Origin of the sequence: Congregibacter sp., from assembly GCF_045107095.1 — a bacterium.
Classification (GTDB): Bacteria; Pseudomonadota; Gammaproteobacteria; order Pseudomonadales; family Halieaceae; genus Congregibacter.
Genome location: NZ_JBGCFU010000008.1, coordinates 1 through 57,671, shown reverse-complemented (window position 1 = coordinate 57,671; position 57,671 = coordinate 1). Strand labels below are relative to the sequence as shown.

44 protein-coding genes and 1 pseudogene (1 of these 45 running past the window's edge) are annotated in these 57,671 nt (G+C 54.4%); 20 read left to right on the top strand and 25 right to left on the bottom strand.

All coding sequences use genetic code 11. The annotated features are described in order from the left end of the window. Positions 1-114: the start of a YqaA family protein gene (locus AB8B76_RS01965; protein WP_405269504.1), read on the bottom strand. 312 nt of this gene lie to the left of the window's left edge; only the first 114 of its 426 coding nucleotides appear in the window; the start codon lies at positions 112-114; its stop codon lies off the left edge, out of view. Between the two features lie 104 nt (positions 115-218). Here AB8B76_RS01965 and AB8B76_RS01960 point away from each other — a divergent pair, with 104 nt between their 5' ends. Both AB8B76_RS01960 and AB8B76_RS01955 read left to right on the top strand, forming a co-directional pair. Further along, the gene (locus AB8B76_RS01960) at positions 219-680 is read left to right on the top strand and encodes a (2Fe-2S)-binding protein (RefSeq protein WP_405269501.1); all 462 of its coding nucleotides are present in this window, start codon (positions 219-221) and stop codon (positions 678-680) included. Further along, positions 677-2,929, top strand: coding sequence for a molybdopterin cofactor-binding domain-containing protein (locus AB8B76_RS01955; protein ID WP_405269498.1), 2,253 nt, complete (start codon positions 677-679; stop codon positions 2,927-2,929). The genes AB8B76_RS01960 and AB8B76_RS01955 overlap by 4 nt, the downstream gene beginning before the upstream one ends. Positions 2,930-2,982: 53 nt before the next feature. On the opposite strand, the gene AB8B76_RS01950 is transcribed toward AB8B76_RS01955, so the two are convergent. Then, positions 2,983-4,035, bottom strand: coding sequence for an AraC family transcriptional regulator ligand-binding domain-containing protein (locus AB8B76_RS01950; RefSeq protein WP_405269496.1), 1,053 nt, complete (start codon positions 4,033-4,035; stop codon positions 2,983-2,985). 100 nt (positions 4,036-4,135) lie between these two features. Between AB8B76_RS01950 and AB8B76_RS01945 the strand changes: the two genes are divergently transcribed. The 3 genes from AB8B76_RS01945 to AB8B76_RS01935 are packed head-to-tail and all read left to right on the top strand — an operon-like array spanning position 4,136 to position 6,133. After that, the gene (locus tag AB8B76_RS01945; RefSeq protein WP_405269493.1) at positions 4,136-4,456 is read left to right on the top strand and encodes a 2Fe-2S iron-sulfur cluster-binding protein; all 321 of its coding nucleotides are present in this window, start codon (positions 4,136-4,138) and stop codon (positions 4,454-4,456) included. Positions 4,457-4,471: 15 nt separating this feature from the next. Beyond that, positions 4,472-5,716: a cytochrome P450 gene (locus AB8B76_RS01940; protein WP_405269490.1), complete on the top strand. Its 1,245-nt coding sequence runs from the start codon at positions 4,472-4,474 to the stop codon at positions 5,714-5,716. Between the two features lie 27 nt (positions 5,717-5,743). Beyond that, positions 5,744-6,133, top strand: coding sequence for a YchJ family protein (locus AB8B76_RS01935; RefSeq protein WP_405269487.1), 390 nt, complete (start codon positions 5,744-5,746; stop codon positions 6,131-6,133). A 12-nt stretch (positions 6,134-6,145) separates the two neighbouring features. On the opposite strand, the gene AB8B76_RS01930 is transcribed toward AB8B76_RS01935, so the two are convergent. The 3 genes from AB8B76_RS01930 to AB8B76_RS01920 form a co-directional block, all read right to left on the bottom strand. After that, positions 6,146-7,285 (bottom strand): serine hydrolase domain-containing protein, encoded by a 1,140-nt coding sequence (locus AB8B76_RS01930; protein WP_405269484.1) that lies wholly within the window; start codon positions 7,283-7,285, stop codon positions 6,146-6,148. A 672-nt stretch (positions 7,286-7,957) separates the two neighbouring features. Continuing rightward, positions 7,958-8,275, bottom strand: a complete 318-nt coding sequence (locus tag AB8B76_RS01925) for a hypothetical protein (protein WP_405269481.1) — start codon at positions 8,273-8,275, stop codon at positions 7,958-7,960. Continuing rightward, entirely contained in the window at positions 8,272-11,472 is a 3,201-nt protein-coding gene (locus tag AB8B76_RS01920) for a WD40/YVTN/BNR-like repeat-containing protein (RefSeq protein ID WP_405269479.1), read from the bottom strand. Before AB8B76_RS01920 ends, AB8B76_RS01925 begins: the two co-directional genes overlap by 4 nt. A 159-nt stretch (positions 11,473-11,631) precedes the next feature. On the opposite strand from AB8B76_RS01920, the gene AB8B76_RS01915 reads away from it, so the two are divergent. From AB8B76_RS01915 to AB8B76_RS01905, 3 genes are all read left to right on the top strand, one after another. Continuing rightward, complete coding sequence (locus AB8B76_RS01915) at positions 11,632-12,447, top strand: enoyl-CoA hydratase (RefSeq protein ID WP_405269477.1); 816 nt, start codon at positions 11,632-11,634, stop codon at positions 12,445-12,447. 4 nt (positions 12,448-12,451) lie between these two features. After that, positions 12,452-12,880 (top strand): CoA-binding protein, encoded by a 429-nt coding sequence (locus AB8B76_RS01910; protein WP_405269474.1) that lies wholly within the window; start codon positions 12,452-12,454, stop codon positions 12,878-12,880. Positions 12,881-13,097: 217 nt separating this feature from the next. Continuing rightward, entirely contained in the window at positions 13,098-14,834 is a 1,737-nt protein-coding gene (locus tag AB8B76_RS01905) for a serine hydrolase domain-containing protein (protein ID WP_405269471.1), read from the top strand. 104 nt (positions 14,835-14,938) lie between these two features. On the opposite strand, the gene AB8B76_RS01900 is transcribed toward AB8B76_RS01905, so the two are convergent. Beyond that, entirely contained in the window at positions 14,939-15,211 is a 273-nt protein-coding gene (locus AB8B76_RS01900; protein WP_405269468.1) for a metal-sensitive transcriptional regulator, read from the bottom strand. A 46-nt stretch (positions 15,212-15,257) separates the two neighbouring features. Between AB8B76_RS01900 and AB8B76_RS01895 the strand changes: the two genes are divergently transcribed. Then, the gene (locus tag AB8B76_RS01895; RefSeq protein ID WP_405269465.1) at positions 15,258-17,111 is read left to right on the top strand and encodes a copper resistance system multicopper oxidase; all 1,854 of its coding nucleotides are present in this window, start codon (positions 15,258-15,260) and stop codon (positions 17,109-17,111) included. Next, entirely contained in the window at positions 17,108-17,878 is a 771-nt protein-coding gene (locus tag AB8B76_RS01890) for a copper resistance protein B (RefSeq protein ID WP_405269462.1), read from the top strand. Before AB8B76_RS01895 ends, AB8B76_RS01890 begins: the two co-directional genes overlap by 4 nt. Before the next feature lie 54 nt (positions 17,879-17,932). Here the strand turns inward: AB8B76_RS01890 and AB8B76_RS01885 are convergent, their stop codons facing one another. The 4 genes from AB8B76_RS01885 to AB8B76_RS01870 are packed head-to-tail and all read right to left on the bottom strand — an operon-like array spanning position 17,933 to position 24,010. After that, complete coding sequence (locus tag AB8B76_RS01885) at positions 17,933-18,430, bottom strand: shikimate kinase (protein WP_405269460.1); 498 nt, start codon at positions 18,428-18,430, stop codon at positions 17,933-17,935. Then, positions 18,427-19,899 carry an aldo/keto reductase gene (locus AB8B76_RS01880; RefSeq protein ID WP_405269457.1) on the bottom strand — a complete coding sequence of 491 codons (1,473 nt, stop codon included), beginning with the start codon at positions 19,897-19,899 and terminating at the stop codon, positions 18,427-18,429. The genes AB8B76_RS01885 and AB8B76_RS01880 overlap by 4 nt, the downstream gene beginning before the upstream one ends. A gap of 8 nt (positions 19,900-19,907) precedes the next feature. Further along, complete coding sequence (locus AB8B76_RS01875) at positions 19,908-21,416, bottom strand: APC family permease (RefSeq protein ID WP_405269455.1); 1,509 nt, start codon at positions 21,414-21,416, stop codon at positions 19,908-19,910. 2 nt (positions 21,417-21,418) lie between these two features. Further along, positions 21,419-24,010, bottom strand: coding sequence for a M1 family metallopeptidase (locus tag AB8B76_RS01870; protein WP_405269452.1), 2,592 nt, complete (start codon positions 24,008-24,010; stop codon positions 21,419-21,421). 66 nt (positions 24,011-24,076) lie between these two features. Here AB8B76_RS01870 and AB8B76_RS01865 point away from each other — a divergent pair, with 66 nt between their 5' ends. Further along, entirely contained in the window at positions 24,077-26,644 is a 2,568-nt protein-coding gene (locus AB8B76_RS01865) for a M1 family metallopeptidase (protein ID WP_405269449.1), read from the top strand. After that, positions 26,634-27,128 (top strand): DUF6702 family protein, encoded by a 495-nt coding sequence (locus AB8B76_RS01860; protein WP_405269446.1) that lies wholly within the window; start codon positions 26,634-26,636, stop codon positions 27,126-27,128. The genes AB8B76_RS01865 and AB8B76_RS01860 overlap by 11 nt, the downstream gene beginning before the upstream one ends. 27 nt (positions 27,129-27,155) lie before the next feature. Here AB8B76_RS01860 and AB8B76_RS01855 read toward each other — a convergent pair whose 3' ends face one another. The 3 genes from AB8B76_RS01855 to AB8B76_RS01845 all read right to left on the bottom strand — a co-directional run bounded on the left by AB8B76_RS01855 (position 27,156) and on the right by AB8B76_RS01845 (position 32,729). After that, the gene (locus AB8B76_RS01855) at positions 27,156-28,541 is read right to left on the bottom strand and encodes a M24 family metallopeptidase (protein WP_405269444.1); all 1,386 of its coding nucleotides are present in this window, start codon (positions 28,539-28,541) and stop codon (positions 27,156-27,158) included. 3 nt (positions 28,542-28,544) lie between these two features. After that, on the bottom strand, positions 28,545-30,386 hold the full coding sequence (locus tag AB8B76_RS01850; protein WP_405269441.1) for a M1 family metallopeptidase: 1,842 nt from the start codon (positions 30,384-30,386) through the stop codon (positions 28,545-28,547). A 120-nt stretch (positions 30,387-30,506) separates the two neighbouring features. After that, positions 30,507-32,729 carry a prolyl oligopeptidase family serine peptidase gene (locus AB8B76_RS01845; protein WP_405269438.1) on the bottom strand — a complete coding sequence of 741 codons (2,223 nt, stop codon included), beginning with the start codon at positions 32,727-32,729 and terminating at the stop codon, positions 30,507-30,509. 117 nt (positions 32,730-32,846) lie between these two features. Between AB8B76_RS01845 and AB8B76_RS01840 the strand changes: the two genes are divergently transcribed. Both AB8B76_RS01840 and AB8B76_RS01835 read left to right on the top strand, forming a co-directional pair. Beyond that, positions 32,847-35,966 carry a WD40/YVTN/BNR-like repeat-containing protein gene (locus tag AB8B76_RS01840; protein ID WP_405269435.1) on the top strand — a complete coding sequence of 1,040 codons (3,120 nt, stop codon included), beginning with the start codon at positions 32,847-32,849 and terminating at the stop codon, positions 35,964-35,966. A 71-nt stretch (positions 35,967-36,037) separates the two neighbouring features. Beyond that, positions 36,038-36,439, top strand: coding sequence for a VOC family protein (locus tag AB8B76_RS01835; RefSeq protein WP_405269432.1), 402 nt, complete (start codon positions 36,038-36,040; stop codon positions 36,437-36,439). Between the two features lie 36 nt (positions 36,440-36,475). Here the strand turns inward: AB8B76_RS01835 and AB8B76_RS01830 are convergent, their stop codons facing one another. Continuing rightward, positions 36,476-37,234, bottom strand: coding sequence for a hypothetical protein (locus AB8B76_RS01830; protein ID WP_405269429.1), 759 nt, complete (start codon positions 37,232-37,234; stop codon positions 36,476-36,478). Between the two features lie 129 nt (positions 37,235-37,363). Further along, the gene (putA, locus tag AB8B76_RS01825) at positions 37,364-40,909 is read right to left on the bottom strand and encodes a bifunctional proline dehydrogenase/L-glutamate gamma-semialdehyde dehydrogenase PutA (protein WP_405269426.1); all 3,546 of its coding nucleotides are present in this window, start codon (positions 40,907-40,909) and stop codon (positions 37,364-37,366) included. Between putA and AB8B76_RS01820 the strand changes: the two genes are divergently transcribed. Then, complete coding sequence (locus tag AB8B76_RS01820) at positions 40,901-41,041, top strand: hypothetical protein (RefSeq protein ID WP_405269424.1); 141 nt, start codon at positions 40,901-40,903, stop codon at positions 41,039-41,041. The genes putA and AB8B76_RS01820 overlap by 9 nt on opposite strands. Before the next feature lie 10 nt (positions 41,042-41,051). Here the strand turns inward: AB8B76_RS01820 and AB8B76_RS01815 are convergent, their stop codons facing one another. The 3 genes from AB8B76_RS01815 to AB8B76_RS01805 are packed head-to-tail and all read right to left on the bottom strand — an operon-like array spanning position 41,052 to position 44,434. After that, the gene (locus AB8B76_RS01815; RefSeq protein WP_405269421.1) at positions 41,052-42,344 is read right to left on the bottom strand and encodes a nitrate/nitrite transporter; all 1,293 of its coding nucleotides are present in this window, start codon (positions 42,342-42,344) and stop codon (positions 41,052-41,054) included. A gap of 27 nt (positions 42,345-42,371) precedes the next feature. Next, positions 42,372-43,085 (bottom strand): DUF4386 domain-containing protein, encoded by a 714-nt coding sequence (locus tag AB8B76_RS01810; protein ID WP_405269418.1) that lies wholly within the window; start codon positions 43,083-43,085, stop codon positions 42,372-42,374. A 32-nt stretch (positions 43,086-43,117) separates the two neighbouring features. Beyond that, entirely contained in the window at positions 43,118-44,434 is a 1,317-nt protein-coding gene (locus tag AB8B76_RS01805; RefSeq protein ID WP_405269415.1) for a spinster family MFS transporter, read from the bottom strand. A 130-nt stretch (positions 44,435-44,564) separates the two neighbouring features. On the opposite strand from AB8B76_RS01805, the gene AB8B76_RS01800 reads away from it, so the two are divergent. Next, positions 44,565-46,292: an amidohydrolase gene (locus AB8B76_RS01800; RefSeq protein WP_405269412.1), complete on the top strand. Its 1,728-nt coding sequence runs from the start codon at positions 44,565-44,567 to the stop codon at positions 46,290-46,292. A 12-nt stretch (positions 46,293-46,304) separates the two neighbouring features. Here AB8B76_RS01800 and AB8B76_RS01795 read toward each other — a convergent pair whose 3' ends face one another. From AB8B76_RS01795 to AB8B76_RS01785, 3 genes are all read right to left on the bottom strand, one after another. Next, a complete protein-coding gene (locus AB8B76_RS01795) occupies positions 46,305-46,778 on the bottom strand; it encodes a DUF1348 family protein (protein WP_405269409.1) in 474 nt (157 codons plus the stop codon). Positions 46,779-46,780: 2 nt separating this feature from the next. Beyond that, positions 46,781-49,006, bottom strand: a complete 2,226-nt coding sequence (locus tag AB8B76_RS01790; protein ID WP_405269406.1) for a S9 family peptidase — start codon at positions 49,004-49,006, stop codon at positions 46,781-46,783. A 267-nt stretch (positions 49,007-49,273) separates the two neighbouring features. Then, a complete protein-coding gene (locus tag AB8B76_RS01785; RefSeq protein WP_405269403.1) occupies positions 49,274-49,918 on the bottom strand; it encodes an oxidoreductase in 645 nt (214 codons plus the stop codon). Positions 49,919-50,061: 143 nt separating this feature from the next. Here AB8B76_RS01785 and AB8B76_RS01780 point away from each other — a divergent pair, with 143 nt between their 5' ends. After that, positions 50,062-52,245 (top strand): PQQ-dependent dehydrogenase, methanol/ethanol family, encoded by a 2,184-nt coding sequence (locus tag AB8B76_RS01780; protein ID WP_405269401.1) that lies wholly within the window; start codon positions 50,062-50,064, stop codon positions 52,243-52,245. A 73-nt stretch (positions 52,246-52,318) separates the two neighbouring features. Here AB8B76_RS01780 and AB8B76_RS01775 read toward each other — a convergent pair whose 3' ends face one another. Beyond that, positions 52,319-53,872: a BCCT family transporter gene (locus AB8B76_RS01775; protein WP_405269398.1), complete on the bottom strand. Its 1,554-nt coding sequence runs from the start codon at positions 53,870-53,872 to the stop codon at positions 52,319-52,321. Positions 53,873-54,045: 173 nt separating this feature from the next. Here AB8B76_RS01775 and AB8B76_RS01770 point away from each other — a divergent pair, with 173 nt between their 5' ends. Both AB8B76_RS01770 and AB8B76_RS01765 read left to right on the top strand, forming a co-directional pair. After that, positions 54,046-54,408 (top strand): DUF3192 domain-containing protein, encoded by a 363-nt coding sequence (locus AB8B76_RS01770; RefSeq protein ID WP_405269395.1) that lies wholly within the window; start codon positions 54,046-54,048, stop codon positions 54,406-54,408. A 112-nt stretch (positions 54,409-54,520) separates the two neighbouring features. After that, a complete protein-coding gene (locus AB8B76_RS01765) occupies positions 54,521-54,970 on the top strand; it encodes a DUF3237 domain-containing protein (RefSeq protein ID WP_405269392.1) in 450 nt (149 codons plus the stop codon). A 49-nt stretch (positions 54,971-55,019) separates the two neighbouring features. On the opposite strand, the gene AB8B76_RS01760 is transcribed toward AB8B76_RS01765, so the two are convergent. Genes AB8B76_RS01760 through AB8B76_RS01750 form a run of 3 tightly spaced genes read right to left on the bottom strand, consistent with a single transcriptional unit; the run spans position 55,020 to position 56,727 of the window. Next, complete coding sequence (locus tag AB8B76_RS01760; RefSeq protein ID WP_405269389.1) at positions 55,020-56,072, bottom strand: BtrH N-terminal domain-containing protein; 1,053 nt, start codon at positions 56,070-56,072, stop codon at positions 55,020-55,022. Between the two features lie 34 nt (positions 56,073-56,106). Then, on the bottom strand, positions 56,107-56,508 hold the full coding sequence (locus AB8B76_RS01755) for a DoxX family protein (RefSeq protein ID WP_405269386.1): 402 nt from the start codon (positions 56,506-56,508) through the stop codon (positions 56,107-56,109). Positions 56,509-56,514: 6 nt separating this feature from the next. Then, the gene (locus AB8B76_RS01750; RefSeq protein ID WP_405269383.1) at positions 56,515-56,727 is read right to left on the bottom strand and encodes an RNA-binding S4 domain-containing protein; all 213 of its coding nucleotides are present in this window, start codon (positions 56,725-56,727) and stop codon (positions 56,515-56,517) included. 150 nt (positions 56,728-56,877) lie between these two features. Between AB8B76_RS01750 and AB8B76_RS01745 the strand changes: the two are divergent. Beyond that, a pseudogene (locus AB8B76_RS01745) lies at positions 56,878-57,671 on the top strand (adenylyl cyclase); the annotation flags it as partial.

The following is a 57,671-nucleotide window of genomic DNA, read 5'->3' as shown; positions in this document are numbered from 1 at the left end:
CAATGCGGGATCCGCTCCCTCCTGTAGTCCCAAGACCAGAATAATTTCCGAGTAGAACGGCAGAATCGTGGCCGCAAGAAACGCAGAGCCAAATAGCAGTAGGTAGTCTTCCACGGTGCTTCCTGGGGGCTCCAAATTTATTGCTGATGTGACGTTTAGAATTACGACGGGCCTGATGACAATACGCTATGCTTAAACAAAAGTACGGAGGAATACCCATGATCGAATTCAGGCTCAACGGTAAGCAAGTATCTACCGAATCTCCCGATGACACGCCTTTACTGTGGGTGATTCGCGATGAGCAGAAGCTTAAGGGGACCAAGTTTGGCTGTGGTATCGCTCAATGTGGTGCGTGCACTGTCCAGCGTGACGGCGTGCCTGTGCGCTCATGTGTGCTGCCCGTTAGTGCGGTGGCCGGGGCTGAGATCACGACGATTGAAGGTCTCGCGAGTCCCGAGGGTACGGCGCTTCAGGAGGCTTGGGTCGAAGCTCAGGTGCCGCAGTGCGGATACTGTCAGTCGGGACAGATCGTCACCGCAGAAGCGTTTTTGAAAGACAACCCTAATCCAACGGAAGCCGAGATTACTCAGGCAATGACCGGCAATCTTTGTCGCTGCATGTCTTATACACGGATACGCAAGGCCATTAAGTCTGCTGCGGACGGGGAGATGAACTCATGAAAAATCTCAAAACAGGCGTGAGCCGCCGCAGCTTTCTGGCGGGTAGCCTAGGCACGGGCTTGATGATGGGACTGGGTGTCGTGTTGCCCGGTTGTTCAAAAGAAGAGGCGGTTAGCGAAATTGCCGCGACTGGCGGTAGCCGGATGTTTTCGCCCGCTGTTTGGTTTGAGATCAGCGAAGCGGGTGAGGTTCTGGTGAACATCGCCAAGGCGGAAATGGGGCAGCACGTGGGCACGGCCCTTGCGCGCATTGTTGCCGACGAGCTGGGCGCAGACTGGGAAAGCGTGAGCCTGGCCCATGTGGATACTGATCCGAAATGGGGCTACATGGTGACCGGTGGTTCCTGGTCGGTAGTGACAAGTTTTGAAATGCTCTCACGGGCGGGAGCAGCTGGGCGCACGGTGCTTATAGATGCGGCAGCAAAGTTGTTGGGCGTCGATGCGTCGGGACTGAGCGCTGAGAATGGGCTTGTTTCTGGCGCTGGACAGTCTTTGAGTTTTGCAGAAATTGTTTCCCGCGGTGACATAAGCCGTACGTTCAGCGAAGACGAGCTGGCGGCTATGCCAATCAAACCAGCGTCATCGAGAACGCTTATTGGCAAAGCGACATCCGCACTAGATGTGCCAGCAAAGTCTAAAGGTGCCGCCGTATATGGACTCGATGCAGAGCTGCCGGGAATGGTCTATGCCCATCCCATCGTGGCGCCAACCCGGTATGGCAGCGTCATCAAGTCCATCGATGATAGTGCAGCCAAGGAGATTGCCGGGTATCAGCAGACCATGGCCATTGAAGATTCCTCGGGATTTGTTCAGGGAATGGCGCTGGTAATTGCTGATAGCTTTCCGGCTGCCATGAAGGCGACAGAGGCGATCGCGGTGGAGTGGGACGCGGGTGAAACCGCGAGTGTTACTGAGGACGATATTCTCTCCGAAGGTAAGAGCCTGGTTGACGACCCTGAAGCCGGCGTGCTGTTTGTAAACACTGGAGACACGGTCTCGGCAATGTCGTCTGCCAGTGACACTTTATCCGCAACATACAGAACCAGTACGGCACTCCACTTCACTTTGGAGCCGCAGAACGCCCTTGTGGAATTTCGCGACGGTCAGTGTCATGTGCATGCGGGAAACCAGTGGCAGTCATTGATCATTCCGGTGCTCGCTCAGTCATTGGATATGCAAGAAGAAGACATCGTGCTGCACACCTACTACCTGGGAGGAGGATTTGGTCGTCGCCTGTTTGGCGATCAAATGATTCCCGCGGCCCATGCTGCGCGTGCCTTGGGTAAGCCCGTGAAGCTGATTATGACTCGTCCGGTAGACAGCCTCTTTGATTGCGCACGTTCACCCTCGGTGGCGCGATTGGATGCCGCCTTCGCAGAGGACGGAAGCCTCAGTGCTATCGATCACGCAGCAGCGGCTGGCTGGCCAACGCTTTCCATGGCCCCCGGGTTTTTGGGCGAAGGAGTTGATGGTAACGGCAAGTTTGACGGATTCTCGATTAATGGGGCTGATCATTGGTATTCCGTCGATAATCATCGTGTTCGCGCTATCAACAACACCCTTGCGCAGAAGACCTTTTTGCCAGGCTGGTTGCGTTCTGTGGGGCCTGGTTGGATAGGCTGGGGCGTTGAATCTTTCATGGATGAAATTGCCGCGAAACTCGGCATGGATCCTCTGGATTATCGTCTTTCCCTACTTGATGCAGTAGGACGGCAGGCTGGAAGTGCACCCATGCAGGTGGGCGGTGCCTCCCGTCTGGCAGCCGTATTAAAAGATGTGCAGCAGCGCTCGGGGTGGGGCTCATCGCTTCCCGAGGGAGAAGCCCTGGGCGTCGCGGTTGCTCATGGTCAGGAGCGAGCAATGCCGACCTGGAGTGCTTGCGTCGCGCATGTTGCAGTCGACGGCAAGAATGTCACTGTGAAAAAGCTTTGGCAGACTTTGGATTGCGGCACCGTGGTGCATCCGGACGGTGCTCTCGCACAGGCGGAGGGTGCGACACTCTGGGGTCTTAGCCTTGCGCTCCACGAAGGCACCGCTTTTGAAAATGGGCAGGTGAGAGACCGGAACTTGGACAGCTATACGCCTCTTCGTATGGCGGATGTTCCGGAGATGGACATTAAATTCATAGAAAGCGACGAGTTTCCCACGGGCTTGGGAGAGCCACCATTTATTGCTGTGGCGCCGGCGATCGGAAATGCAATTTTCGCCGCAACAGGTCAACGAGTTAGAGACTTGCCTATCAAGCTGTAAGTGGTGGCGGTGTTAAGAGCGTTATCGGCTTGTAGTCCCTAACGCTCTTGCCATCACAAAGCGGACGGCGTTTGTCGGTAAAGTTTGGGAGTCATCCCGGTCCAGCGTTTGAAAGCTTTTCTGAAAGCAGCGGCATCGTGATAGCCAAGCGATGCTGCTACGGCTTCCACAGTTTGCCGAGGTTCCATTAGATAGCGCCGCGCCAGTTCTGCAAGGAACTGGTCTTTTAGCTGTCGGAAGCTCGTGCCCTCGGCTTCCAGGCGTCTCCCCAAGGTGCGCTTTGATACAAACAGTGCCTGCGCTATGTCTGGCTCGGCGATCGACTCTATGGGTCGAAGCAACATGAGTGTTCTCACTCGGTCGGCCATGGAGCTACTGGAGCGAGGTGTTTGCTCCAGTAGGGAATTACACAGCTGCTGGGTGAGTCGAAACGACGCGTTGTCACTGGTGGCGTTTGCGGCATTGGCAAGCTGTCCCGGAAGAATGTAACTGTTTTGCTCAGTCTCAAAGCGGTAGGGCGCGTGGAGAAACTGCTCATAGCAATGCGCATGAGTTGGTTCGTGATGGGCAAAGTTGATCATCGCCTCGGTCGCGGGGCGTCGTAAAACCGCCTCGACAAAAGATTGCATCACCATGGCAAAGCATTCAGTTACGGTGATTTGCGCAAAAGAATTGTCGTCGACGGACATCTGAAAACGCAGTTCGCAGTGAATGCTCTCCTGGGACACGTTGATGTCGATGGCGACCCAGGGAAGTCGGAGAGGTAGATAGTCCCGCAGCGCAAATAGAGCACTCCTGAGGTCTGGACTGCATAAGGCGAGGTACCCGAGAGGGCCGTGTGCTGAGGGGTGTAGTTGCTCCCCGAGGCGCAGTCCAAAGTCTGGAGAACCCAAGAGTTCACGACCATTTTGCATGATCTGAAGTTGTTGATACCCGGATATATAGGTTTCGTCGCCGGGCATGAGAATGCTTTCGGGAAGTCCTGTACCTAGTAAGAGCTTATTGAGGTCGCGCTCCGGGAGTTTGGCAACTCGCGCGATGATCCGAGAGTAGGTACTGGGTAGTCGGAAGTCCCGTGCGTCGGAGTTGATCGGTGTCTGGTTCATTTATGGCAAATTATAACTCGTTATTGGCAAATATTAACCCTTCAAGGGACGACTTATTCGATACAGTGCTGATCATAAATTCGTCATTGAGAATAAAACTATGCCAAAAATCACCCTCATCGAGCACAACGGCGAGAGCCACACCATTGAAGCCGAAGTCGGTAAGTCCCTAATGCTCAATGCCATGGACAACGATGTCCCTGGTATCGATGCCGACTGCGGTGGTGCCTGTGCTTGCGGTACCTGTCATTGCTTTATTGAAGAGCCGTGGTCGTCAACCACTGGCAAAGTGGAGATGTTGGAAGAGTCGATGCTCGGTATGCGCCCTGACCGCGAAGAGAACTCCCGGCTAAGCTGTCAGATAGATGTGTCCGAGGACATGGACGGCTTGGTAGTTCGACTTCCCGAATATCAAATGTAAGCGAGAGTAAAAATCATGAATGTTGCTCAGCAGTTACCCGACCCAAGTGCCCTTGCTCTGGAAGACGTCGACGTCAGTGATTCACGTATTTACCAGCAGGATGCCTGGCGTCCGTACTTTGAACGCCTCCGAAACGAGGACCCCGTTCACTACGTGGCAGATAGCCAGTTCGGGCCGTTTTGGTCCATCACCCGCTGGGACGATATCGTTGCGATAGATAGCAATTTCGAAGACTTCTCGTCGGAGCCGGCCATTGTGATCGGCGATAACAGTGAAGAGCTGCCTATCGCCAATTTCATCTCTATGGATCCTCCCAAGCACGACATGCAGCGCCGCGCGGTTCAAGGTGTGGTCGCGCCTAAAAATCTTGCGGAGATGGAATCCTTAATCCGCTCCCGGGTTGTGGAAATACTGGACGGACTGCCCGTTGGAGAGACTTTTAACTGGGTAGATCGTGTGTCCATCAATCTCACCACACAAATGCTTGCGACGCTTTTTGACTTTCCGTTTGAGGAGCGGTCCAAGCTCACGTACTGGTCAGACTTAGGTGCCGGCTCCCCGGAAATTGCCGGAGGGGATGTGGACCCCGAAGAACGTTTGAAGGGTCTGCACGAATGCTTGGAAACCTTCACGCGTATCTGGCACGAACGTAAAGGTGATGGCGTTGAGACCTTGGATCTGATTCGCATGCTCCAGCGCGATCCGAACACCGAGAATATGGTTGACGATCCTATGGAGTACTTGGGCAATCTTCTACTTTTGATCATAGGAGGCAATGACACTACGCGTAACTCAGCCAGTGCGGGCGTCCTGGCTCTCAATCAGAATCCTGCTGAATACGACAAGCTCCGAGCTAATCCCGACCTGATTCCCTCCATGGTTTCAGAAGTCATTCGCTGGCAGACGCCGCTCATGCACATGCGTCGCACCGCGAATAAGGATGTGGAGTTTCAGGGTAAGACGATTCGCAAAGGCGAAAAAGTCGTGATGTGGTACATCTCTGGCAATCATGACGAAACCGCGATTGAAAACGCCAACAGCTTCATTATTGATCGGGATAATCCTCGTAAGCACATGTCATTTGGCTTTGGTGTTCACCGTTGCATGGGTAACCGCCTGGCAGAAATGCAGCTGCGGGTGCTCTGGGAAGAGATCATGCAGCGTTTCAGCAAAGTTGAGGTGGTTGGTGAGCCAGAGCGTGTGAAGTCCAACTTTGTGCGTGGCATCAGTGATCTCCAGGTGAGAGTCCATCCTCTTTAAACGTCTTGGCATGGAGCGAGCTTAAGCTTGGCTATCGAATCAGAGCTCTGCCACTGTAAAAGTGGTCGGGCTTTTTCTATCTGTTGCGAGCCGTTTTTAGACGGGACAGCGATACCGGATAGCGCTGAGCAGCTTATGCGTTCTCGTTACAGCGCTTTTGTTGCTTGTGATGATACTTATCTCTTAGCCACCTGGCATCCCAAAACCCGACCTAGTCGCGTGCGTTTTGATGAAGAGCAGCGATGGCTGGGCTTACGCATCAAGGAGGCAGCGCCGGTCGCGCCCCATGAATCTGAAGCGACCGTTGAGTTCGTCGCACGCTTTAAGGTAGCGGGTAAGGGGCACCGACTTCATGAAGTAAGCCGCTTCGAAAAGATTGCGCAGCGTTGGTACTACCTCGATGGCAAGCATCTGTAAATTGCTTTTGGGCTACTTGATATTGAGAAGCTGTTCCAACGCTTGCGCAGCCAGATCGCTTGTATCAAGACTGACATCGTTACACATCAACATTAGTGAGAGACGCCTCTCTGGCACGCGCGCATAATAGGTACTGGTACCCAGCCAGCCTCCCGAGTGCTCAAAAATTATGTCATCTCCCGACCTACGGATGTTCTGACCATTGGCATACACCCGTCCATCCGTGAGGTGGTCGCTGTTTGGGGTGTTCATGAGCGCGAGGAGTTGTGCAGGCTCTCGCCCAAGCTTGGGGGTGTAGAAGTGTGCATCCCAGGTCAACATATCGTCCAAATTTGTATGCAATCCTCCATCACCCACCCAAAATAGATTGGTCATGTCGGTGATGTATTCACCGTCTTCAGTCTTTGCGTAGCCGTCCGCGCGGTTGCGGACAATCTCTACAGGGTCATCGCTAAAAAAGCTGCTATCCATTCCCAGCGGATGAAAGATACGCCGCTCGGCGTATTCACGAAGGCTCTCACCGGAAACCTCCTCTACCAGCATCGATAACAGGAAGTAAGCGAGGTTGCTGTAACGAAAGCTTTCGTTGGGGTTTTGGGCCAAGGGCAGGGGAGCGACTACCTCATAGAACTCGTCAATGGTCAGGTAATCTTCGTTTCCCAATCGAAACTCTCCGCCCGCTGCCGACATGAGACTAATGGCATTGGTAGCCTTGGGGCCTTCGTAGGAGCCTGCGATCAAATCGTAGTCACCCATGCCCGACACATGTCCCAGCATCGCATTAATAGTTACCTTTGAGCCGTAGGGCCGCAGCTTTGGCAGATACTTCCGAATGTCTGCATCCAGATCGATTTTGCCTTCGTCGGCGAGGAGTAACACGGCCATGGCGGTGAACTGTTTTGATACCGAGGCCATGCGGTGCACCTGGCTCCCATCCAGGGGAACATTCAACTCCATATTTGCCAGACCGTAGCCTGTTTTATGAATCCATGCGCCGTCTTTTGCGGCACCCACGCTGCAGCCGGGGGATTCGTCACTAATGTCGGAAAATACGGCGTCTATAGTGGGTGAGATTTGCCCCTGGGCAAAAGCCGGGAGCAGCGATAAAGCAAAAAGGCAGCAGATCAGCCTAGATAGAAAACCATTGATCATGCCCGCATTCCTGTTTTTGCCGCAGAGCTTCTTCTTTTACACAGTGCAGGCACCTGGGTAAAGCCTCGCTGGCTGGCTAGCGACCTAATAGCTTTGCCAGGTGCGTAACAACCTTGGCCTGCGGCATGCCCTGAGTATGTTTTGCGAGGTCCTTAGGCCCAGGTCGCTTTGATATCACGCGCGCGTGATCCCTTGAATAGTAGAAGCACTTTGAACTTTCCAGATTTGAGAACCTGCTTTTCAACGGGTCCAAAATACGATCGGGCCCACCCCAAGCGAACCAGGCCCATGGAAAGTCCTGTTGCTCTTCGGCACAGAGCGGGGCGCGTCTGACAGTTGAAAGCGATCGTTTGGCTTGACTCAGGTCACGATCGCAAAGATAGAAAAGATTCAGGACCTGTACGTAGCCGCCGGACGGAACAGCCTCCCCCGCTTTAGCATAGGATTGCCGAAGCACAGAAAGCACTGTGGGGAGGAACTTGTCCCCAGAGAGCGCCATAGGCATGAGCTCGACACTTCTTTTGCTCGGGATAGCCGAGCCGGGGTTCTTGCCAATGATGCAGCCTAATGCGTTATCACCAGGGTCAGGGCTGGGGTTGGCTTCCAGATAAATGCGAGTATCAAAGCGGAAACGATTTCCGCCGATGGTTCTAAAACGTGCCCAGTAGTGACTCAATTGTCTTCGGGTATCTCATTGGCTGCGGTGTCGCTGTATTTCTCTCGACATTCGAGATGCACTTCCTCAATACACGCGGACTTGTTGGCTCGGCGATTACAGCGCTGCTCTTCAACAAGCACTTGATATTCGCAAGCTTCTATAGCTTCGTTTTTTTCTTCTGTACTTATCTCGCCACCGTAGTAGCTATACGGCTCTGTCTGGGCCAAAAGCGAACCCGAAAACATACTGCCCATCACGGATATGAGCAGCATGGACTGAAGGGGCAGGGGATGACGCCCCGGGAGGGCGTCATCCTTCAACGGCTTGTTCAATCCGAAGCCACCGCGATCATGTCCATACCTTGCGCTTTTATTTGCTCGTTAAGGGCGGGGACGCCTTCTTCCCAGACAGCCTCAAGGATTGTGAGCTGCGCTTCGATGGTTTCGGTAATCTCTTCCTTAAATGCCACTGCTTGGCTCGTGGGCGCGGCATCGCCTGTCGCGACCATACGCATCAGACTGACTAGCTTGTTGTTCAGGCGGATTGGGAAGTTAAGAGGATCTTGTCGGCTTTGATTTTTGGTTTGGTACAAAGCCTCTTCCACGCCAGTGATGGACTCACCCATAGCGAGGATTTCGCTGAGCAGTGCCGACGGCTCGTCTGCACTGTCGCCCTCGCTGACCAGACGTGCTTCAAGAGCATCTAGCTGAGAGCGGAAGCTGCGAATTTCACCGATTTCCCTGTGCATGCGTGATAGCAGGTCGCGGGTCTCCAGCACAAAGTCGAACTGCGCCGCCAAGTCTTCGGGGGTGGCGCTTGAGCGTGGGTCAGGAATCACCTCAAAGGCAACACTCTGGCTCTCACCATCAACCATAAGTTCGGCGCGGTATTCTCCGGGGACAGCGCGAGGACCGGTTTTCATGTCGGACCACAGGATGAGACCGTCAAAACGCTCCATGCCCGGATAATCAAGATTCCAGACATGGCGGTTGAGGCCCGCATCCGCGCTCAGTACTCGCGTATCAGGCTCGTCGCCAGCGCCCGCTTCATCATCGGCGCCGGGCTCTCTTGACCAAGTCCAGATGGCGCTATCGTCACCTTCCTTGTAAACAGACATCTCGACAGATGCATCGGACGCAAGATTTTCCGGAAGGCTGTAATAAATCGCTACACCTTCTTCGGGGTTTGTGCCGGCGGGCCCTTTCGATCGATCCCAGCCCTTGGAAAGTATGCGATAGGACGGTCGTGGGGTGTAAAGATGCACGGATCCAGCATGGTCTTTATCCAGCTGCCGCAGCGTGCTCAGGTCGTCCATGATCCAGAAGCCACGGCCCTGTGTTGCCGCGATCAAGTCACCATCTTTAACCTGCATGTCCGTCACGGGAACAATAGGAAGATTCAGTTGTATCGGTTGCCAGCTGCCGCCGTTGTTTAAAGAGTAGTAAGCACCGCGCTCTGTACCCGCAAACAGCAGTCCTTCTCTTTCGGTATCTGCGCGCACAACACGGGTGAAGTGGTCGTCGGGGATATTGCTGCTGATGCGCTTCCAGCTTTTGCCCCAGTTATCGGTATAAAACAGATAGGGCTTGAAGTCGTCCATCTTGTAGCGGGTGGCTGCCAGATAGGCACCGCCTTCATTGAACGGATCGATATCTATACTGTTCACCATGGCCCAATCAGGAAGAGCAGAAGGGGTAACGTCTTTCCAGTTTTCGCCACCATCTCGGGTTACGTGAACTTTTCCATCGTCACTGCCCGCCCAGAGTACGCCGGCTTCGTGATGAGATTCTGTAAGTACAAAGACCGTGCCGTAGTACTCAACACCGGTATCGTCCTTGGTGATCGGGCCACCTGATTTACCCATGCGGCTTTTGTCATTAACAGTGAGGTCTGGACTAATCTGGGTCCAGTTGTAGCCAAGGTCATCACTTCTGAAAACGGCGTTTGCCGAAACAAACAACACATCAGGGTCGTGTTTGGAGAAGGCAATGGGGTAGTTCCATTGGAAGCGGTACTTCACCTCGGCGGCCCCCCAACCCATGGGGTTGTCTGGCCAGACATCCAGCGCCCGTCGTTCACCGGTGCGGTGATTCACCAGACGCATCAAACCGCCGTAGGAGCCACCGACAACCACATCCGGATCGTCGGGCTTGGCTGCGATGTGGCCGCTTTCGCCACCTGCTGTAGGTTCCCAATCACGGATCCCGATAGACGAGCCCATGGCTGATCGTGAACGGATGCGTACTGCGGAGTTATCTTGCTGCCCACCGAGTAGTCGGTAGGGAAAATCATTGTCGGTAGCGACACGGTAAAACTGTACCGTGGGTTGATTCGCTTGAGTGGACCAGGTCTCGCCGCGATCGTAGGAGACGTTCGCACCGCCATCATTGGACTGAATCATGCGCATGGGGTCTGCGGGGTCGATCCACAGATCGTGGTTGTCGCCGTGGGGAGTGTCGATTTCGCTGAAGGTTTTACCGCCGTCCTTGGAGAAGTGGAAACGCACGTTGGCTACGTAAACGGCCTCTTCATCCATGGGGTCCGCAAAGATGCGCGTGTAGTACCAGGCCCTTTGGCGAAGATTGCGATTCTCGCTGGTCTTGGCCCAGGTTTTACCGCCGTCGCGCGAACGGAACACGCCACCATCTTCCGCTTCGATGATGGCATAGACGTTTTTATTGTTGCTAGGAGACACGGTGATGCCGCTGATTCCGATCGTGCCTCGAGGCAGTCCTTCATTGCGAGTTAGCTCCGTCCAGCTGTCACCGCCGTCGACGCTCTTGTAAAGGCCTGAGCCTTCGCCGCCACTCTCCAGTGAGTAAGGCGTGCGCTTTACGCGCCAGAAGCTGGCATACAGAATCCGTGGGTTACTGGGATCCATAGCCAGATCTACCGCACCTACTTCATCGTTAACAAACAGTACCTTTTCCCAGTTCGCTCCGCCGTCTGTGGTACGGAACACCCCACGCTGCTCATTGGGACCGAAAAGGTGACCCATCACTGCGGCGTAGGCGGTGTCAGGGTCCGTGGGATGGATACGGATTCGCGAAATGTGTTGGGAGTCTTCCAGACCTATCCGCGACCAGGTATCACCCGCATCCATGGACTTCCACATACCGTCGCCAGGAGAAACATTGCCGCGCACGGTTTTTTCACCCGTGCCCACGTAAATCACATTGGAATCCCACTCGGATACGGCGACCGCACCAATGGATCCACCGAAGTAGCCGTCGGATATGTTGTCCCAGGACGTGCCGCCATTCTCGGTCATCCAGACGCCGCCACCGGTAGAGCCAAAGTAGTACTTGTCTCTGTCTCCGGGAAGGCCGGCTACCGCAGCGGAGCGTCCGCCGCGAAAGGGCCCTACTTCGCGCCATTCCATAGCGCGGATCTCTGGCGCAAAGCTGTCCGGATCAATGTCGGCATTGGCCGGCGAAGTGCTGAGCGATGTGGCAAGAGCCAGGCTGGCAACGGCTAAAAAGGGGCTGCGTAGCCTTGCGCGTAGCCATGGAAGATGAAGTGACGGCATAAAATCTCCTGTCTGCTTGTCGGGGGACGATTATATTGTCGGGCGGAGACCCTACCACAGCTGCACTGGGAACTTTACTATGCGCATAGAGCAAAAGGGGCACGAACAGCCCGTACGATAAGTATGTGCCGCCCACACTATAAAAAGGAGTGCTTTTGAATGTCCGAAACAGTTGTAAATGTGGAAGCGCCGCTAACTGAGACAAGCGGCAATAACGTGCGTTGGATTACTCTGGATCGCGAAAAGCAGCGTAACCCTCTCTCTTTGCACATGTTGAATTCACTTATCGATGCGCTGGAGCGCGCGAATGATGACCCCGCTGTGCGTGCGGTTGTTATCGCTGCAAACGGCCCAGTGTTTTCTGCGGGGCATGATCTGCGGGAGATGAGCCAGCAAGACGGCGAGGGCCGTGACTCTCAGTTTCAGCGCATGCGATTGATACTCGATACCTGTTCTCGAATGATGCTGGCGATTGTGAACTCGCCTAAGGCCATCATTGCCTGTGTTCAGGGAACAGCCACCGCGGCGGGTTGCCAGTTGGTATCTGCCTGTGATTTGGCGATTGCTGCGGATAGCGCCTCTTTTTGCACGCCCGGCGTGAACATGGGTGGGTTCTGCACAACTCCCCTGGTAGGTATCGGCCGAAACGTCCACCGCAAGCATGCCATGGCGATGGCGCTTACCGGGGATAGCTTTAGCGCCGAGGACGCCGTTCGATTCGGTTTAATCAACGAATGCGTGCCCGCCGAGCAACTATTGGAGCGAACAATCGAGCTTGCGGAGCGTATTGCCGCCAAATCCGCTCAGGGTATTCGCCATGGCAAAGCCGATTTTTACCGGCAGGTGGATATGCCCATCGAAGACGCCTTCGCCTACGCCAATGACGCTATGGTCCGCGCGATGACATCCGAAGATGCAGAAGAGGGTAAAGCTGCTTTCTTTGAAAAGCGCCCACCCGTTTGGGGTGATGCGTAAGCGCATGCCTTTGAACACAGATGCAGAGATTGCGGACGTTCTGCGCTCCGTCAATAGAATCGCGCTCCTTGGTGCGAGCCCAAAGCCTGAGCGTCCTAGCAACGAAGTGATGAGGTTTTTGTTAGACAAAGGCTATTCGGTATATCCCGTGAATCCAGGTTTGGCAGGTTCGGAACTACTGGGGCAGCGGGTTTACGGGTCTCTTGGCGATATCCCTGTAGCGGTCGATATGGTGGACGTGTTTCGCAACGCGAGTTTTCTTCCACAGATTGTTGAAGATGTTATTGCCTGTCCAGCCAGTGTCTTATGGACGCAGCTCGATGTAGTCGATCACGAGGCTGCGTCGCGGGCAGAAACGCAGGGTGTTCGCGTTGTGATGGATCGCTGCCCAGCTATTGAATGGCCTCGCCTGAAGTCGTTAGGGCTTCTGTAGTACTGCAATGAGAGCTCCGAAACCAGAGCTCCGAAACCAGAGCTCCGAAACTCCCCTGAATGCGACTAACTGATCCTTATATCGGATAGGTTCAGTAGCGGAGGTTCCTGCCTCGCCTTACGATGTGCGGATGTTTTTAAGCTCACATTACCGTCGATCTGGCTTCAGTATTGCCAGCAGGTTGCTCGTCGGGATCCTGCTGCTGTCAGTAGCCTCGTTGTCCTTTCCAAGTACCACGAAGCAGCTCGACCTCATGCTGGAAGAGGAGTCGTTCCCCGGGATTGCTTGGGCAGTGATTGGCGAAGGCGGGCCGCTATCCGGTGGAAATGGCTACGCCGATCTGACCACTGCGCGGACCATGAACGCCGATACGCGGGTGCAAGTTGGATCGGTAACGAAAGTGCTAGTGGCGATGGGGGTACTGCATCTTGTATCCGAAGGGCAGCTAAGTCTGGACAGCACCGTCGAAGACATGCTCCCGACGCTTAACTGGGACAATCCCTGGCGTAATGAGTCACCTGTAACCGTAAGACACTTACTGGAGCATACGGCGGGGCTCGACAACCTGCGCATCTGGCAGTTTCTGAACTCAGGAGTTACTGGCAATACGCCGCTTAGGGATGCTTTTCCGCGGTCTCACGAACAGCTCCTGCAGCTGCGTACGCGTCCCGGTAGTCAGTATTCCTACTCGAATATGGGCTACGCGCTATTGGGTCTTGTGATCGAAGAAGTTACGTCGATGCGCTACGAGGACTATTTGGGGCGGGAACTGCTGATGCCCTTGGGCATGCACGACAGCAGCTTTTTCTTTGTTACTCAAGCGCAGGATTCGAAACTCGCCATGGGGTACATAGATGGTGGCGTCCCACAAAGGTCTGTCGCAATGTTCTTGCGCCCAGCGGGGCAGTTCACGACCACGGCGGCTGACATGCAGGTTCTCCTTGAGTTTCTACTGGGTAACGGAAGCCTGAATGGCGAGGTGTTTATAGCAACAGAACACATGGACGCTCTCGGCACACCGTCTACCACAGACGCTTATCGAGCTGGCTTGTCACTGGGACATGGTTTGGCCCTGGCATCTCGAGACAGACACGGTGTTTTGGGAGATTGCCACCCTGGTGAAACCTTTGGTTTTCGCGCGCGGATCTGCTTGTTTCGAAAAGAAGGGAAGGCGTTCTTCTATGCAATAAATGCGGACTTTGAAGGCGCCGACTATGAGCGTTTCACCAAATACTTCATTGAACGAATTGATATCGAACCTTTAGTCGAGGCTCAGACGGCCGCCAATGTAGATCTCGAGAAATACACAGGTTTGTATCGGCTGGCGCCAGCCATCATGGCGGAATTTGCCTGGCTTGATTGGATGTTTAACTCTATTTGGCTAAGCGTAGATTCAGAGCGCAATGGGCTGGTGGTGCACTCATTGCAGGGGCAGCAGCGGCTTCTGTTGCCCTTGGGAGAGGGCTTGTTTCGGGATGCCGAAAGAAGCATGGCGTCGTTTGTTTTTGTTGGCGATCAAAGCGACCGGTTGAGCAACGGGCTTATAAGCTGGGAGCGAGCATCTCTTATCATGCTGTGTCTCGGCTGGTTTAGTCTACTTGCCGGTGTGTTCGGATTGCTTTACGTATTGGTGCGCGGATTCTGGTTGTTACTCCGCGGTCCGTCTGCTGTAGGTCGCCCGCTACTATTGCCTTGGCTGTGCCTCCTGGCATTCGCACTACCTGTCTATTTGTTTACGAAGCAGTCCTATCTTCAATTCGGCGAATTCACTTTGGCTAGTGCAACACTCGCTACGCTGAGCTGTTTACTGCCTGTTTTTTTGGTGTTTGCGGCTTATCGGATGTGGTCGCATCAAGGGCGAAGTAACTTTGATCAGGTCGCAGTGCTTTTTAGCCTGCAACTATGTCTGGTGATGTTTCAGCAGGGCGCACTGCCACTTGTATTCTGGCAATAAACAACCAGGTGGATTGGGAGACACGGTGTGCCTTCAACTACATCTACTAACGATGGTGTGCGTAGTTTTTAACGATCTCCGACAAAAGACATCGGGTAGCACGTCTACTTTTTAATCTTTGAAATAAGGTCCACTAGCTCATTGAATTTCACCCGCTGGTCTTTGGGGTCGCCTGACGCGATCGCGCGCTCAACGCAACTGGCAGCATGGTCTTTGAGCACAGCATCCTCAACCTTGGCCAGCGCCGATTGTATTGCACTGAGTTGATTTAGCACGTCAATGCAATATCGATCAGATTCAATCATCGCTACTACGCCTCTGACCTGGCCCTCGATTCGAGCTAAGCGTTTAAGTGTTTTGTCTCGTTCTTGATCCATATCCAAACCTTGACGTATACCCCCTAGGGGTATGTAGTATATGGCTATGACTGGGAATAGTGTTAATCGACGGGGCTTTCTCCGCAAGGGTGCGTTTGTCGCAGCGGCTGCTGGTCTGAACCTGGCATTGCCCCCTTGGGCTCGAGGGGGATTAGCGTCAAGCCTCGAGGGTATGCGGCCCCAGTTGGGTAACATCTTTGATCTTAACGTCGATCAGGCCTTGTGCACCATTGATGGTCGTGAAGGCGCGGGCGTTCTCGTTAATGGTCAGTTACCTGCCCCGCTGCTGCGGTGGAGAGAAGGCGACACCGTGACTATGCGAGTTACTAACAATCTGGCCTCAGACACTTCCATTCATTGGCATGGAATTCTTCTGCCTTTTCAGATGGATGGCGTTCCAGGGGTCACTTTTCCCGGCATAAAGCCCGGAGAAACTTTCGTTTACGAATTCCCCCTACAGCAGGCGGGCACCTATTGGTATCACAGTCATTCGGGTCTGCAAGAGCAGAGTGGTCACTACGGGCCGTTGATTATCGACCCTAAGGGAAGCGACCCGGATTCAGTAGAACGAGAGTATGTCGTCCTGCTTTCAGATTGGACCTTTGAAGATCCCCATCGCGTTTTTGCAAAGCTCAAGAAAATGTCGGACAACTATAACTTTCAACAACGCACCGTCGGTGAGTTCTATCGTGACAGTCGTACGCGGGGACTCAAAAACGCGCTAGATGAACGTTTGATGTGGGGCGAAATGCGTATGAACGCAGCTGACATCGCTGACGTTACTGGTTCGACTTATACATATCTGATTAATGGACATGGCCCCCAAGACAATTGGACTGGTCTTTTTAGTCCTGGAGAGCGCGTACGCTTACGTTTCATCAATGCCTCAGCAATGAGTATCTTCAACGTTAGAATCCCCGGGCTCCCGTTGAACGTTGTTCAGGCTGATGGACTTCCGGTCAACCCGGTAGAAGTCGATGAATTTCAGATAGGGATCGCCGAGACATTTGATGTGGTTGTCGAGCCCAAAAATCAGGCCTACACACTGATGGCAGAGAGCAACGACCGATACGGTTATGCTCGAGGCACACTCTCGCCGCAAGAAGGACTCAGCGCAGATATCCCGCAGCTAAGACCTCGCCCCACGCTGACCATGAAAGACATGGCGATGGATCACGGCGAGATGAATCACGGCGCCATGAACCACAAGCCAATGGACCACGGCGAAATGAACCACGCACCAATGGATCATGAGCAAATGAACCATGGTAAGACTGACGCGGTGGCGATGGACCATAGCGCTATGAATCATGGGGGAATGGATCATGCGGCGATGGGTCACGAGCCCAATAATGCTGGGTCAACGCAAGAGCATAAGCACGCAAAAGGTCCGGGAGTAGTTGGGCTTGCAATGAATCCGGTCAATCGGCTTGGCGAGCGGCCCTTGGGTCTCGAGGACGTGGCTCACCGCGTTTTGGTTTACACAGACCTGCAATCCAGAGAGAAAAACCCTGATTCACGCTCCCCACAGCGAGAACTTGAGCTTCATCTCACGAGCAATATGGAGCGCTATATGTGGTCTTTCGATGGGCTGAAGTTCTCTGAGGTCGATGAACCTATCACCCTCTACAAGGACGAACGCGTGCGTCTCACCCTGGTGAACGACACGATGATGCCTCATCCAATACATTTGCATGGAATGTTCTTCGAAGTGGTGACTAACGATAGCGACTTCAAACCCCGTAAGCACACAATTGTCGTAAAGCCCGGCGAGAAAATGTCGGTGGATATTACGGCGGATGCTGTTGGAGACTGGGCTTTTCATTGTCATCTGCTCTACCACATGCATGCTGGGATGATGCGTGTGGTGTCGGTAGTTGATAGACCGAAACTCGCATGATTTATCGGACAGTGTTCGTCGCTCTGGGAGGCATCTTCCTCTCCCAGATCGCTCATGGACAAACCGCTGCCGACGCGTTCTATGATCCCACGGCAATGGCTGAGGCCCGCGCCGCATTGAAAGCAGGGCATGGTAACCAGTCGAACAGTCTACTTATTGCGGAGCGTCTGGAGTTCAGCTCGAGCGACAGTGAGGACGCGTTAGTGTGGGAAGCACAAGGCTGGCTTGGCACCGACACGGATAAGCTATGGATCAAAACAGAGGGAGAGAGTGTCAGTGGCGCGGGACTGGAGGAGGCTGAGTTACAGCTTCTTTACAGCAAAGCGGTGAGCCCTTTTTGGGACATCCAAGCGGGCGTTCGGCATGATATCGAGCCTTCGCCCAATCGGAGCTATCTTGTAATTGGCGCTCAAGGGCTCGCTCCCTATTGGTTTGAGTTGGATACAGCAATCTTCTTGAGCGACGAGGGAGATTTTTTCCTTCGCTTTGAAGCGGAGTACGAACTGTTTCTTACGCAGCGCTTGATTCTTCAACCCCGAGTTGAACTTAACATTGCGGCGTCCGCTGATGAGGCAATCGGGATCGGTAAGGGCTTTTACGACTCGGTCGCTGAGCTCAGGTTGCGTTACGAGGTCCGTCGTGAATTTGCGCCCTATGTGGGTGTCAGCTGGGGTGGCGACTTTAACGACACTGCCGAACTCATGACGGCCGAGGGTAACGACGCAAGAGAGTTTGCGGTGGTTGCCGGATTTCGGATTTGGTTTTGACGGCAATCATTAGCTCGCGGGATTTATCGCTGAGATAGAAAAAGCTCCTCCAACTTATTCACCAGGGAGCGTAGAAGAGGGGGAAGTTATTCGCGTTTTTTTGCCCGAAAACCCCTCAAAAACTTCTACATGCGCCTGCCTTGAACAGCTGTCATCTCTTTCGGGATAAGCCTTTATCCACTCTATTAGCATTTCCAGGTTGGCATCCTGCGCTTCTTTCGTTGGGTACTTGTGAGGTTCCCAGGGGCGGGCATGGGCGTGAGCAATACAGTCCTCTGTGGAGATGTCGAGAAATATCAGCTCTTCAGCAAGGGGGGAGGCCATGGCGATAAGATCGGCATAGCAGCCTTCAATTACCCAATGTGAGTGCTCACTCGTAAAGGCGTGGATGGCGGCTGCGGATAGTGCCAGAGGTTTACGCGCTGGTGGCGTGGTGGGCTCCCAGGCGAGGGTATCCAAATCCAGGTGGGCTAGATCAGCGTCTTTGCACAAGCGTTTTGCGAGGGTGGACTTCCCCGATCCTGAGTTGCCGAAGATAAGGGCTTTGGTCATTGGGGAATTCCCGGGGCGGTGTTATCGATAGCGTCCGCTTCAATTTCTACCAAGTATTCATTGCCGACGAGATCCGCTCTCACGAGAGTGTTTGCAGGTTGTATGTGCCCGAAGCGTTGCCCATGAACTTTAGAGATCGCTTCCCAGTCTTCCATATTGCGAATGAAAATACGGGTACGAACGACGCTTTCGAGCGTCACTCCCAGTGATTGAAGTGCCCCCTCCAGTTTGTCGATAACGAAGTGGGCTTGGGCCGTTGGGTCACCGGCACCAATGACACGGTCACCGTGGGTCGCCGTGGTACCCGATACGCAGATGGTGTTGCCTTTGCGCACCGCACGGGAAAATCCCGCGAGGTCTTCCCAGATGGTTCCGCTGAGAGCCAGCGTCTGTCCGTCGGAACCGGAAACCGTCGGGTAGGGCGGCGGTAACGTTTCGATATGGTGGCTAAGGTCACCGGACGCCGTTAAAAACGGCGGCTTGCGGTATTCGTCGCCGCAATCCCCATGAATCGCGTCTAGTCCGCCTAGCGCATCCTGAATAGCGCTTTGTGCCTTCGCGCTGAGCGAAAAGTTGAGAAGTTGCTTGTTGTTTTCTATGTGTTCGCTCTGTCCTAATCGAGCGCCAATAATCACTGCTCCCACGCCGTTCTTCTCAAGAATGAAACGACTGGCAACGTTGGCTAGCGACACCTCATGTTCTTTCGCTATCGTATCTAGCAGGCCCAGTAGATTTTGGAATCGCAGCCATCCACCGGCCTCATCGATGTACCGCTTGTATTTCATTTGTGACCAGGTGGTGAGCGCTGCCTGATCGGGCTCGGAAGTGTTGAGCCAGCGCTCTGAGAGAAAACCGCCGGCGAGGGTGCCAAAAGCCAATAGCTTCACATTCCTCTCTTCACACAGCTCGAGCATGGCACCCGCTGCGCGTTGATCAAGTAGGGAAAAGCACACTTGATTGGATACGACATCGATGCCCGACTCGAGTACCACTCTCAGGTGAGCTGTATCGAAGTTAGTTAACCCCAGGTGGCTAATAAGTCCCTCATCCTGAAGTTCTTTTAGATAACTGAGATCGTCGAGATAACTGGGATCAGCGTAATTCCAGGCGTGGTACTGCAGCAACTGAAGCTGATCGGCCTGCAGTCGCTGCAGAGCACGCTCTACTGCTTCGCGGACCGTGTCGCGACTGGAGCCGCCGGGCTTTGGGACCCATTTGGTGAGCAGCTGAACGTCCTGTCTATCGATGTGGTTCTGTGCGAAGTGACCGGCTATCTCCTCGGAAGACCCGTAATGATCCGCCATATCAAAGGTGGTGAGTCCGGCATCGGTATAGGCTTGCATGCTGCGTGCGGCAGCATCTATATCTACCGCGCCACCATCGCGCTCCATGTCGGCAATCTGCCATAGGCCGGTAACTACACGGGAGATTCGCAGATCGGCTGCCAGTTCTGTGTGGCGTTTCTGCATTCTTGTTCCTACTCCGGGGGTAATTGACTAAAAATTTTATGGAGATCCACGCCGCTTCTCTGCAGTTTGCGGCGCTCCAAAAAGTACACGGCACTGCCAATGGTCATAACGATGAGCCAGATAGGCGTTGAGTGGAAGTACCAGTTCGATAAATCAGCCCTGAGATCTTTGCTGACATGAATGACCAGAAAGCCTGCGAGTAGAAGCATACCAAGCCAAGCGAGTAGCAGTTGGCTTGGTCGATGGCTGAGTACGGTAACTTTGCTGGCTAGTGCCGGGTTACGCTTCGGAAGCGTGATCACAGTCAGACACATGAGCATGAAGTTAACCAACATGGAGGTCACCATGATGTCTATGCCGAGGAAAAAGTCGCTGGCGAAGTGGCTGCCTAATATACCCAGAGTTGCCATCAGGCCACTGACGATGATGGCTGTTTGAGGTGTATGACGTTTCGGGTGGACTCTGCCAAGAGTCCTGGGAAAAATCCCATCTTTCGCCCAGGCAAACATCAAACGCGATACGGCAAGGAGCATGGCGGGGAGGTCGTTGAGTAGCGCGATGGCAGCGCCCGCGATGATGGCGACCGCCCAGGCCCCGGGCAGGACATAACTGAGCAATCCAGGCGCGGTGACGTCACGCTGAAAAGACTCGCTTGCGACAAACTGCCAGGGCACGGTGTGATATACGGCAGCGGTAAAGAGAAAGTAGAAGGAACCGACGCTGAGCATGGCGATACCGATTGCCAGAGGTAGGTTGCGCCGCGGGTTGCGGGCCTCGCCACCTGCCTGGGCAATGGAGTCAAAGCCAATGAAGCTCGAAAACAAGATCGCTGCGGCTGCCAGAAAAGTGCCCAAGTCGAAATTTGAGTCTGTACTGGCACCCAGGATTCTTTGATCTCTGGTTGCCAAACCGGTGGCAAAATCCGCTGTGTCGTGGGAAAAGCCCGCTACTACAACAATGGCGCCCAGGGTGAACATGAGGAGCATTAACGGGATCAGTGTCCGGGTGTAAAAGCGTGAACCAAGGAGGTTCGTACCCACAAAGGTCCACAGCATGGCTAAGGCCAAACCTACACGGACGGTCCCGGTTTCTAAAACAGAGGCTAATTGGTTCCACTCCAGCGCCAAGGCAATATCGCGCAAAAACGGCACGATAATGTAGGCGATAACGCCTATAACAATAGACAGGCCAAACCACTGAGAAAAGCTGGCGACAAAGCCGAGATAGGGACTTAAACCCCGGCTAGCGTAAAGATAGCTGCCGCCGGCCCTGGGCATGGCCGATGCCAGAATGGCATAAGCCAGTGCCGCGAGTATCGCGGGCAGCGCAGCGAACAAAAATGCGGGCAACACCCAGGCGCCTATACCCGGTACATTGCGCTGGATCATAAAGGGCACGACATACACCGACGCGCCTAGCATGGAACAAATGCCGGTGGCAGCCAGTGCACCCAAGCCTAGCTCCCGACGGAGGCCGCCTTCACCGCTGGACCTGTTGATCTCTTTTATCGCAGTCATAGCTAGAGCGCTTTGGTCCTTCGCTGGCTCGCTCGGAATAGAGGATCTGCTGCCTGAAGAATCTTCATGCGCAGCTGGGGGTTATAGTCAGGACGATTCTCCAAAAACTCTCTGACAGTCGACGCGAGGCTTGGTGCGCTATGAGGGCCGAGGCTTCGGTTGAGCCAGGCGCTGGGGAAAAAGATGTCGCCTGTTACCTGAATTTCTTCAAGGAGCTCCAGGCTTGGTAAGACATAAGCTGCTGAGTGGTCGAGACGCGTAGGGTCATGAAGTCGTCGCAGTGCATCAGTTACCCACACTTCCGTAGCGCGATTCTCTGAAGTCTTTAGTGACTCAAAAAAACTGTTTCGGATTTCCGGATTATTAGAGAGAGCCGGCGCCAAAAAGTCGAGACGACGGAGGCGATCAGGGTTTGTTGTTTCTTGTCGCTGTTTGCTAATAACTTCCTCGGCGAGATCGGGTAGGCGCACGGCGATGATCTCGGCAAGGCGAATGCGCTCGGCCTCCTGGAGACGTAGTGAGGGTATGGCCTCTTTGCCGCTCCACACATTGTAAATTTGCTCCAATGCCTCGGTCGACAGGGCCATATCGGTGAACAGCTCAAAGAAAATTTTCGTTTTACTCGAGGTTTCCTGCGCCTGCATCGTCAGCCAAAGGTCGCTCTCCGTGCGAGGCATTCGTTCGCTGCGCTCTTGGGCGCTAAGAAGGCTGAAGTAAACGTAGTGCAATTGCTGGGCTGCTAGTTCAATAAGTAGATCATTACTTTCGGACAACACAATCCGAGCTAGCGTATCGAAGTATGCAGCGGCACTTTTGTCTGAATTAGACAGGAGTTCTTCAAAGCCCGAAACAAGGAGAACGCCTCGCTGCAGTGGTGTGAGTACTTCCCAGGCGTCAAACAGACGAGCGTCGACAGGGAAGCGACCGTATCCCAGCCCATCAGCATTAAACAGAAGGTTCTCAAGAGGCTCACCGTCGACGTTCTCCGGCAGGGGAGCTTCAGCCGCTGCCATCATGGAAGTTTCAGCAGCGTCGCTTAATGACCATAGCGAGAATTGCTGCGGCCATTCACGTCCTTCTCCGGCAGGATCAATCTGCCTGAGTATGGCCTGTGTTGTCTCTCCGGCGTTGCCGCTGGAGGTGCTTAGGGAAAAAACCGGCATCCCGGCACTGTTAACCCAAACTTCACTCCAGCTGGCCAGATCGATCTCGGTTTTCCCGTCGAGAATCTCGATGAGGGCGGGCCAAGTGGCGTTGGCGTAGGAGTAGCGACTGAGATACGTCTGAAGACCTTCCTGAAAAGCCGCCTCTCCCAGCAAGAGTTCGAGCTGACGCATCATGATCGGCGCTTTGTGATAGATGATAGGGCCGTACATTTGCCCCGCGAGGTTCAGATTGTCCAATCGCTGTCGGATAGGGTTGGCACCCTCGGTGCGGTCGACGGCGTAGGCCTGAGGGTAGTGGCTCACCAGAAAGTTGAGCTCATGATCCGTTTCGGGAAATTGCGGGTTTACGATTTTGTCCGCCATAAAGTTAGCAAACACTTCTTTCGTCCATACGTCGTCAAACCAACGCATGGTCACGAGATTTCCAAACCACATATGGGCGGTCTCGTGAGCGATAAGCTGCGCCCGATTTAACAGCTGACTCTCTGAGGGTGAGTCCTCCAGCAAAAGGGACGAAGCGCGGTACTGAATCGCGCCGACATGTTCCATGCCGCCGTAGGGGAAGTCGGGTATCAGCGCAAAAGCAAACTTCTCGAAGGGGTAATCGATTGCCGTGTAACCTTTTAGCCATTCTAGTGAGTCGCGGTGGATCTCAAAGATCGCATCGACGTTACGGTCGAGCTTCTCGGCGTCGGTCTCTCGGTGGAGCATCGTGATATCCCGCCCCCCCATGGTGCGAGTGACAGTCTCGAACCTGCCCGCGACAAAGGAAAACAAATAGGACGGTAGAGGATCGGTAGTTGCGAAGCGAAAAACCTGCCGTCCATCTTTTGTCGCAATACTTTCCCGGGAGCCGTTACCCAGTGCGGTCCAATCTGCAGGCGTTTCCAGCGTTAGCCGGTAGCGTGCTTTCAGATCGGGCTGATCAAAAAGAGGAAAAGCCCGACGCGCGCGATCGGGTACAAAAAGTGTAAAGAGATAGTCAGGGTTTCGGTTGACCGAGTCCTGCGGTGCCACAAAGTCCAATGTGAGTTCGTTTCGACCTATGCGGAGCGCTGAGCTTGGAATAAGGATGTGTTCATTTTCGAAGCTGTGAGCGATCAGTTTCCCTTCAGCAGTGACGGTAGTGATGCTATCGGCGCTTTGGGCAAAGTCGATCTGTAGCGGGTTTTCGATGCTGGAAAGATCGAAGCTAATGACAATACGCCCATTGAGGGGTAAGGCTGGATCGCTTGGTACCGAGAAGCTTAAGTCGTAGCTCAGTTCAGTGATTCGTTGAGCGCGATCTTGCGCCAGCGATGCAGATACGCCCGGCTCTACAACCATGCTGATTCCTTTGTTATCGAGCCCCTGCATTTGGCTGCTAGCGTCACAGCCAATAAGAATCGCACAGGAGAGTGCGGCCGACAGCTTTAATAGTCGTTTCACAAACAAGGCCCATGATAAGAAAAAGATAGACGATACCTGATTGGCACCCTGCTGTGGTGTTCATGAGTGGCACTCCCCAAGACCCCATCGCATCTGGTAACCTTCGCCGCTGTTTTTTCCCTACGGTTTAATGGTTTTATTATGCGTTATCGCTTAATTCTCCCGGTAATCGGGTTTGTCTTGGCGGGTCTAGCCCCTCTATCTCTATCGGTAAGTGCTCAGGATGTGATCGGCTCTGGCGCGAACGCTTTTGCGCAGCTCGGGCAGGAGCTACCTTCGCCCAACGTTTACCGCACGGCGTCCGGCGCTCCGGGTCATGCTTACTGGCAACAGCAGGCTGATTACGACATCGATGCTCGACTTGATGAAGACGCCCGGCGTATTGATGCCAGTGCTCGTATTGTTTACACCAACAATTCCCCAGATGCGTTGCGTTACCTGTGGCTGCAACTGGATCAAAACCGATTCAAGAAGGACTCTCTGGATCGGCGTTCACGCACGGTGAGCTCAGATCGAGTCTCCTACCGGAATCTGCGTGATCATCAGGCGGTGTCAGTGGGTGACTACGGTTACCGCAATTTGAGCTTTACCGGCGAGTCCGGTGAAGAGATGCCTTTCGTCGTTGTCGACACCATGGTACGCGTTGATTTGCCCAAGCCTTTGGCTTCCGGCGAGTATGTGAGCTTCAATGTTGAATGGACCTTCGACATTATTGAACGCGATACCGTTCGCAGTCGCGGTGGCTACGAGCAGTTTTACGAGTCGGATACCCAGATTTTCTTTCTATCCCAGTGGTTCCCTCGTCTGGCGGCCTATAGCGATTACGATGGCTGGCATAACAAGGCGTTTCTTGGGAGCGGAGAGTTCACTCTCGAATTTGGTGATTACGACGTCTCACTGACGGTACCGGACAATCACATTGTCTCCTCAACGGGAGCCCTGGCTAACGCCGATGAGGTGCTCACTAGTGAGCAGCAGGAACGCCTGGCCAGCGCCGGCTCAGACAAGCCTCGCTTTGTTGTTACCCCGGAAGAAGCTCTGGAGAACGAGAAGACCGAGGCTACGGGCACTCGTACCTGGCGCTTTGAGGCAGAGAACGTAAGAGATTTTGCCTGGGCAAGTTCCAGCAAGTTTATTTGGGACGCCATGGCTCATGAGCAGCCGGGTGCGAAGCATGAGCGTGTTCTCGCAATGTCCTTCTATCCCAACGAAGCTGAGCCCGTGTGGTCGAAGTACTCCACGCAGGCAGTCGTCCACACCATGGACGTCTACAGCCGTTTCTCTTTTGACTATCCCTATCCCACGGCGCAGTCCGTAAATACCTGGGAAGGGGGTGGTATGGAGTACCCGATGATCACCTTCAATGGTTATCGTCCAGATCCTCCTCGTGCAAAGGAAGATGATCCTGAGTCTGCCGAGTCACGCGCGGCAGCGGAGCTAGCGTATTCCCGACGTATCAAGTACGGCCTGATCGGTGTTGTAATTCACGAAGTGGGGCATATTTATTTCCCCATGGTCGTGAACTCCGACGAGCGTCAGTGGACCTGGATGGACGAGGGCCTGAACACGTTTCTGGAGTACGTTGCTGAGCTTGAGTGGGAAGAGGACTTCCCCGCATTCCGGCGCATCTCTAACTCCCTGATTAACGAGACTAACGTACTGGATATGATTCCCGAGTACATGATGTCGCCCAATCAGGTTCCTGTAATGACGCAGTCTGATTCTGTTTTGCGACTGGGGCCTAATGCCTACAGCAAACCTGCCGCGGCGCTGACTGTTCTTCGCGAGACGGTAATGGGTCGAGAGCTCTTCGACTTTGCTTTTCGTGAGTACGCTCAACGCTGGAAGTTCAAGCGGCCCACACCATCGGATTTCTTCCGCACCATGGAAGACGCGTCGGGTGTTGATCTGGATTGGTTCTGGAGAGCCTGGTTTTACACCACGGACTACGTCGACATGGCGATCACCGATGTTCGCGCGTACCAACTCAAGTCGGGTGACCCGGATGTCGATTACCCCCTCGACCGTGATGAGCACAATCGAGACAATCCGGTACCAGTGAATGTTGAACGCAATAAGGCAGAAGGCATTGTGCCGCGAGAAGAGCGCTTTGAAGCCTTAAAGGATCTGTACAGCGAGAATGACCGCTACACAGTGACTAACAAAGATCGTAACTCTGCGGCGGATAAGTTCAAGAAGCTTGAGCCCTGGGAGCAAAGAGCGTTTAACCAGGCGATCGAAGACGATGACTATTTCTACTTCGTGGACTTCGAAAACCTTGGCGGAGTGCCGTCACCTTTGATGCTTCACATCCAGTACGAAGATGGCAGTAGCCGTGAACTGGAGTTGGCTGCAGAGATCTGGCGCAAAAACTCGATCAAGGTGACGCACAGGCTCATTGAAGCTAAGCCTATCGCGTACATCGAAGTCGATCGTAGACATCAAACTGCTGACGCGGATTACAGCAATAATCGGTTCCCATCCACGATTCATCAGTCACGCCTGTCGGCTTACAAGTCGGATTCCAAAAAACGCAATCTGATGGCCGATATGCTGCACGAACTCAAGGACAGCGCCAAAGTAAATGCGGACGACGGTAAATCGGCGCCGCTGAAACCTGCGAATGGTGGCTAAAGCGGGAGACATCGCTACCGCCGCCCCTTCCAAAACACTGCGCTGGATTCTCAGCGCAGTGCTCCTCCTTTGTATGATGCCGGCGGGCGCTCACCGGGGTCATGCGGTCTGGACGGATATCGTCTGGTCTGGCGAGAGCTTTGAAATTGTGCACCGCATGCATCTGGCTGACGCCATCGTGGTCAATCGCTACATGGGCGGGACGGAGTCCATTGAAGAACTTCGAAGCCTGGCGCTTGTTGCGTTGTACGTAGATGAACGCTTTAAGCTGCTTTCTGCTGCACGCAAGGACGCGGCTATCAAACTCGAGACTATTGGTGCAGAGATCGAAGACGATTTTCTGCTGGTTTACCAGGAATGGGTGACAGCTCTGCCGGAGCGTTTCCCTGTGATCGACAACTTCGTCCTGCTGGACGTAGAGCCTGAGGCCCAGGCGTTTATCAAGATAAAAGCGCCGGGCCTCGATGAAGAGCGGGAACGTTAAACCCGCTCTTGTCCTTTGGTTGTGGCGCTATTGCTGGCGCGGTATCAGAGTTATCTCAGTTTGCCGCCCATCCAGGTAACGCACCGTTTTACCATCAAAAAAAGCGTCTTCTTCGGTCATAAAACGAACAAGCTGTCCGTCCCATTCGGGAACAGCAGCCTCTGCATTGAGTTCTATAGACCAGGCGGTGTTTGGCCACAGTGGATAAGCTCCCCGCGCTCCTTTCATCGGCCCCTGGTTATCCCACATGCCTATTCCTGGCCCGGCGCCATGGCCATGGAGACCTAAAGGGTGCGTGTAGATCGTGCCTTTGATGCCCTGAGCTTCAATGGTTTTCCGGGTGGCGGCGAGCATTTCATTCCCGGATTGGCCGGTTTTAAAAGTCGCCAGAAGCGCATCTTGCACTTTGTTCGCAGCGGCAAGGCCATCTCTTAAACCTTTAGGTGCTTCGGTTTCGCCGGGGCGCAGCACGTAGGCATGGTGCTGTGTGTCGGTGTTAAGCCTGAGATAAGTGATGCCAAAGTCCACATGCAGGAAGTCCCCGGGCATGACGACATCGCCTTCATCAAGACTCATGTTGGCGATTGAGAAGGCTGATTGGGAAGCTCGTTGAACGTGTACCGATGGATGAAACCATGTGTCCAATCCTAGATCGGAAACTTGTTGTCTCAGGTGCCAGCGAAGATCCTCTGTGGTAGTAATGCCGGGAGTAATCGTCGCTTCCGAAAACATTTCAGCGATGATCGCGTGAGCGATACGAACCAGTTGCGGGTAAGCGGCCATCTCCGCGCTCGTGCGAGTTTCGAGCCAGCCAATGGCCAGATTATGGTTCTCGACGAGCTTGTCGCTTAAGGGTCCGAGCGCGCGCTCCAGTTTTCGGCGCATGCCTGCGCTAAGGCCGTCGGCGAGAGGAAAGTCTTCAGAGGTGTTTATAGCGACCTTACTGGGGTTACGTTCTCGTATGATCTCCGCAACGCGCTCCCACTGATCACCCTGCTCTTCAGGATTCCAGGCTGATGGAAACAGGTCAGCGACGGGGTAGCGGGCAACGGCCATACGCTCCACGCCCTCGTCCTCGCCACGATCATGAAAAATCATAATCGTGGTCCGTCGCGCTGCGAGCCAGGTCGCGGGGAGCATGGTCTTTACCACAGGGTCTTCATCATACTCACCAGCGACCAGTATCCACATGTCTACACCTTCGCGGCGCATCAATGCCGGTACCAGTGTATCCAATCGGCCTTTGAGCCAACGGTCCACGGTGGCAGCGCGATCATCAAGATCGAGAATCTGCGGCATGCCAGGGTCAGTGAGCTCCTGGCTATGGACGGAGGCCGTTGTAAATGCGGCCACGCAACTGACCGCGAGAGTCAGCCTATGGAGTGTTTTGCGAATGTGCGTTGGAAAACTCATGGTTTAGTCTCTTTGCCAGCCGTAGTCTTTTGCCATGCGCGTAAAGCGCTCGATGTTGTCCAGAATCTGCTGCTCGGTTTGTTCTGAGCAGTTACCAATGATCGGTAGTGTTCGGAGAATCTTACTATCAGGATCGATGAGTACACGAGCCCTGTCAGGCACAGACAGGCTCTGAGCTCCCGAGGACATGTCTACTACCGTGATTTCCCCGTCAATGCTGACGTCGATAGGCATGGGAAAGTCTCTATCGCCCGGGACGTTCCAGGATAGCGACAGCTGACCGTTGTCACGGCTTGTGACAAGTTCTGGCATGCCTGCTTCGCGAAGGTAGGTCTGCACTAGCCAGCTGATATCTTCTCCCGCTTCTTCAGACATGATGTCGATAAAGTCTTCCGTGGAGCGATAGCGCGATTGAATGGGGTAGTTAAGGTCCCAGGGTTCGGCTGTGTCGTAGATCACGCGCCGGGTGCCTGCCCAGAAGGCCTCCTCACCAATGTGTCGACGAAGGCTGTGGAGCATCCATGAGCCCTTGGTATAAATGTCACGGTTGTCAAAGGCTTCGCCGGCATCTTCTACTTCAGGGTTGGCCACGGGAAGGCAGTGCTCGTTGTTTGTATAGGCCCCATACATATGGTCGTAGTAACCCATCGCGCCAATGGTTTCTTCGGCGTAGACCGCCTGCATGTAGGCACCGTAACCCTCGTGAAGCCAGGCGTCCTCGGGACGGGCGTGAGTCATAACGTTGCCAAACCACTCGTGGGCTAGTTCATGATGCAGGAGCCAGTCGTAGCCATAGCGGCCGCGCTTGTACTGCTCTCCGTAGCCGTTAATGGTTTGGTGCTCCATGCCCAGGTGTGGAGTCTCAACAAAACCGGCCTTCTCGTCACCCCAAGGGTAGGGTCCCAGGATGCGCTCGAAAAACTCGAGATCCGGGATAACGTCTGAGTTAATAAGCGCGCGAGCTTTGTCGGCATTTTCTTCAAGTGCCCAGAACTGAATCGGATAGCGGCTACCGTTGATTCCCTCGTACTCGTCCTCGACCAGCTCGAAGGGGCCGCCGTTAATTGCAACGGCATATCCGGAGTAAGGATGTCTGGAGCTCCAGTGCCAGGTATCGAAACCGTCATCGCCCTCGTCTACAGACCGAAGTACGCCAACAGAGGCCACTTTCACGCCTTTCGGTGCGCTGATCGCAAGATCAATGCCCTCGTCGGGCTTGTCTGCAAAGTTATCTTTACAGGGCCACCACAAATCACAGCCGTCACCCTGCACGGCGGTAGCGAACCATGGAGTGCCATCTACTTCAGACCAGACAAAGCCGCCAAACCATGGGGGTGCCAGTGCTACGTGAGGCTTGCCGCCGTAGGCGACAGTGATCGTGGCACTGTCACCTGCAGCCAGCGTGGCCGGCAAGCTGACCATGAAGGAACCTTCTTCGCGGCGCACCTTGAGCGGTGTTTCTCCCATCGTTACGCCTTCAATTACAAGTCGTGGATCAAGATCCAACTGCACGGTATCCAGTGACTCAAGGGCATCGAAGCGGACCGCGACGCTGCCTTCAATAGACCGGCTCTCGGGCATGACTTTGAGTGTCAGAGCATAATGCTGAACGTCAAAGGCGGCTTGCATGGGGGTCATAGCTTTACCAGACTTTACGGTGTCCCGGTGCAGGTCGTCGGGGTGGGCCTCACCACGAGCGGCCGCCTCGAGCGCGGCGATTACCGAGGCGGGTGCCATGGCATTGTCGTTAGATTGCTGATTGCTGCAGCCCGTTACAGCGGTGGCTAGCAAGCAGCTACCTAGCAGCGAGCGGGCCAGGGCCACGGACGATGTAGATTGAGTCACTCTGAGATACTCCTTAAGCAAGCACGAATACGAACCTTCACGCGGGCAGCACAGGCAAAGCCAGCTGATCAGGGGCGATAAAGTATCTCAGTGTAACGTCTTAGAGAGATCCTGTTGTCGTCAATTGGACGTTGCCGGCTCAGGCATTAGATAGCGATCAAAGTGCGTCAGCATTTTCCCAAAGAGGTAGCGGGAGTAATGAGCCTCTCGACTCCAGCTGTGGGTTGCACCTGGCGCAAAAGCAAAATCAAAGTCTTTGCCTTTCTTAATCAAGAGATCGGCCAGGGCGGCGGTGGTTTTGAAGGGCACAACTTGATCCTGCATTCCATGAATAATCAGCAAGTGGTCTTCGAGGTTGTCGGCATAGCGGGCCGCGGTGTTGAGAAACACCTCCGGATGCGTGTCGGGACGACGCACGATCGCCACATCGTCGGTACCAAAAAAATGTGGATCTACCGCTGCGGCAGCGGCAACGCCAGCACGAAAGAGGCCGGGCTTCTTTAGCAGCGTATAGATCGAAAGGGTCCCGCCGTAGCTGCTTCCCCAAATTCCCATCCGCTCGGTATCCATGTGTGGTTGGGATTTCAGGTAATCCACTGCGCTCACGATGTCTTCGATGTCATCACCGGCAAAGTCCACCAGAAACTCTTCGCGAAAGTCCCGTCCGTAGCCAGTACTACCGCGCATATCAACTTGCACAACTACATAGCCCTTCTGCACCAATAGCTGCTGTATTCGGCTGTACCGACCGCTCCAGCGGTTGCGCACGGTGTTCGAGTACATGGGGCCAAAGAGCACGGGATACTTTTTGCCAGGCTCTAAATTGAGTGGTTCTAAAATTCTCGCGTGCAGGGTGTAGTCATCAATGTGGCTCGGAAAGCTCACGTAGCGACTCCGGGCCCAGTCCTGCTCTTTAAAGCGTTCAGATTGGGAGTGAGTGACGCGGTGCGATTCTTCTCCCGGAGCTGCGAGTGCATAAATCTCGGGAGGTAGATTCGCTTCGCTATGAATGAATGCCAGATGCGCGCCATCGGGAGATGGGTAGGCGCTGTTATATCCCGGTAGCCGCGTGAGTTGCTCTGGTGATCCTTTATTTGCGTCTATGCGCAATACATGACGCTCCGCCGGCGTTGGTGCGTTAGCCGTGTAAAAGATCTGCCCGGATTTTGTGACCTGGGGAGCGCTTAACACATCGGTGCTCGCGTCGCTGATGCGCTTTGGGGATTTTTCCGGGGTGAACGCGTTGATCTGGTAGAGCCCGTAGCGATCATCAAGGTCACTGAGAAAAATGACCCGTTCGTTGTCGGAATGCCAGGCAGAGGCAAAGGCCGTGTAAATGCGACTGGGGCGATTACTGTGCCACACGAGGATCAGTTCGTTCTGCTCGTCTACCCGATAAAGCCAGCGGTCCTCTGCCGTGTCCGAAGCGATGTCCACGAGCAGCACGCCCGTTGCCGACCACGAAAAGCCAATGACTTGTTGAGCGTCCGTTTTTTCAAGCGGCAGAAGCTCTAACTTGCCATCGCTAAGGTCGATAATGCCTACCTGGCGAGATTCGTTGGCATCCCCGGGATAGCCCCTGCGTATCTCGTTGGGAGTTGTCTCCGCTGCGAGATAGTCGGGGAACGGCACTTTGCGCATGTTTTGACGATCTACCAAGTGAACGGCAATACGCTTACTGTCCGGCGACCACGCGTAGGTGGGTCCGCCCCAAATCCCCGGGCCTATCTCGCGCTCGGGCCTGTTGTAGCGCCCGATCGAAAGTTTGGATAAGGCCGGTATACCCAGTTGTGAAAGCGCTCTGAGAGTCTTTTTCCGCAGGTCGAATATCCAGAGGTCACCCTCTTTGAGGAACGCTAGCTGCCGACCGTCAGGAGCTATAGTGAGCGTGGACGCGTCATCACCAAGAATTCCCAATTGCTCTGCTGATCCATCGCTGGTGTCTAGTTGCCAAAGCCCATTACCCTGAAGAACGAGCAAATATTGCCCATCTCCTTGCCAGACGAAGTCACGCGGCGATGCAGAAGCGCCGGGAAGAGGGATCTGCCTTAGCTGTTTTCCATCGGCCGAAGAAAGCCACAAACCACGTTTAGGCAGACCCTTGTCGTTCCAGGTGAAGGCAAAGCTTCGACTGTCAGGAGCCCACTTTGGCGCTGAAGGTGATGTGCCAAAGAGACTGGGCGAAGCAAACACATCTTCCAGAGTGAGAGGTGGAGCGTCGCTTGCAACGACTGATTGAGTCAGCAGTGCGAAGGCGAAAGCACTTAGAAACGTGGCTAGGACCCTCCGTGGGGAGAGTTTTTGGGAGCTTAGGCTTGGAAAACAGCAACGACTCGCTGACATGGATCGTTATCCTTGGGTGATAGGTCAGGTGCTACGAGGTTCACCGGAGTTGATTCTGACATATACTTTTGACGTTACGGTAAAGCAATACTAACGAACACACTTTAAGGGTTAATCATGAAGCCAACGCTGTTTCTAGCTTGTTTGGGCCTTGTTTTTTCTTCCATATCGACGGCAGTCATCAGTGCGGGTGAGGATCGCAGTTTCTTTGATGGTATCGAGGCGCGCAATGTCGGGCCTTTTCGTGGAGGGCGTGCCACGGTAGCGGTAGGTGTTCGTCAAAACCCCCATGTTTACTACATGGGCACCACCGGAGGTGTCTGGAAAACCGAGAACGCTGGTGCCAGCTGGAATCCTGTGTCTGATGACGACTTTGGTTCCTCTGCGGTAGGCGCGATCGCCGTAGCGGCATCAGACCCAAATGTTGTGGTTGTGGGTATGGGCGAGTCACCTTTCAGAAACATTGCTTCATCGCAAGGAGACGGCGTCTACAAATCCACTGATGCAGGAAAAAGCTGGACTCACATCGGTTTTGAGAACGTGCGCCAGTTTGGTGAAATCCGTATTCATCCAGCAGATCCCGACACTATCTGGGTAGCGGCGCAGGGGAATACCTACGCGCCGGCAGATGACGCTGGTGTGTTCAAGACGACCGACGGTGGTGCAACTTGGCGCCGGGTACTGGAGCCCCTCAACGAGACTACCGGTGCTGTCGACCTGGCTATTGATCCCAGTAATCCGCGCATCCTGTTTGCCGCCATGTGGGACAACCAGCGTACTCCCTGGAAGCTGCGCTCGGGAGGCGAGGGTAGTGGACTTTGGCGCTCGACCGATGGCGGAGAGAGCTGGGAACGTCTGGTGGATGACCTGCCCGACGGCATGGGTAAGTTGGGTGTCGCCGTATCCGGTGTTAAGTCGGGTCGGGTTTGGACGATCATCGAAGCCGAAGGCGACGAAGGAGGTCTTTACCGATCTGATGATGGTGGCGATAGCTGGAGCCAGGTCAACAAGGAGCGAGTACTTCGTGCGCGCTCCTGGTACTACATGCATATTTTTGCCGATCCAAATGATGAAAACACGGTGTATGTGCTTAATGCACCGTTCATGAAGTCCATTGATGGCGGAAAGACCTTCAATCAGGTGCAAACGCCTCACGGTGATAACCATTACCTGTGGATTAATCCGGACAATTCAGACTGGATGGTTAACGCAAATGACGGTGGTGCCAATGTGTCTTTTGACGGAGCGGACACCTGGTCGCGACAAGACAATCAACCGACGGCTCAGTTTTACCGCGTTAATACTGATAACGCATTTGAGTACCGCATTTACGGCGGACAACAGGATAATTCCACGGTGGCAATACGCAGCCGATCCCGGGATGGCCAAATTGGCCGCGATGACTGGGAAGTGCATGGCGGTTGTGAGAGCGCTTACGTGGCCATGGATCCCGACGATCCGCGGTATACCTATGCCGGCTGCTATCTCGGCCTTATCGATGAGTTCGATACAGAAACGCGCACCAGCCGCTCAATAAAGGCCTACGCGGAAACGGGTTTGGGGCAGTTAGCGAGTGATTCCAAGTATCGATTTAACTGGAACTCACCTATCCATGTTTCTCTTCACGACCCCAAGGTGGTGTATCACGGCAGCAATGTGTTGCTGAAGTCGGTGAATCGCGGTTTTGATTGGACAGAGGCGAGCCCCGACCTTACTCGCAATGAATTAGACAAGCAGGGCCAGGGCATGGGGCCCTACACCAACGAGAACATCGAGCAATACAATACGATCTTCTCTTTTGCAGAGAGTCCCCACGATCCCGATACGCTGTGGGTGGGCAGCGATGATGGTCTGGTTCATGTAACCCGCGACGGGGGAGAGAGCTGGAAGAACGTCACGCCAAAGAATGCAGGACGAGGTTTGATCAACGCCATTGAGGTGTCCCCCCATGATCCTTCCGTCGCCTATGTCGTGGTGATGAAGTACAAGGAAGGTGACAACCAGCCCTATGTGTATCGCACGTCCAATTACGGTCGCAGCTGGTCATCGATTACCGACGGACTGCCTGAGGCGCACTTTGTACGGGTAGTGCGCGAAGATCCTGAGCGTGCAGGACTTCTTTTTGCCGGCATGGAGCGTGGTCTCTACATTTCGTTCAACAGTGGTAAGGACTGGCAGGCGTTTCAGACGAATTTGCCGATTGTTCCCATTACGGACCTGATGGTTCGTCGCAACGACCTCGTACTCGCGACTCAGGGACGTGCCTTCTGGGTGATCGACGACATCGTGCCACTGCGACAGTTTGACGAAGCGCAGGAATCAGCGACTGCGCACCTTTACGCACCGACCCCTGCGATTCGTTTGACACCCACAGAGGGTAGAGCCGGCGGTGGCGAGAGCGTGGCACCTAGTGCGCCCAATGGCGCGGTACTGTACTACGCGCTCTCTGACGAACTTGATCTTGAGGAGCAGGCCCTCGCCTTGGAGATCCTCAACGACGCGGGAGACGTCATTCGCAGTTTCGAAACGGACGTAGAGAAAGGTGTCGAGGGTGGCAGGGGAGCTATCCCTGCAGAAAAAGGCCTCAACCGGTTTGTTTGGAATCTTCGAACAGATTCAAGCGAGACCCTCGACTATGACGTCGTGTACGGCGCTCGTGCGGACAAATCCATTGCGGGCTATGCCGTAGCGCCGGGAGATTACACCGTGCGTCTGACACTAGGCGAAGAAGTCCAGGAACAAACCGTGAAGGTAAGCTGGGATCCCATCAATAACTACGAAGCGGATGCCATAGCAGAACAGCAGGCGTTTGTTGACGAAGCCTTTAGCATGCTCGATGCAATCTATACGCGTGTCGCCAGCCTGCAGGGTATTCAAAAGCAGGTGAAATTGCGTCAGACGCTGGCAAAAGAAGCGGGGGATGACATTGTTTCTGAGGCAGCCGAGTCTCTTTTGTCCTCATTGGAGGAGTGGCAAAAGTCGGTGACAACGCCTCAGCGGGAAACTTTTCAGGATGTGCTGAATTTTCATCCGCGCGTTGATGCCTTCCTCATTGATGTTTATCAGCAAGCAGACAAAGCAGTGCTAGGGCTGACCCGTGGTCAAAGAGATCGTCTGGATGATCTGCGGCCTCAATGGCAGGAAGCGATGTCTGCGTGGGAGACGCTGGTCAGCGAGGATGTTGCTGCATTTAACGCAGTCGCGGGTCCTGCAGTGGCGGCACCTGAGTGGGAGTAGACCTTTTAGCTACACCGTTTCTAGTCTTCGAGTTCGAGGCTAAGACTGAGAAGCGATGAGAGGAGGACGGTATGATGAAGGCAGTTGCTCCCTATCTCTGTGTGCGCGATGGTGCCGCGGCGATCGAGTTTTATAAGACGGCTTTTGCTGCGGAAGAACTTCAGCGCTACGAACATGAAGGCAAGCTTGGCCACGCTACTTTGCGCATCAATGGCAGTCTTTTGATGCTCGCGGACGAGTTCCTGGATATGGAGGAACTAGTTGGTAACGTTGCGCCTGACACCCTGGGTGGGCGTACGACTTTCTCGATCAATTTATCGGTAGATGACGCGGATGCATGGTTTGATCGCGCTATCGCTGCGGGAGCCACTGTTATTCGACCGGTAACTGATGAGTTCTTTGGGCGTCACGGCAAGTTGCGAGACCCTTTCGGCCATGTCTGGAGTGTTGTGACTCAGAGTGAGGCCAACTGAGCGATCAGTTGGCTCTACCCAACAAATGGAGACACCTTAGAAACTAAACTCCAAGCCGACTAGTGGGCCGTAATAGGTGAAGGAGTTTGTCTGATCGCCTTCGGTAAATTCCGCCTCTTTATATTGATAGCCCACGACGGCGGAATTTTGTCCCGACTTACCGAAATTGTAGGCGAAGCTTCCGCGGATGACGAAGACACCCTCGGAATCACCAAACGCGTAGTCAGCATAGGTGCGGATATCCCATCGATCGGAAATGGGGGTGTGGTAGCGAAGGCCCAAGAGGAGGTCGTTGTAGTCGGTATCTGACACTCTCTCCGCCGGTGGTATCTCTGCATCGGTTGCTGTAAATCCAAAACTATTGTCAAAACTCGAGTGGCGAACACCGCCAAAAACGCTGAGTGCCGAGCCAAAGCCCTGAGGCCAATAAGCTACCGCGCCATCGGCAAAAATTTGGGTGCTATCCACATCGATACTGATTCGGTCTCGCACATCGGTGCTTGCGATCTTGAGATAGGTAGCATCAGCAAACACACTCCAGTAGCCAGCACCGATCTCGGTTTGAAACATGAAGGCGCCATCCAGCGTGTCTACCAGATCTTTGAAACTGAGTTCGTCTGGACTGACACTGGCATCTCGAAAAGTAAGATCCAGCTCCGTCGTCGATCCCCAGAGGTAGGGCATTACCGACCACTGTAAGCCCTGGTCTTCCTGAGCTGAGGTGCCAACAGAGCTCAGGCCCGCTATGAGTAACGCGAGGGCGCTGAGTGAAGAAACGAAGGGTCGTTGTGGCATAAATGTTGTACTTCTAGTTTTATTGTCGGAACGGCGTGCATGCGAAATGCATCGTCGGCTCACTTGTTATGTGCCGAAGAATAGCTCTTAAGAGGCATACAAATCCATTGGCCCGAAGCTCCCTTGGGCTTAATCAGTGTCAGCGGCCAATAAGCTGGCGTTGCCCCCCGCGGCTGTAGTGTCAATACAGGTGTGACGTTCATGCACGCAGTAGCTATCCAGGTCGTCGGCGGTCACTAATGGTACGAGCGCACCATCGCGCGCAGCCAAAGCCCGCCGGGCCTTGCGAAGATCCTGCTCATTACTCCAAAGTGCCACGACGGCGATTCCTGATAGGTCTTTGAGCGCCTCTCTCGGCAGCCAGGCATCGATACCTTGAGAGGCATCAACGCCCGGAGCAATCATCAGTGCAGGGCAGCCCATACGCCTCGCTGTTCCTGCCTGTATTGCAGCATCTTGGGCCGTGGGGCCAAGACAAAGCACTAGCCCCCGTGGCCAAAGTGCCAAACGGTTGGCTTCTCCCGTGGGCCCCGGCATTTCTTGTTCCTCAAGCGCCTGAGCTTCGTGCCAGTCCAGAGAATCAATAGCGGCCTGCACAGCATCCAATCCCGCAGCGGTATGATCCGTGTCAGCCGCACCAGTACTTTGGGCTTCCGGGGGCCGCTGAAAACGCTGCACATAGCGCGGTCCTCCGGCTTTTGGACCCGTGCCGGACAACCCCTCGCCACCGAAAGGTTGTGATTCGACAACTGCGCCTATCTGATTACGGTTGACGTAGAGGTTTCCTGCATGCACCGCGGCGGAGGCCTCTTTTACACGCTCATCGATGCGGGTGTGCAGACCGAAGGTCAAGCCGTAGCCACTCTCATTGATATCGTCAATCACCTTTTCAAAATCTTCAGCGGCAAAACGAGCTATGTGTAGCACGGGTCCAAAGATTTCTGCCGTCAGATCCTTTATGCCAGTAACCTCTATCACCGTGGGACCCACAAAGTGTCCACTGCTGGGCACCGCTAGCTGCTTTAACAAACGGCCTTCCTGCTTTGCGGACTCTATATAAGTCTGAATTGACGCTTGGGCCTGAGGATTGATAACCGGGCCTATGTCCGTAGCAAGGGACCAGGGATTACCGATATCCAACTCATCCATTGCGCCGTGGAGCATGTCCAGAAGGACGTCAGCGACATCTTCCTGAACATAGAGAATGCGCAGGGCTGAGCAGCGCTGTCCCGCTGATTGAAACGCAGAGGCGAGGGCATCGCGGATTGCCTGCTCGGGCAGTGCTGTGGAATCCACAATTCCCGCATTAATGCCTCCCGTTTCCGCGATGAGCGGGGCGGAAGGGGAGAGCTTTTCTGCCATGGTTCGATTGATTAGCTTTGCCGTGGCGGTTGAGCCGGTAAAGCAAACACCCCCGACGTCTGGTGATGACGTGAGCGCCTGTCCCGCTACCAAACCATCGCCAGGTAGAAACTGTAAAACTTCGCGAGGTACACCGGCTGCGTGAATCAGCCGCACGGCCACCGCCGCGACAAGGGGTGTGGACTCCGCGGGTTTTGCCAGTACAGCATTGCCCGCGGCTAGCGCAGCGGCGATTTGTCCGGTGAAAATTGCCAGAGGAAAGTTCCACGGTGAGATGCAGGTGATGATTCCCCGCGCGGGCTGCTGCGACAAGTCTTCGCCGCGGTTGGCGTAGTAGCGCAGAAAGTCTACGGCCTCGCGCAGTTCCGCAACTGCATCAGCTGCACACTTGCCAGCCTCTCTAGCGAGCAGCGCGAAAAGCTCGCCGGAGTTTGACTCAAAAAGATCAGCTGCGCGCCGTAATACGAACGCTCGCTGTTGCGCTCCTGCATCCTGCCAGTCCTGAGCATATGAAATGGCGCTTTCGCAGTCAGTCAGCGAGGCATCAAAGCACACGCCTACTACGTCTTCCGGCCTGCTGGGATTAGTGATCTCCCGGCGAGCAAAAGGTTCACTGGCTTCGACTTCTCGCGCCAAAATCGGCAGAGCCTGCCATTGGTGTACGAGAAAGCGCTCTCTAGCAAGCTCCAATTCCCGGACTACGATGTGATTATTCAGGTCCCATCCCTGAGCGGCTTTGCGCCCCGGGGCGTAGATGTCAGCAGGGTCGCAAAGTGCAGCAGGCCGCGGTGCCTGTAGTTTTTCAAGGTTGACAAAAGGATCTGTCGCCAGCGATATCGGGGTGTAGGCAGGGTCTACCACCTTGTGTACGAAGGAAGAGTTTGCTCCGTTTTCGAGCAAGCGGCGTACAAGGTAGGCCAGAAGGTCTTTGTGTGGGCCCACGGGCGCATAGATACGGCAGTTTGCGCCATCGGCAATGAGCTGGTTGAACAGCGTTTCTCCCATGCCATGGAGACGCTGGAATTCATAATCATCCCGGCCATTTGCGAGTTCTACGATTGTTGCGGCGGTTTGTGCGTTGTGTGTCGCGAACTGTGGATAGATTCTGTCGGTCATACCGAGCAGCTTTGACGCACAGCAGATGTACGAGACATCGGTGGCACTGCGTCGGGTAAAGACGGGATAATCGATCACGCCTTCAACCTGTGCCTGCTTGATTTCCGAATCCCAATAGGCGCCTTTCACCAGTCGCACCATAATTTTTCTGTCCAGCGATGTGGCGAGCTGATGTAACCAATCGATGACGGCCCCCGCACGCTTTTGATACGCCTGTACGACTACGCCAAAACCATCCCAGCCCTCAAGCTGGGAGTCGGATAAGGCGGCCTGAATGATGTGGAGAAAAGGTTCGAGCCGCTGAGACTCCTCTGCATCTACATTGAGACCCAGGTTTGCTTCCTTCGCCAGACGTGCAAGCGCATTGAGCCTTGGCGCCAACTCCTTGTGCAAGCGAGCGCTTTTTGAATACTCAAATCGCGGGTGCAAGGCAGATAGTTTTACCGAAATTCCCGGCCTCTCGTGCATTGCATCGCCGTTGGCAGACTTTCCAATAGCGCGTATCGCGTCCGCGTAGGCTTCAAAGTAGGCGTCGGCGTCTGCCTGGGTAAGCGCCGCCTCGCCTAGCATATCGAAGGAATAGCGAAAGCCTCGTCGTGTTTCTGTTTCCGCTCGCTTTAATGCTTCTTGGATGGTTTGCCCTAAAACAAACTGGTTGCCCATTTCGCGCATGGCGCGTTTTACCGCGAGACGAACGACGGGCTCGCCCAGTCGTTTGACAGTGCGGTTTAACAAGCCGGAAACGCTGGCCGAATTGTCATCGTCCAGTACCCGGCCGGTCATCATCAGAGCAATGGTGGACGCGTTGACTACTGATGAACCCGATTTGCCGCTGTGCTCACTCCAATTGTAGGGCGTGATCTTGTCTTCGATCAGTGAGTCAATGGTGCCCGGGTCAGGCACTCGCAGCAGCGCCTCAGCCAGGCACATCAGGGCAATGCCCTCATTCGTAGAGAGCCCGTATTCCGCGAGGAAAAGTTCCATGAGTCCGGGCTGGCCCGCACTTCTAATCCGTTCAATGAGTTCTACGGCGCGAGCCTGCGCCCGCTGGCGGAGGTCGAGATCTATACCAGCCCCGCCGACTAGGGCTGCGAGGACTTCTCCTTCGTCGGCAACGTGCAGTGCTCGTATAGCATCGAGGTCTTGTTCATAACGGTCTGCCATTGATGGGCTCGTTGGCGTAAAAACGTGATTCATTCTGGGTTCCTTAATTCTTGGAATCAAGCGTTACCGGCAGCGCTGGTTAATCGCAAAAACCTCGTTATTCTCGAAGATCATTACCTGCCCTGGGAAGAGCCCGAGAATAAGCTGAGAGTCATCGCGGCCTAGCTTTAGTTGCTCATGGACGAATGACTTCGCGCTGCCTGATAAGCAGCGCGGCCACGAGCAGCGCCAATAACATAATCAGACAAATCTTGGCTGCGGCGTTGTAGCTGCCAAGGTAATCCACGGCCATGCTGAATGCGGCGGGCCCTATGGCACTGGCAAAAACCGAGATAGACGCGTTGAATCCGCTTACTGCGCCCAGGTGTAAAGGCCCAAAGAAGCGGATGAAGGCGAGATTCGATACAACGCCCCATAGGCCACCGCCGATACCGAAACCTGCCGCGAGTAGCCAATAGCCCCACGCTTGATCCAGGTTGATCAGTCCGACGGCCCCGCAGCTCAGTACCGCCAGCATGAACACAAGAAATGGCTTCAGCTTCTGCCGATCGACAAAGCTGCTGGCGATGAGGTTGCTTGCGGTCGAGAAGACAGCGGCAGGCAGAAAATAGCCAAAGGCGACATCGGCAGATAGGCCGCTTTCGCCGAACACCGCGACCACGTGAAACACCAGCGCTGTCCCAAAAAGCGCGTGCATGCCAAGACTGAGAGAGTAGATCCAGAAAATGGGACTTCGCCTCGCTTGATCGAGGGTCTTTGAAGGTGCTTCCGCGGGCACGCTTTCCTGATCGGAGGGGGCGTCGCCATCAGCTTGAAGGCCACAGGACGCAGGGTTGTCACGTATAAAGACGAGTGCCATGAGTGCAAAGCCCAAACCCACAGTAAGTCCCATAAACCACAGGGCGCCACGCCATCCAAAGGTCGTGATAAGAAAGGCGATCACCAAAGGAGCGATGGCAAAACCAAAGGACACGAAGACGCTACGGATACCACTGACGAGGCCTCTCCGTTTAACGAACCACAGAAGCAATACGTTTCGCGAGCAGCTGGTTAATACTCCCTGGCCAAAAAATCGCACACCAAAAAAAGCAAGCAGCAGCAGGGCAAAGGTTACGGCCGTGGAGCCCCCCATTAATTGGCTCAATAGGTCGACGCCGCTGATCACCAGTACCATGGCGCCCAAGGCCGCAGCGGAACCCGCGATCATAATGCGGCCGCCATAAAGGTCATACCAATGACCAGCGCGGGTGAGGAACAATGAGGATGCGACCGTGCCTATGAGATAGGCCATGGACACCTGAGTTCGGGTCAGGTCTAACACCTCAATAAAGGTGTCAGTAAATACCGCCATACCCATGGTCTGGCCGGGAATACTGAACAGGAAGCCGGCGGTAGAAAAAAACCAAACCACCCATCCGTAGAAGATCGGCGAGCGCCGCGGGTCAAAAGGCCAGTTAACAGGAATCAAGACTGAGGCTCTCGCAAAGCCGGCAGATTATAGAGGGGCCGGAGCTACTCGCACACCTTTAATAACCAGATAGAGGCTCAAAGACAGAAGAGCTACGAGATTGCCGAGCATAAAGCTGAGTGTGATGCCGCTGTGTCCCAGCGCGGGTATAAAGTCCCTCGCCACAATGACTGTCGAAACCAATAGAGATGCGAATGTCCCCCAGCTTGCAATCAGCTTGGGTATAAGACCCGAGCGTAAAAATAGATAAAAGAATCCAGCCTGGGCCGCGCAGGAAATCACCAAACCTAGGTGAAAAGCCGTGTAATCAGAGGTGGCTTGCAGGCCTGCGAGCATCAGTCTTTGTCCGTCATCCGTGATGACTTGATAGCCGGCGGCACTGGCAATCTCTGCTGCGTTCATGGCAAACACAGCTCCCAAAAGAGAAAGGAATGCGCCAGTAATACTCACGACAAGGCATGAAGAGGCAAGAAGCTGTCCGTAGGGTTTTAACAGTATCTGTAAGCCGAAACTTACGAGGGTTGATAACGCGAAGCCAAGGCACGCCAGATACGCCTTGGCCCGAAGCCGAGTCTCCGCTTCGAGCATGTTACGAGCCGTGGACTCAACATCAGCCGATAGGTTGATGTCGATTCCTTTAGCAACCATTACGGATGTGAGGATACCCAAAGCAACGAGTGCCAACTGCGACCAGCCTACGATGCGGGCGGTGCGTATTCGCTGAGAAGGATCACTTTGCATACTGTTCGCCGCCTACTTTTCTTGAGTCGGACTCAGCTGGGCGCATTCTCAATGTCCGCGCGGATACTCTTCGCCGCGAGCCAGTAGTGGATGGCCGACCATGTCATCACCGGTGGAAGGGCATACAACATGGCATAGCGCAGGGACTCGGTACCGAGGCTCGGTGCGAGCATGTCACTCAGCACGCCAACGACCCAGGGCCCCGCGCCCAATCCTATAATGTTAAGAATCAAGAACAGTACGGCAGAAGCTGTTGCGCGCATTCGAGGGCCGACAATTGCATGGGTCGTTGCAATGGTGTTACCCAGGTACACCTGAAAAAGCAGGCCTGGAATGATCGACAAGCTCAGGGCCACATAAGGGTTATCGACCAGGTAAACACTGACCATAAACGGCACAATGGCGAATCCACATATGCTTGGTAACCACGCGTACCAGCGCTTGTCGGTTTTTGCCATGCGATCCGCCAGGTATCCCCCAAAAAACACGCCTATTGCACCGCCGACACCGATGATCATGGATAGCCACGTTCCCAACTCTCCGGTTGACATGCCGTGAGTACGGATCATGAAAGACGCAGTCCAGTTAGCCGTCGCATAGCCGCAGAAAGCATTGAGACCCGCGCCGAGAGCGATATGGCGAAATGTAGGACGACTCCAGAGGACCCTTAGCACCTCACCAAAAGGAACGGCGCCGCTGGAACTCGGTGCGCCATCGTGGAGGCCGCGGATGGGCTCCCTGAGGGTAAAGCGTAGAACGATAGCCAGGATGACGCCGGGAATGCCCACAACCATAAAAGCGGTGCGCCATCCAAAGAACTCATTGAGCCAGCCGCCGGCCAAAAATCCGAACAGGATGCCGATACTCACGCCCATGGAGTAAAAGCCAATCGCTGTGGCACGACGGTCCGCGGGGAAAATGTCTGAAATGATCGAATGCGATGGGGGACTGCCGCCGGCTTCGCCGACGCCCACACCGATACGTGCCAGAAGCAGATGCGTGTAGTTCTGGACGAAACCGCTGAGAGCGGTCATGAAGCTCCAGATAAACAGCGACAGCGATACGATATTACGGCGATTGCCCCGGTCGGCCCAGCGCGCAATCGGTATGCCCGCGGTGACATAAAAAATCGCGAAAGCAAATCCGGTAAGCAGCCCCAGCTGACTATCCGAGAGACTCAGATCAGCCTTGATGGATTCCTGGAGAATAGCCAGGAGCTGGCGGTCGATAAAGTTGAAGCTGTAAACAATGGTCAGCAGGCACAGGGCATACCAGCTGGCGCTTTTAGAGCGGTAAGGATTATCCGGATGATCTTGCGTCGCGCTCGGTGTTGTTTCAGCGTCGTTCACGAAAGTACCTTGTTGGCTTTATTAAAAGGTTGGTCGAGGTTACACAATTTGTTGGCCGTGCTCACGATGTTTTCTCAGTCTGACGATGTGGCATTATCGCTGCTTCAGCTAAGGCGAGAGGGAAGGGCTTGTGAATACACGAATCATAGTGGCAGCACGGATCGCCGTTCTGTCGTCCGTAGCGGCTTACATGGGCGTCGCTAATGTGTCGGTGTCTCTCGCAGCGGCTGACATTATTGTGGTGAACGGCGACGTGCGCACCGTGGACCCAGACGCACCGCGAGTCGAAGCTTTTGCTATCGAAAACAAACGCTTTACCGCCGTTGGCAGCAACGAAGATATACGCGCCCTTGCGGACGACGACACTCGAATTATCGATGCCGTTGGCAGAACAGTGACTCCCGGGTTGATCGACAGCCATTCCCACGTAGATGGCAACGCTCCCGTAGTCGCGGGCGTGGACTTGGCCTACGTGGTGGACAAGGAGGAGTGGCTGAGGCTTATCAAAGAGGCGGATGAACGCCTCGAGGAAGGGGAGTGGCTCACGGGAGGCTACTGGGATCACACTCTTTCTGACGGCGAATATCCCACGCGCCAAATGCTGGATTCAGTGGTTCCTGATCGACCCATATTTTTGTCGCATATTGATGGTCATTACGGCTGGGTAAATTCAAAAGCGCTAGAGATGAACGGAGTAACCGCCGACACACCCGTGCCAGCCGGTGGTGAAATTCTTCTGGACCCAGAGTCGGGCGAACCTACAGGAATACTTTTGGAAGGGGCTATGCGCGTGGTGCGCGACCACATTCCTGCCCGCAGTGACGCGAAGCGCCGGGAGGGGCTCGCACAGATGCAGCAGTACGCCAACAGTTTTGGTATTACCGGGCTCCATCAAATGAGGGGGCTTGATGACTATCTCCACATTGTGGAAAACGGCGATCCCACCATCCGGGTTTGGTACGGCCATTTTGGTCTGAGCATGAATCCTGATACCTGGGACCAAACTCTGGATTCGGTGCTAGAGATAACCGGTGACACCAACCGTCGTGTGAAGAGCAGTAATAAGGAGAGCGATACCGGACCATTGTTGCAGGCAGGATTTGTAAAACTGATTAACGACGGAGTGCTTTCTGCACACACTGCCGTCTTGATGGAGGATTATCACGATCGTCCAAATTGGCGCGGAGAGTACATCACAAAGCCAGAGGACTTGGCGGAGCTGGTTCGGCGTACAACAGAAAAGGGTATGCCCGTAGCGATTCATTCTATTGGCGATGCGGCTGTTAGCGCCGCGCTGGATGCTATCGAGGCATCGAAGGATAACGCCGTGCCGGTACCCAATCGTATTGAGCACATTGAAATCTTACATCCGGATGATGTGCCTAGGTTTAAGGAGCTAGGAGTTGTTGCGTCAATGCAGCCGAACCACTGCACCAATGCAATCGGATATGTTCCCACTCGTGTGGGTGAGGCCCGGGAGAATCGGGCCTATGTCTGGCAGTCGATGCTCGATGGCGGCGCGCACTTGGTTTTCGGAGCGGACTATCCAACATCACCTTTAAGTCCGCTAACGCAGATCAGCGATGCGGTCTTCCGGGAGAGCCCTTTTGGCTTCAACGATGGTAAGTCCTGGCATCCCGAAGAGTCCGTAATGTTTGATGATGCGCTGTATGCCTATACCCAGGCGGGCGCTGATATTACGCCGTGGAAAGATGAGATTGGCTCAATCACCGTTGGTAAGTGGGCAGATTTTGTTGTTTTCAGTGGCACCGTACCCGAGCCCATGAACCAGAGCTTTAAGTCTCTGGTTGTGGATCACACCTACTTTGCAGGGCGTGAGGTTTACGCGCGACCCTAGGGGCAGAGGTGGCTACTCTTCGGCAAGCTGTCGCTCGTAGTCTTCGGCATCGAAGCTACCGATAGAATCCTGGATCAAGCCTTCGGCGTTAAAAATCCAAGATTCAAACCCGCTGAAATTGACGGCGTTGCCGGTGCCTTCGGGCCCCGTGTTTGTGCCCACAAAAGTCCAATGGTAATTCACACGCCCATCAACGATGGCATTGTTATCATTACTTAAAACAAGGTCGGGAAACGCAGTCATAAAGTCTGCCACGACTTGCTCGACCGCAGCGCGTCCTGCCGCCGGTTCACCACCATTAATAGTAAGAGCCCCGTCGCTAGCGTAGAAAGCCGCGACTTCCTCTGGCTTATCACTGTTCCACGCCGCTGTGTACGCGGCAGCAAATTTAGCAATGTCTTCCTCTTGTTTCATCAAAGTGTCGCTCCAAGTGTCAAAAGACAGCGCCCAAAAGCCTGTTAGGCTAAGCGCCTTAAGGAAGTTCATGGTTACTCCGTCATCAGGTGCTCGTCAAAGAAGCGAGCTCGCATTGTATTGAGATGCAACTCTGTACCTTCGCCTTCACTATCTACAACAGCATGAGTCCGATTCGGGTAGGCCATAAAACGAAAGGGCTTGTTGAGTCGCACAAGTTCGTTGATCAGACGCTCGCTGCTTTGATAATGCACGTTGTCATCACCTGTGCCGTGCACCAACAATAACTCACCTTCTAGATTCTTCGCGTGAGTAATGGGCGATGCCTCCAGGTATTCGTCGGCATACTCATCCAGTAGTCCAGAATAGCGCTCCTGATAAATAGCGTCGTAAAGGCGTTGATCTGTGACCGGCGCCTGAGAAACGCCTGCTTTGTACTGGTCGGGATAGCGAAACAACATGTTGAGCGTCATGGAGCCACCCCCAGAATGCCCCCAGATGCCCACGCGATCCTCATCGATGTAGGCCCAGCGTTCGGTCATCGCCTTCAGCGCGTCTGATTGATCGCGGGACGCCAGGATGCCAATGCCGCCATAGACCGACTGTCGCCAGTCTCGGCCCCGGGGAGCTCTAGCTCCACGGCTATCTACTGATGCTACAAGATAACCCTGCTGCGCCATATACAGATGCCACAGATGGCGTTTACCGCCCCAGGCATCGCGAACAGTTTGTCCGGCAACCTCGCTGTATACATAAAAGACAATCGGGTATTGCTTACCGCCATCAAAGTTCGGCGGGCGAATCAGGTAGCCGTCCAAGGGCAAGCCATCCTGCGCGTTCACTCGGAAAAACTCGTGTCCCCCCAGATCCAACTCGGCAATCTTTGCAGTCAGCTCGGCGTTGTCTTCAAGCATTGAGATTTCGCGGTGATCGCCCAGAGAGATCAAGCGATATTGCGGTGGCTGCATGAAGCTTTGGTGTGTGTGCACGGCAAAGCGGCCGTCCTTGGAAATGTCGTAGCTGTTTGTGCCTGCATATTCAGTAGGCGTGACTTGCTGCATGTCGCCGCTACCGTCCATACGGGAGCGAAACAGGTAACGAGCTTCCATCGCCTTCGGAGATGCTAAGAAATAGATCCAGCCGGAGGCTTCATCCACGTGCGCGACGTCTGTGATGTCAAAGTCGCCAGGCGTTAGATCGACAATCTGCTGACCATCGCTGCTGACTTTGTAGACGTGCCACCAGCCATCGCGTTCACTAAGCCAAAGGAAATCACCGCTTTCTTTTAGCCAGTGCACGTCATCTACGTCAAATAGATAGTGGGGCGCTTGCTCCAGAAACAGAGCAGAGACGTCTCCGGTACTCGCGTCTGCGTAGTAGACGGTATTTTGATCCTGGCGTCGGTTTACATGCTGAACAATGAGCTTGTCTGATTCTGGTGCCCAGTCCATGCGCGGAACATACATCTGACGAGGGTCGCCCGGCAAATTAGCCCAAACGGTTTTTCCGCCCGATACGGAAACCGCACCCACCTTGGCCGCCGATATGGTTTCGCCAACTTTAGGATAGGGAACTTCGGTGACTTTTGGATAGAGGTCGTCCGTATTGTTAATCAGCGAAAAGTTACGGACGCCGGACGTGTCGAATTGCCAATAAGCGATGCTTGTACCGTCGGGACTCCATCGGAATCCGTCGCGAATCGAAAACTCCTCTTCGTAAGCCCAGCTCATGATCCCGTTAATGATGTGATCGCCAGAGCGTTCCGTCAGCTGTGTGATCTCCTCAGTGCCAAGATCCTCCACATAAACATTGGCCTCCTTTACATAGGCGACACGCTGCCCATCCGGAGAAAACTTTGCGAACTGCAGCGTGGATGGAACAGCGTCACCACCTAATTGCATGAGTTCTTGTGTTTTTAAGTCCAGAACCCAATAGTCGCCACGACTTTTGACGCGCCAAACTTTTTTGCTGTTGGTATAAATAAGTAGTTTGCTGTGGTCATCCGACCAGTCGTAGTCGTCGATGGTCAGGGGCGCTTCAGCCCCCCTTGGCGTTAGCGCATCAACGCCCACGAGTATCCGTCGCTCGCTGCTGGCAGGGTCGTAAAACACGATTTCCTTGGGGGCTGGGCTTTTGTCATTAGCTGTTTCACCCGTTACTTCACTGCTATCGTAATCCGCTGGTGTTTCCAGCATGGTGTACCCGCTGTTGTCGCTTAACCACTGAATACGGCCGGGTTGTTCCGCTTTGTAGGCGTCCTCGGCGAATATAGCTTCAAGAGAGAGCTGGCCCGATTGCATCGGGTTTCCCGAGGTTTGTGTCGGTGACGCTTGTGAGGGTGACGCTTGTGAGGGTGAAGAGGAATTAACATTCGTGCAGGCCACTAAAGTTGCTCCAAAGAAAGTTGCTCCAAAGAGAGTTCGGAGGACAAGGCGCAGTGCGCGGGTATCGCGGGTATTTATAAGGGACATAGCAAGAGAGTGCCGAAGCCAAAAAAGTGATTGTGTCGCCAATCAATACTTGACTGCAAATGCCCCCTTAGCGGTGGTGAAACTCTGTTTTGTCCTTTAGGTGGGCTTAAGGTCCGCCAACTTGTGCAACGCACGATTCTCATGGCGATAGGTGCCGTCTTCCTGCTGACCGCATAAGGCTAACAAGGCCGCGCCCAAAGTTGTGACCTCTATCCCTGCGTAACGATCCAGAGGCCCCTTTAGGAACAGTCGCGTCAGTGGGTCTGTGCGTCGCATGAGCGTTTCTACGGGGCGGCTTTCCAAGCGGTTGCCCAGCAGCAATCCGGGCTGAGCAATGTCGAGACGTCGGAATCCTATCGTCGCCAGGTCCCGTTCCACTTCACCTTTAACCCGGGCGTAAAAAACACCCGCTTGGGGATTTGAGCCGACGGAGCTCACCAAAATAAAGTGGTCCACGCTTGCAGCCATTGCTGCTTGCGCAAAGCGCACTACAGCGTCGTAATCCACCGCACGAAACGCCTTTTTGGATCCTGCGGCTGCGATGGTTGTGCCCAGCGCACAAACCGCGACATTCGCGGCCGGCAAGTCTGGAGCGCTAAGGAAGTCCGTAAGCACTTCGTTGGATACTTGCCCGGTGGCCCGTCGACCCACGGTGGTAACGTGGAACTGTCCTTCGTCATACGCTTTGAGCACAGCTTGTCCGACGAGTCCCGTGGCACCTGCTAACAGTAATCTCTTCACTACTTGCCGCCCTCGTCGATGAAGCAATGGAGTGTCCCACTCCCGGTTTTTCGGGACAAGGGCGGCAAGCCTTTTGCCGTGTTGTTTCGGGAGCAAACTTTGCTAACCTTGCCGCTCCCTAACAATAAGTGCGAGTTGCAGTAATGGACCCCAAAATCATACCCGTGAATAAAGTGCTGCTGTCAGGCCTGTTGCTGTTAACTGTTGCTTGCAGTAGCGACCAGCAGGAAGAACCTATCGCTCAGGAACCAGTGGAGACACCTGCTCTTTCAACGACCGCGGTCACTGCTGAACGAATCGAGGCTGCAGATGAAACCCCCGGCGAGTGGCTCACTCACGGTCGTACCTATGGAGAGCAACGTTTCAGTCCTCTTGCATCCATTGACGAAGATAATGTCGGAGAATTAGGTCTTGCCTGGTATGCAGAACTCCCTACCGACCGAGGTATTGAAACCACACCCCTGATGGCCGACGGCAAGTTGTTTGTCACCGCATCCTGGGGCCATGTACTGGCATACGATGCAAAAACCGGCGAAGAGCTTTGGCACTTTGACCCCGAGGTTCCCAAGGATTACGGAGTGCGAGCCTGCTGCGACGTAGTAAATCGAGGTGCGGCACTTTGGGGTGACAACGTTTACGCCGCGAGCCTGGATGGTCGTCTGCATGCGCTGGACAGAGACACAGGTGAAGTCGTTTGGCAGGTCGATACCCGAATCAATTCTACTGACTCATACACGGTTACGGGTGCGCCGCGCATCGTTAACGGCAAAGTGGTTATTGGTAATGGCGGCGCTGAGATGTCTGTGCGCGGTTACGTGACGGCCTACGATGCGGTGACTGGTGAGCAGGCTTGGCGCTTCTTCACCGTACCAGGCAACCCCGCAGATGGGTTTGAGGACGAGACACAGGAGCGCATCGCAGAAACCTGGACTGGAGAGTGGTGGGAGAACGGCAAGGGCGGCGGCACCGCCTGGGATTCTTTCGCCTTTGATCCTGAGCTGAACCTTTTGTACATCGGCGTTGGGAACGGCGCGAGCTGGAATCAAAAGATTCGTAGCCCGGAGGGCGGAGACAATTTATTTATCTCGTCGATTGTCGCGGTGGACGCCGATACCGGCGACTACGCTTGGCATTACCAAACGACACCCGGCGATCACTGGGACTACACTGCAACGCAGCACATGATCCTTGCCGAATTGCCCATAGAGGGGGAGGAGCGCAAAGTCCTGATGCAGGCACCCAAGAACGGATTCTTTTACGTTGTAGATCGAGCAACCGGCGAGTTGCTGTCTGCCGATAAGTACATGCCGGTAACCTGGGCTACACATGTGGATATGGAGACGGGTAGACCGGTAGAAGCACCAGGTATGCGTGATGGCAATACCGATACCATGGTGTCGCCTGGACCTTCGGGCGCCCACAACTGGCACCCCATGACTTATAGCCCCGACACAGGTCTGGTCTATATCCCAGCCAAGTCTCACTCAGCCATTTACGCGGATGACTTTCATACCCTCGAGCGCGATGCGGTTTGGCACATTAACTTTAATGCCGGCCTTATGGTGGGAATTCCTGATGAAGTACCCGCAGAGGCGCGGGCTGCGATTGGTAAAGAGGCCTTGGCGGCGGAGCTGATCGCCTGGGATCCGATCAAGGGCGAAGCAGTCTGGACAAAACCCCGGGGCTACTACTCAGGTTCCGGTTTGCTGTCTACACACGGAAATCTGTTGTTTCAGGGTGATCTGGCCGGGGCTTTCAGTGCTTTTGCTGCGGACTCGGGGGATGAGCTTTGGAGCTATCCTGTACAGGGCGGGGTGATGGCGTCCCCGATTACTTACACTATTGACGATGAACAGTACGTGGCCGTGGCCCAGGGTTGGGGTGGCGAAACCGGTCTTCCCTTTGGTTCGGTGAGCGGCCCTCAAAATATGATCAACATTAGCCGCCTCCTCGTGTTCAAGCTGGGAGCGTCCGAAGAGCTACCTGAAGTACCGGTAATGGAGCAGGTACTCGAAGCAGACGGGATTGAGCTGGCTAGCAGTGAATTTGTGGAAAGTGGTCGCAGCCTGTTCAACCTGTATTGCGCGGTTTGCCATGGCGGTAACGCCATAAGCGCCGGTCTCATTCCAGACTTACGCTATCGGATCAAGGACGTTGAACCTGCATGGCAGGCTATCGTTATGGAAGGTGGTTTGGCGGCCAATGGCATGCCGGCATGGAAGGAATATCTGACCGCCGATGAAGCTGACTTAATCAAAGAGTATGTGAAGCACGAGGCGGTGCTGGGCGCGAAGCGCGGCGAGCGTCGCTTGGTTCGTGCGGAGTAAGCCCTACTTATCGCGGCTCCTGCTTTTGGTCGGAAAGAAGCTCTGATCGAGGATTGTTCTTCTCGAAGATAGCCTAATCGAGGAGCCGCGGATTCATAAGCCACTTGAGCAGCGTGATGCTGCTCGCCAATACGATCGTCACCGCTGCTATACCCCCTAGGTTGGATAGCATACGTATTCCGTCGACGCCGGCGAAACTCACCATGGTCCAGGACACCACACCGATCATGGCGCCCCACAAGATCTTGGCACCAAGCCCCGTCTTCTCCTCTGATTCTGCAGTGACGTCTTTCGCGCATAACCTGCCAATGGCATCGGTATTGGAGTCCGCGGCAGTTACGAAGGAAATGAATGCGATGAAAACCAGCAGCGGTACCGTAAGGCCGCTGAAGGGAAACTGGCTGAAAACCGCGTAGAGCATTTTGCCCGGTCCCTGTTCCTGTAGCGCAACATTGAGCGAGCCGGGATCGCTCATATCCATGTGAATCGCGGTGCCAGAAAAGATAACAATCCAGACAATGGCGAACAGGGACGGATACAGAAAGTTAATCCTGATGTACTCCCGCACCGAGTATCCTCGGCCAAGGCGCCCCAGAAACAGTGCGCTCACGGGCGCCCAGGCAAACCAAATCGCCCAGTAAAAAACGCTCCACTGTAATGGCCAGTCGTCTCCGGTAATGCTCCCGGTGAAGAGGCTCATCTCCAGAAAAGTGCTCGCGTAGGTACCTATGCCCACAGCGCCGAATGACAGTAGATAGAGTGACGGGCCTGCAAACGCGGCGAAGAGACCCAAGAGCAGCAACAAAAGTGCGTTGATTGAGGACAGCTTTGCGATACCTCGGTGCAAACCACTGGCCGCCGACCAAACGAAAGTGACCACAACGAGAGTTATAGCGATGCCCAGAGACACAGGTGTTGTGCTTACGTCCATGACTTCGCTGGTACCGCCAATGAGGCTCAGCGCACCGGTGCCGAGACTGGAAGCCATCCCTGTGACCAAGGCGCTCAATGCCAGCGTGTCGATAAAGTCGGCGGTCTTACCTTTAACCCAATGACCAAAAACGGGGCGCAGTGAACTACTGATCGAGAAGGGTAGCCGCCGGTTATAGAACGCCAGCGCGAAGGTCAGTGACGGAATGGTGTAAATCGCATAGGGCGTGAAACTCCAGTGGAGAAACATCGCCGATAGAGAAAAGGCCGCCGCTTCTGTTGTGACAGGTACGATACCTTTGCTGACCGGGGGAGCATTGAGGTGATAGATCGGCTCAGAAGTCGTCCAGAAAAGAATGCCTACGGCGAGCGTTGTACACAGGGTGATGAAAAACCACCGGGGTTTGGAAAGCAGGGGCGTGGATTCGGACCCTCCAATCACAACTTTTCCTAGCGGCGACAGATACGCAGCTGCGGTGAGCAATACGAGATAAAAACTGCCGTAGCTAAACAACCACCCGAACTGCTCCAGAATCGTGTCATTCATGGACCGGGTTATCTGTAAAAACCGCTCCAAGTCCACGATGCTGAAAGCGACCGCGAGCATAAGGATCGTAAAGGTCGGCCAAAAAACCAGAGGCCGGAGATTCAGTGATTCGTACTGCAATCGTAGCTTGTAGATGAGGGAGGGCTCCATGCTGTGGCAACACTATACAGGGGGAAGCGATGAGCTGAGTTGTGAGTGCGGTGGATCGCCCTGTGAGCCAATTGATCTCGTGGGTGAATCATCGAATCATGGGTACTCATAACAACGCCGCTCAATTTGTGCCGGCAGCGTTAATAGACACATCTCCTAATGAGGAAATATTCGTGAAATCTTTAGTTCAATTATCTCTGGTCGTCCTTCTATCTATGGCTGCCAGCGGCTGTGTTTACATTAACGGCGAACGAGTCACGTCCGATGACTGGCGCGAAGATCAGCGTGTTAACCGCGAAATGATCAGCCAGCTGGATCTCGGTGTCTCTCGTAGCGCTGTTGTGGATAAGTTGGGAACACCGACCGATTCCGAAGCCTTTACCCGCGATGGTGAAGAGGTCCGTGTACTGTTTTATCGCACTCAGCGTAAGCACTCTGACGGACAGACCACTCGAGACGAGATGACGCCGGTGGTTTTCAAGAACGACATGCTCGTAGGCTGGGGTGATAGCGCCTATCGAGACTTTCGTTCTTGAATAGATGTAATGCCGGAGCCGGCGCGGTTCCTCAGATGTGATTCGCACTTTGGCTAAAAAGCCTGCTAGGGTTTAACTACGATAATAAAGACGTTAATAGAGGCAAAACCCTATGCAGCTGATTCACGAGTTTACGATCCGAGCAAACCTTTATGAGCCTAACCCCGTTGGCGCGGGTCCTATTGGTACGCGCATGCATTACGGCATCGCCAACGGGACCGTAGAGGGCGAGCGCCTCAACGGTGAAGTACTCAGCGGTGGAGAGTGGGCGTTGATAGACGCCCAGGGTTGCTTGAGGGTAGATGTCCGTATGCAAGTAAAAACCCACGATGACGCCCACATCTATGTGCAGTATGTCGGTCTGCTAGGTTTGAACGATACGGTACAGAATGCCTTGGAAAATGGGCTCGGTACTGAGTTTGACGATCAGGATTTTTACACCAATCCGCGATTGGAAACCGGCGATGAGCGTTACTCGTGGGTTAACTCAACATTCTTTATTGGCGAGGGGCGTCTGCTGCCTAATGCGGGAGTTGAGTATCGAGTCTGGCGGCCTGCCTGAGCGGCGCATCCTTGGCCGTTTGTTATGAGCAGGTGACGATAGTTACACCTTAACCCGCTTTTAACACCGTATCTGCAAGGTGCCCAAACAACGAATACTCCTGTTCGTAAATGTCTTCCAGCTTTTCCTGTGCCTGCTGCCAAAGCAGGGCGTCTTTTGGCGCTGCAACGACACTCTGCATGATCGGTGAAAGCGCGTTCCACTCCCGCGCCGCGCCTTCAGCCAGGGCAACTGTTGTCGGTCCGACTAGATCTGGACGCTGAATCGCCGCCCAGCGCATAAATGCGGCGTAGTGATCACGGAAAAAGCCTCCGCCGGTACCAAATTTGACGATGGCATTGTCGAGGTACTGCGCATGTGACACAGGATCTTCAAGCTCGGCCCAGCGGGGGAGTTGGTTGGCAAGGGTGCGAAGACCCTGGAGGCCTACGGAGAGCTCGCCGTCACTGTCGCCGCGTAGGTTCGCCATGAGGTCTCGCTGGCTGGTATCGAAGTTGAGCATGCGTCCTACGGTTTTACGCAGCGCGATGCCGCAGGCATCGGGCAGACTATGACGCACTTGAGTCGAGTGAAACTTGCCCCAGGTATTAAAGGTAGACATTCCGCCCGGTGGATTCCGGCTTAGCCGCACGCCTTCGGTGGAGCAGGTTTGTGTCTCTTCTTCCGTGCGATCGGCGACATAGACCTCGTCTTTTTCGTCATCAAAGCCCAGCAGCACAAAGCGATGTCCGGGGAAATGAACCTTGAATTTCCGGTAATCAAGGTAGTAGATGTCGCCGGACAGCATTGTGGGCCTGCCGGCAATTACTTCCTGGCGCACATCTTCCCAAGCCTGATCATCGTCAGGGTCGGGCGTTTCACGGTAATCAATACCCAGTGCTTCTGTGACGTCGGTTTCAAAGGAAGAGCCCCGTCCAAAACACATGTAGGGCGGATCTGCGTGAGGATAATCAAAATATACTGCGTCGAGTCCCGAGCCCAGGCCAAAGATCACGCCCTCATCCAACTCTAACCCCGTGTAATGAAAGATCAGGTTACGCATGGAGCCGCTGCCACAGTGGCCAGCGGTGAGGTTGCGATAGTTTTCGATAAGGGCGCGCATAGTTTTTACCCGATGGTCTTATTGATTGGGCCGTTTAGTCTTTGGAGGCGGGGGTGACACCCGCCACATAGAGCAATCCTGCCATGATGGCCATGTTCTTAACAAAGTTCTGCATTTCGTGAGCTCGTTGCGGGCCGTCTTCCATGACCCAAAAATTGTGCATGTAGATACTAATTACCAAGGTCAGGCCCGCGAGGACAAAAGCCATTAACTGGGCGCGCCACCCCGCGGCCAGGCTTGCTCCACAGCCTATTTGCAAAACAATAGTGAGTATCAGGAGTGGTTGTACCAGAGGGACATTATGATCCGTCATGTACTGCACCATGTTGGCAAACCCCGTGATCTTGGTGATACCGGGCACTATGAAGTACAGGCCGAGGAGGGCGCGTCCGGTCAGCATTAACGCGCGCTGGGTGGATGTAGCAGTGCTGTGCATAGGTATCTAGACCAGTTGAAGTTGAAGGGTTTCGGATCGGAACTCGATGACATCGCCGTTGAGCATTTTGCGCCGTCTGCGCGTTTCGATCTCTCCATTGACCGACACCTGGCCGTCACCGATGAGCAATTTGGCTTCGCCCCCCGTGGTAACAAGGCCTTCAAACTTGAGGATCTTGTAGAGCTCTACGGGTTCGCGGGTGATTTCAATGATGCGCATGCTTGTCCTACAGACGGGGGGGATATGGTGGCGAGAGTGTACCCATCGCCGGGCAAGATGACACTTAGTTGTCGCGGCAGGGTTAATAGTTTGTCTGGTTACCCGACTAAGCATTTGCTAACGTGCTTGTGGAATCTACAAAGGTTAATCATGAGCTTATTCAGCGAGTTACATCGCAGGAACGTCGTTCGAGTGGGGATTGCCTACACGGTGGTCGCCTGGTTATTGCTGCAAGTTGCCGATGTGGTGATGGAAAACATCGGTGCGCCGGACTGGGTCATGCAGGCGCTGCTGTTTTTGCTGCTGCTGGGTCTATTGCCCGCACTGATTTTTGCCTGGGTTTTTGAGCTTACGCCAGAAGGCATAAAGCGTGAGTCCGATATTGAAGAAGGCGTGTCGGTAGTCCATCAAACTCGTCGCAAACTCGATACGTTGATTATTGTGACTTTGGTGGTGGCGGTAGCCTATCTGTTTTGGGATGGCCGGTTGCGTGAGCAGACCTCGGATGTTCCTGGTACTGCTAGTGCAGAAAGTGAGTCCGGCGTGGAGCTCACGGGTATGGCAGCTCTGCGGCAGCAAACGGAAGAAGCAGCGAAAGCGTCGGAGCGCGCCGCTACGCCGGCGAGCGCGACCGACGATACTTCTATTGCTGTACTGCCCTTTGTGAACCTCTCCTCGGACCCGGAGCAGGAATACTTCTCTGACGGTATCTCCGAAGAATTGCTCAATGTGCTCGCACAAATTCCGGCGCTGCGCGTTGCGGCGCGAACATCTTCTTTCCAATTCAAAGGTGACAACCGCGATATCGGAGAAATAGCCCAGCTACTCAAGGTCGGCCACGTGCTTGAAGGCTCGGTGCGCAAGGCCGGCACCAAGCTCCGGATCACCGCACAGTTGATTGAGGCCGAGGGAGGTTTTCATTTGTGGTCAGAGACTTATGATCG

What these genes read in the sequence shown, in the direction of transcription:
- AB8B76_RS01910 (WP_405269474.1), top strand. Translation starts at nt 12,452, where the DNA reads ATGCCTTTGAACACAGATGCAGAGATTGCGGACGTTCTGCGCTCCGTC.
- AB8B76_RS01880 (WP_405269457.1), bottom strand. Translation starts at nt 19,899, where the DNA reads ATGCAGAAACGCCACACAGAACTGGCAGCCGATCTGCGAATCTCCCGT.
- AB8B76_RS01830 (WP_405269429.1), bottom strand. Translation starts at nt 37,234, where the DNA reads ATGCCACAACGACCCTTCGTTTCTTCACTCAGCGCCCTCGCGTTACTC.
- AB8B76_RS01860 (WP_405269446.1), top strand. Translation starts at nt 26,634, where the DNA reads ATGGTGGCTAAAGCGGGAGACATCGCTACCGCCGCCCCTTCCAAAACA.
- AB8B76_RS01750 (WP_405269383.1), bottom strand. Translation starts at nt 56,727, where the DNA reads ATGCGCATCATTGAAATCACCCGCGAACCCGTAGAGCTCTACAAGATC.
- AB8B76_RS01810 (WP_405269418.1), bottom strand. Translation starts at nt 43,085, where the DNA reads ATGCAAAGTGATCCTTCTCAGCGAATACGCACCGCCCGCATCGTAGGC.
- AB8B76_RS01940 (WP_405269490.1), top strand. Translation starts at nt 4,472, where the DNA reads ATGAATGTTGCTCAGCAGTTACCCGACCCAAGTGCCCTTGCTCTGGAA.
- putA (WP_405269426.1), bottom strand. Translation starts at nt 40,909, where the DNA reads ATGAATCACGTTTTTACGCCAACGAGCCCATCAATGGCAGACCGTTAT.
- AB8B76_RS01950 (WP_405269496.1), bottom strand. Translation starts at nt 4,035, where the DNA reads ATGAACCAGACACCGATCAACTCCGACGCACGGGACTTCCGACTACCC.
- AB8B76_RS01790 (WP_405269406.1), bottom strand. Translation starts at nt 49,006, where the DNA reads ATGCAATCGGGCCAGCTCTCTCTTGAAGCTATATTCGCCGAGGACGCC.
- AB8B76_RS01885 (WP_405269460.1), bottom strand. Translation starts at nt 18,430, where the DNA reads ATGACCAAAGCCCTTATCTTCGGCAACTCAGGATCGGGGAAGTCCACC.
- AB8B76_RS01895 (WP_405269465.1), top strand. Translation starts at nt 15,258, where the DNA reads ATGACTGGGAATAGTGTTAATCGACGGGGCTTTCTCCGCAAGGGTGCG.
- AB8B76_RS01920 (WP_405269479.1), bottom strand. Translation starts at nt 11,472, where the DNA reads ATGCCGTCACTTCATCTTCCATGGCTACGCGCAAGGCTACGCAGCCCC.
- AB8B76_RS01900 (WP_405269468.1), bottom strand. Translation starts at nt 15,211, where the DNA reads ATGGATCAAGAACGAGACAAAACACTTAAACGCTTAGCTCGAATCGAG.
- AB8B76_RS01795 (WP_405269409.1), bottom strand. Translation starts at nt 46,778, where the DNA reads ATGAACTTCCTTAAGGCGCTTAGCCTAACAGGCTTTTGGGCGCTGTCT.
- AB8B76_RS01755 (WP_405269386.1), bottom strand. Translation starts at nt 56,508, where the DNA reads ATGCACAGCACTGCTACATCCACCCAGCGCGCGTTAATGCTGACCGGA.
- AB8B76_RS01845 (WP_405269438.1), bottom strand. Translation starts at nt 32,729, where the DNA reads ATGTCAGCGAGTCGTTGCTGTTTTCCAAGCCTAAGCTCCCAAAAACTC.
- AB8B76_RS01915 (WP_405269477.1), top strand. Translation starts at nt 11,632, where the DNA reads ATGTCCGAAACAGTTGTAAATGTGGAAGCGCCGCTAACTGAGACAAGC.
- AB8B76_RS01765 (WP_405269392.1), top strand. Translation starts at nt 54,521, where the DNA reads ATGCAGCTGATTCACGAGTTTACGATCCGAGCAAACCTTTATGAGCCT.
- AB8B76_RS01835 (WP_405269432.1), top strand. Translation starts at nt 36,038, where the DNA reads ATGATGAAGGCAGTTGCTCCCTATCTCTGTGTGCGCGATGGTGCCGCG.
- AB8B76_RS01780 (WP_405269401.1), top strand. Translation starts at nt 50,062, where the DNA reads ATGGACCCCAAAATCATACCCGTGAATAAAGTGCTGCTGTCAGGCCTG.
- AB8B76_RS01840 (WP_405269435.1), top strand. Translation starts at nt 32,847, where the DNA reads ATGAAGCCAACGCTGTTTCTAGCTTGTTTGGGCCTTGTTTTTTCTTCC.
- AB8B76_RS01875 (WP_405269455.1), bottom strand. Translation starts at nt 21,416, where the DNA reads ATGACTGCGATAAAAGAGATCAACAGGTCCAGCGGTGAAGGCGGCCTC.
- AB8B76_RS01855 (WP_405269444.1), bottom strand. Translation starts at nt 28,541, where the DNA reads ATGAGTTTTCCAACGCACATTCGCAAAACACTCCATAGGCTGACTCTC.
- AB8B76_RS01955 (WP_405269498.1), top strand. Translation starts at nt 677, where the DNA reads ATGAAAAATCTCAAAACAGGCGTGAGCCGCCGCAGCTTTCTGGCGGGT.
- AB8B76_RS01890 (WP_405269462.1), top strand. Translation starts at nt 17,108, where the DNA reads ATGATTTATCGGACAGTGTTCGTCGCTCTGGGAGGCATCTTCCTCTCC.
- AB8B76_RS01775 (WP_405269398.1), bottom strand. Translation starts at nt 53,872, where the DNA reads ATGGAGCCCTCCCTCATCTACAAGCTACGATTGCAGTACGAATCACTG.
- AB8B76_RS01960 (WP_405269501.1), top strand. Translation starts at nt 219, where the DNA reads ATGATCGAATTCAGGCTCAACGGTAAGCAAGTATCTACCGAATCTCCC.
- AB8B76_RS01945 (WP_405269493.1), top strand. Translation starts at nt 4,136, where the DNA reads ATGCCAAAAATCACCCTCATCGAGCACAACGGCGAGAGCCACACCATT.
- AB8B76_RS01760 (WP_405269389.1), bottom strand. Translation starts at nt 56,072, where the DNA reads ATGCGCGCCCTTATCGAAAACTATCGCAACCTCACCGCTGGCCACTGT.
- AB8B76_RS01930 (WP_405269484.1), bottom strand. Translation starts at nt 7,285, where the DNA reads ATGATCAATGGTTTTCTATCTAGGCTGATCTGCTGCCTTTTTGCTTTA.